Origin of the sequence: Aeromicrobium massiliense JC14 (assembly GCF_000312105.1) — a bacterium.
GTDB classification, from domain to species: domain Bacteria; phylum Actinomycetota; class Actinomycetes; order Propionibacteriales; family Nocardioidaceae; genus Aeromicrobium; species Aeromicrobium massiliense.
Map to the genome: position 1 here is coordinate 702,534 of NZ_HE978637.1, position 57,671 is coordinate 760,204.

Genomic DNA, 57,671 nt, shown 5'->3' on the forward strand with positions numbered 1-57,671 from the left:
ACCGGCATCTGGGTCGGCGACTACACGGTCCAGCCCGAGAACGGCGGCCTGTCGGTGTTCGCGCACGAGTACGGCCACGACCTCGGTCTGCCCGACGCGTACAGCACCTCCGGCGGCGACAACAACAACGAGTACTGGACGCTCATGGCCCAGAGCCGGCTCAACGGCCAGGGCGAGCCGCTCGGCACGCGCCCCGGTGACCTCGGTGCCTGGGAGAAGCTGCAGCTCGGCTGGCTCGACTACGAGGCCCTCTCGGCCACGCAGAAGAAGACGCTCGAGCTCGGCCCGCAGGAGTACAACACCGACAAGGCGCAGGGCGCCGTCGTGGTGCTGCCCAAGAAGTCGGTGACCCGGCAGAACGGGGCCCCGGCGTCGGGCAAGCTGCAGTTCCACTCCGGCTCCGGCGACGACCTGGCCAACTCGATGACCACCGAGGTCGACCTGACCGGCAAGACGAAGGCCGCCTTCCAGGGCAAGGTCCGGTACTCGATCGAGAAGGGCTACGACTTCGCGTACATCCAGGCGTCCACCGACGGTGGCGACACCTGGACGTCGCTGCCGGGCACCGTCGCCGGCAAGGCGTTCGCGCTCGACACGTCCAAGCGTCCGGCCATCGGCGGGGAGCAGAAGACGTGGGCCGACCTCGACGTCCCGCTCGACGCGTACGCGGGCCAGAAGATCCAGCTGCGCGCCTACTACAAGACCGACGGCGGCCTCGCCCTCGCCGGCCTGTACCTGGACGACCTGCGCATCGTCGCCGACGGCCAGCCGCTGCTGACCGACGGTGCCGAGGAGGGCAGCCCGGCCTGGACGTTCGACGGCTTCCAGATCATCGCCGAGACCACGACGACCCAGCACGACAACTTCTACGTCATGGGCAACCGGTCGCACGTCAGCTACGACAAGTACCTGGCGACGGGTCCGTACAACTTCGGCTGGCTGAACACGCGGCCGGACTGGGCCGAGCACTTCCGCTACGGCCAGGGCCTGCTGATCTCGTACTGGGACACGTCCCAGGCCGACAACAACACGATCGATCACCCCGGCCAGGGCCGGAACCTGCCGATCGACGCGCACCCGGCGCCGATCATCAACATCGCGGACGGCAAGCCGTGGCGGGCCCGCGTGGCGGTCTACGACGCGCCGTTCTCGCTGCAGAAGGCCGACTCGATGACGCTGCACACCAACGGGAAGGCGTCCTACATCCGGGCGCAGAACCCGCAGCCGACCTTCGACGACACCAAGAAGTACTGGTACGCCGAGACGCCGCAGCAGGGCGTCAAGCTGCCTGGCGTCGGGGTCAAGGTGAAGGTCCTGCAGCAGCAGGGCACCAGCCTGAAGATCAAGGTCAACTGACCAGCGCCTGACGCGCGAGGGCCCCGGGGAGCGATCCCCGGGGCCCTCGTCGCGTGCGGGGGACCTCAGCCGCGGGCGAGCTCCTCGCGGACGACGGCGACGAAGTGGTCGACGTCGGCCTCGGTGGTGTCCCAGGACGTCATCCAGCGGACCTCGCCGCGCGACCGGTCCCAGTCGTAGAAGCGCACCCGCTCGCGGATGCGGTCGGCCGCCTCGAGCGGCAGCGTCGCGAAGATCGCGTTCGCCGGGCTGTCCTGGGTGAACGCGAGGCCGGCCAGCGAGCCGTCGGCGACGCCGGCCTCGAGCGCCGAGCGCAGGCGTGCGGCCATCGCATTGGCGTGGGCCGCGCTGCGCAGCCCGAGGTCGTCCTCGAACAGCGCGAGCAGCTGCGCCGAGGCGAACCGCATCTTGCTGGTCAGCTGCATCGTGAGCTTGCGCAGGTAGGTCAGGCCGGTGGCGCGCTCGGGGGAGAGGACCACGACGGCCTCGACGCCGAGCAGGCCGTTCTTGGTGCCGCCGAGGCTGAGCACGTCGACGCCGGCGTCGGTGACGAAGGCGCGGAACGGGACGCCGAGCGCGGCGGCCGCGTTCCACAGCCGCGCGCCGTCCATGTGCACCGCCATGCCGCGCTCGTGGGCGAGGTCGGCGATCGCGCGCACCTCGGCGGGGGAGTACAGCGTGCCCATCTCGGTGGTCTGGGTGATGCTCACGGCCAGCGGCTGGGCGCGGTGCTCGTTGCCGTAGCCCCAGGCCTCGCGGTCGACCAGCTCGGGCGTGAGCTTCCCGTCCGGCGTGGGCACGGTGAGCAGCTTGAGGCCGGTCATGCGCTCGGGGGCGCCGGCCTCGTCGGTGTTGATGTGCGCGGTGCTCGCGGCGACGACGGCGCCCCAGCGGGGCAGGACGCTGGTCAGCGACACGACGTTCGCGCCGGTGCCGTTGAAGACCGGGAACGTCTCGGCCTGCTCGCCGAGGTGCTCGCGGACGACCTGCCGCAGGCGGGCGGTGTACGCGTCCTCGCCGTACGCGACCTGGTGGCCGCCGTTGGCGGTGGCCAGGGCGGCCAGCACCTCGGGGTGGACGCCGGCGTAGTTGTCGCTGGCGAAGCCGCGCCAGTCGGGGTCGTGGAGGGGGGTCGTGGTCACCCGCTCATCCTCCCAGCCACGCCCCGACCGGCCGGCGGGGGTCACACGCGGTCGTGCGCGTGGACGACCTGGTCGATGGCGCCCGGCGCGCCACCCATCTCGTCGGCGACCTCGCCGGCGACGGCGTCCGCGTCGGTGACCTGGTGCCCCTCCTCGTCCATGCCCGCGTCGGCCGCGTCGAGCGCCCGGCGGTTGGTGGCGAGCACGCCGACGGCGGCGAGCGCGGCCAGGGCGGCGATCGCGAACGGCACGTGCAGGTTCAGGTGCTCGACCAGCTTGCCCGCGGCGTAGGGCGCCAGGCCGCCGCCGATGAAGCGCACGAAGCCGTAGGCCGCGGACGCCACCGGACGCTCGACCGGCGCGACGATCATGACCGCCTGCGTGGTGAGCGTGTTGTTGATGCCGATGAAGACGCCCGACACGATGACGCAGGCGACCAGCACGGTGCGGTCCTCGGGGAACGCGGCGATGACGGCGAGCACGACCGCGAAGCCGGCCAGCGCGCCGTACAGCGAGCGGGCGGTGCCGAAGCGGCTCTGCAGGCGCGGCGCGCCGACCACCGAGAACAGGGCCACGAGGACGCCCCAGCCGAAGAAGACCCAGCCCAGCTGCATGGCCTCGAGGTCCATCGGGAACGGCGCGTAGCCGAGCATCGTGAAGAAGGCCCAGTTGTAGAGCAGGGCGGCGACGCTCATGAGCGCCAGGCCGCGGTGGCCGAGGGCGCGCAGCGGAGCGGCGGCGGACGTCGGGCGGGCGGGGCGCGGCGTGGACGGCAGCAGGACGGCCGTGGCGACGAGCGCCAGGGCCATGAGCACGGCGACGCCGTAGAACGGGCCGCGCCAGCTGATGTCGCCGAGGAGGCCGCCGACGAGCGGCCCGGCGGCGATGCCCAGGCCCAGGGCGGCCTCGTAGAGGATGATCGCGCCGGCGAACCCGCCGCGGGCGCTGGAGACGATCGCGGCCAGCGAGGTCGCGATGAACAGCGCGTTGCCCAGGCCCCAGCCGGCGCGGAACGCGACGATGCCGCCGATCGAGTCGGTCGAGCCGGCGAGCGCGGCGAACACCACGATGATCACCAGGCCGGTGAGCAGGGTGGCCTTGGCGCCGATGCGGCTGGAGATCGCGTTGGTCACCAGCATCATGAGCGCGGTGACGACCAGGTAGCTGGTGAACAGCAGGGTGACCTGGCTCGGTGTGGCGTCCAGCTCGGTGGCGAGCGCCGGCAGGATCGGGTCGACCAGGCCGATGCCCATGAACGAGATGACGCAGGCGAAGGCGACGGCGTAGACCGCCTTCGGCTGCTTGAACATGCTGACGGGCTCAGCGGTGTGCATGGTCCTCCGTGTCGGGGTAGGTGAGCAGGACGGGTGCGGCGGCGGCCAGGAGGTCGCGCTCGGCGGGGGAGAGCCGGTCGAGCCAGGCGCCCATGGCGGCGTCCTGCTCGGCCCGGCGCGTGCGGAGCGCCTCGCGGCCGGCGTCGGTGATCGAGATGAGGCTGACGCGCCCGTCGGCCGGGTCGTCCTCGCGGCGCACGAGGCCGGACGCCTCGAGCCGCTGCACCAGCCCGGTCATCGCCGGCTGGCTGACACCCTCCTGGTCGGCCAGCGCGGTGATCCGCCGTCCGCCGGAGCGCTCCAGGACGCCGAGGGTCGCCGCGGCGACCCGGCTCATGGACGTCGAGCGGGTGCTCCGCGCGACGTCCACCGCGAACGTGCGCAGCGCGCTCGCCAGTTCAAGTTGATTCACGCAACCATGTATATCAGGTGGTTATGCAAATCTCCAGACGAGGGCGCCCCGGCCCGCCGTGCGGACCGGGGCGCGTCGCGGTCTAGAGGTCGTAGTCGACGACGAGGGGGGCGTGGTCGGACCAGCGCTCGCCCCAGCTCGCCGCCCGATCGACCCACGCCTGGCGGGCCAGGGCGCCGAGCTCGGGCGTGGCCAGGTGGTAGTCGATGCGCCACCCGGTGTCGTTGTCGAACGCCTGCCCGCGCATGGACCACCAGGTGTACGGGCCGTCGACGTCGCCGCTGAGCTGGCGGTGGACGTCCACCCAGCCGAGCTCGCCCAGGAAGCGGTCGAAGTAGGCGCGCTCCTCGGGCAGGAAGCCGGCCTTCTTGAGGTTGCCCTTCCAGTTGCGGATGTCGCGCTCGGTGTGGCCGACGTTCAGGTCGCCCATGAGCAGCCCGTGGGTGCCCGTGGCGCGCAGGTCGCGCATGCGCTCGCTCATCGCGTCCAGGAAGCGGTACTTGTCGTCCTGGCGCGGGGTGCCGGCCTCGCCGGAGTGCACGTAGACCGACACGACGGTCAGCGCGCTGCCGTCGTCGAGCACGTAGTCGGCCTCGATCCAGCGGCCCGACGTGTCGAAGTAGTCGTCGCCGTTGCCGACCCGCACGTCCTTGGGCTCGAACCGGCTGAGGACGGCCACGCCGGCGCGTCCCTTGTCGGCCGCCTCGGTGTGCACGACGTGCAGGCCGGACTCGGCGGTGATCTCCCGGACGATGTCGTCGGGGGCCCGGACCTCCTGCAGCGCGACGACGTCGCAGCCGCGGTCGGCGAGCCAGGCGTCCATGCCCTTGCGGTAGGCGGCACGGATGCCGTTGACGTTGACGGTGGCGACGCGAAGCACAGGTCGACCTTATCGGCACGTCCTGCTGAACTGAGGGGCGCGGGATCGCTATGCTCCGGGTGTTCGAGCAACGGGAGGGTCGATGTCCGTGGAGGACAGCGCCGCCGACGAGCGACCCGACGAGGGCTCGTGGCGTGACGTCGTGGAGTCCATCTCCACCGGCGTGCTGGTCTGGGACCTGCGCGGGCGCATCCGCATGGCCAATCCCGAGGCCGGACGCCTCCTCGGGTGCGAGCCGCACGACCTGGTCGGCCTGGACGTGCGCGCCTTCGTGCCCGACACGTTCCACACCGAGACCACCGAGGCCCATCTCGCCCTGGCCGTCACGCGCGAGACGTTCGGCGTCGCCGAGGAGCTCGTGCTCAGCCGGCCCGACGGCACCACGCTGCACGTCGACGTGCGCCTGTCGCTGCTGCACGGTGACGACGAGCCGCTGGTGGTCGCCTCCGCGACCGACGCCCGCACCCGGGTGCCCACCGAGCAGGCCCGGCTCGACGCCGGCCGCCGCACGATCCTGGACAGCGTCCCGATCAGCATCGTGACCACCGACGCCGACGGCGTCATCGTGTCGGCCAACGCCGCCGCGGGCACGCTGCTGGGCGTCGACCCGGCCGAGCTGCTCGAGCGTGACCTGGCCGACCTGCACGACCCCGACGAGCTCTCCGCCGCCGGCCTCGACGTGCCCCAGGCGCGTCCCGAGGGCGACGACGCGCCGTCCTTCGCCGTGCTGCGCACGCTGGCCGACCTCGAGCCCGGCGCCCGCCGCGAGTGGACGTACGTGCGCCCCGACGGCGCCCGCGTCCCGGTCGCGGAGTTCCTCACCCCCATGGGCGGCGACGGCACGGCGAGCGGCTACCTGTTCGCCGCGTACGACAACAGCCAGCGGGTCGAGGCCTCGGCCGAGGCCGAGCGGCTCGCCCGCCACGACCAGCTGACCGGACTGCCGACGCGGGCGTTCCTGGTCTCGGTCATCGACGACATCCTGCTGCGCCGCCCGTCCGCGCCGCTGGCGCTCATGGTGCTCGACGTCGACCACTTCAAGACGGTCAACGACACGCTCGGCCACCACGTCGGCGACGCCGTGCTCCGCGCGGTCTCCGAGCGCATCCGCGAGGGTGCCGGCCCCGGCGCTGTCACCGCCCGCATCGGTGGCGACGCGTTCGCCACCGTCGTCGACGTGCTGGACGAGCCCGACGCCATGTCTCGCGCCCGGGTCATCCAGGAGCGCGTCGCCACGACCGACGTCGACAGCGACGACCTCGACCTGGTCGGCGTGAGCATCGGTGTCGCGCTCGCCGGGCGCGACGGTGCCGACGCCACCGAGCTGCTCAAGCGCGCCGACACCGCGATGTACCAGGCCAAGGTCGCCGGCCGGAACACCATCAAGGTGTTCGTGCCGTCGATGGACGCCGACCGCGAGAAGCTGCAGCTGGCCAGCGGCCTGCGCCGCGCGATCAACGAGTCCGAGGTGACGGTCTCCTATCAGCCGCTGGTCGACCTGCGCACCGGCAACGTCGCCGCGTTCGAGGCCCTCGCCCGCTGGACCAGCCCGCGCTTCGGCGTCGTCTCGCCCGGCCGGTTCATCCCGCTGGCCGAGGACCACGGCCTCATCTCCGACCTGGGCGAGAAGGTGCTGCGCACCGCCTGCGCCGAGGTGGCCGAGCTCTGCCGTCGCCTGGACCGGCCGGTCGGGCTGTCGGTGAACGTCTCGCCGCAGCAGTTCCGCGACCGCGACCTGCCCGGCCTGGTGCGCCAGATCGCCGAGCAGACCGGGTTCGACCCGACGATGCTCGAGCTGGAGATCACCGAGAACATCCTGGTCAGCGACCCGATGGAGGTCGTCGACGTCATGCGCGCGGTGCGCTCGCTCGGCGTCAAGATCGTCATCGACGACTTCGGCACCGGCTTCTCGAGCCTGGGCTACCTGACCCGGCTGCCGATCGACAAGATCAAGATCGACCGCTCGTTCGTCGCCAAGATGGACGACAACGAGCGCGACGCGAGCATCGTGGAGTCGATCATCCTGCTCGCCCACACGCTCGGCATGGCCGTCGTCGCCGAGGGCATCGAGACGCCCGGCCAGGAGCAGCACCTGCGCGGGCTCGGCTGCGACCAGGGCCAGGGCTTCCTCTACAGCGCCGCCGTGCCGATCGCCGCCGCGTCCGTGCTGGTCTGACCCGGCGGCGCCGTCCGCGACCTACAGGTCGCGGGCCAGCGCGCGTCCGGCCGCCCGGCCGGAGAACAGGCAGCCGCCCAGGAACGTGCCCTCGAGCGCGTTGTAGCCGTGCACGCCGCCGCCGCCGAACCCGGCGACCTCGCCCGCCGCGTACAGCCCGTCGAACGGGGTGCCGTCGGCGCGCAGCACGCGCGAGTCCAGGTCGGTCTGCAGGCCGCCGAGCGACTTGCGGGTCAGCACGTGCAGCCGGACGGCGACGAGCGGGCCGGCCTTGGGGTCGAGCAGCTCGTGCGGCGACGCGACGCGGATGAGCTTGTCGCCCAGGTAGCTGCGGGCCTGGCGCATGGCCGCGACCTGCAGGTCCTTGGTGAACGGGTTGCGCATCTCGCGGTCGCGCGCCTCGACGACGCCGCGCACCCGGGCGGCGTCCAGCAGCGGCTCCTTGGTGACGGCGTTCATCCCGTCGACGAGCTGCTCGAGGGTGTCGGCGACGACGAAGTCGGCACCACGCTCCTTGAACGCCTCGACCGGGCCGGGCGCGCCCTTGCCGAGCCGCTGGCGCAGCAGCTCCTTGACGCTGCGACCGGTGAGGTCGGGGTTCTGCTCGGAGCCCGACAGCGCGAACTCCTTCTCGATGATCTTCTGCGTCAACACGAACCAGCTGTGGTCGTGGCCGGTCTCGCGCAGGAGCTTGAGCGTGCCGAGGGTGTCGAAGCCGGGCAGGCCGGGCACGGGCAGGCGGTTGCCCTCGGCGTCCAGCCACAGCGACGACGGGCCGGGCAGGATGCGGATGCCGTGCATCGGCCAGACCGGGTCGTAGTTCTCGATGCCCTCGACGTAGGCCCAGAGCCGGTCGCGGTTGACGTGGTTCGCGCCCGCGGACTCGGCGATGCCCAGCATGCGGCCGTCGACGTGGGCCGGGACGCCCGACAGCATGTGCTCGGGCGGCGTGCCCAGGCGGTCGGGCCAGACCTCGCGGACGAGCTCGTGGTTGCCGCCGATGCCGCCGGAGGTCAGCACGACCGCCTGGGCCCGCAGCTCGAAGTCGCCGACGGCGTCGCGGTTGGTGGCCATGGCGCGGGCGGACGTGTCGGGGGCGAGGCGGGTGCCGCGGACGCCCGTGACGCGGCCGTCCTCGACCACGAGCTCGTCGACGCGGTGGCGGAAGGCGAAGGTCACCAGGCCGCGCGCGACGCCCTCGCGCACCACGCGCTCGAACGGCTCGACGATGCCCGGGCCGGTGCCCCAGGTGATGTGGAAGCGGGGGACGGAGTTGCCGTGCCCGCCGGCGAGGCCGCCGCCGCGCTCGGCCCAGCCGACGACCGGGAACAGCCGGTGGCCCTTCTCGTGCAGCCAGGCGCGCTTCTCGCCCGCGGCGAAGTGGACGTACGCCTCGGCCCAGCGACGGGCGTGGTCGTCCTCGGCGCGGTCGAACTGGGCGCTGCCGAGCCAGTCCTGCATCGCGAGGTCGACCGAGTCCTTGATGCGCAGCCGGCGCTGCTCGGGGGAGTCGACCAGGAAGAGCCCGCCGAACGACCACCAGGCCTGGCCGCCGAGGCCCTGCTCGCCCTCCTGGTCGACCAGGACGACCGAGCGGCCGGCCTCCACGAGCTCGGCAGTGGCGACGAGACCGGCGAGACCGGCCCCCACGACGACGACGTCAGCATCCATGCCGAGCATTGTGGCGCACGCCACCCCGGCAGCGGGCCGGTACCCGCAGATCGGTCACCCGGGCGCCGGTCGGGCGGCAGGGGTCCACCGCGACGCGAGTGGCCCTCCCGCCGGACCCCGGACGTCGGTAGCGTCCGGCGGGTGCGAGAAGCCCACGGCGAGACCTTCGACGGCGCCCCCGGATACCTGAACTCGGCCACCTACGGACTGGCCTCCCGCCGGCAGGGCGAGGTGCTGCGCGGCGCCCTGCGGGCCTGGGAGCTCGGCGAGATGGCGCCTCGCGACTTCGACGTGTCGGTCGCTGCCGCCCGTACCGCGTTCGCGTCGCTCGCCGGCGTGCCGGTGGCGGATGTCAGCATGGGCGGCAGCGTCTCGGGCCTGCTCGGGCTCGTCGCCGCCGGGGTGCCGGACGGCGCGCGCGTCGCGACCGTCGCCGGCGAGTTCACCAGCGTCACCGCTCCGTTCGACGCCCAGCGCGGCCGTGGCGTCACGGTGACGGCGCTCGCCCCGGGCGAGCTCGAGCGCCGCGCGGGGGAGTTCGACCTGGTCGCCGTGAGCCTCGTGCAGTCGGCCGACGGTGCTGTGCTCGACACCGTCGCGCTGCGCGCCAGCATCGCCGGACGCGGCACCCGGGTCGTCCTGGACGTCACGCAGGCGATGGGCTGGATGGCCCTGGACGCCGTCTGGGCGGACGTCGTGGTCGGCGGCAGCTACAAGTGGCTGCTCTCGCCGCGTGGCGCCGCGTGGATGGCCGTGCGTCCGGAGCTGGCGGCCACCCTCGTCCCGCACGCCGCCGGCTGGTACGCCTCGGAGCGTCCGTGGGCCAACACCTACGAGCTGCCGGCGCTGCTGGCCACCGACGGACGCCGGCTCGACACGTCGCCGTCGTGGTTCACGCTGCTCGGGGCCGGCGTGGCCATGCCCTGGCTGGCGTCGCTGGACATGACCGCCGTGCAGCGGCACTGCATCGGGCTGGCCGACCGCGTGCGCGACGCGGTGGGCCAGCCGCCCGCTCCGTCGGCGATCGTCGCGCTCGAGTCCGAGGGGGTCGAGCAGCGGCTGGCGGACGCGGGCCTGCGCGCGGCCGTGCGGGCCGGTCGCGTGCGCATCGGCTTCCACCTCTACAACGACGACACCGACGTCGACCGGCTGCTGGCCGTGCTGGGCGCCTAGGTCAGGCGAACGGCGGGCGGGCGTCCAGCCGCACGGACGCGCGTCCGGCGGCCCGCCACAGCCGGGCGGTGACGTCGCGGTCCTCGTCGGTGACCAGGTTGCCCATGACGCGCAGGGCGACGGTCATGAGCACCTTGGAGCGCATCCCGAGCGGGCCGAAGGTCGGCAGCACCCGGGGCACGGTCAGCAGGCCCGAGAGTCGGCGGGCGATGGAGAACGCCTCGCCGTAGTGCCGGCGCAGCAGCGCGGGCCAGGCGGCGGCCAGGTCGGCGCCGTCGGCCAGCTGCTCGGCCACGAGCCGGCCCGTCTCCAGGCCGTAGTCGATGCCCTCGCCGTTGAGCGGGTTGACGCAGGCGGCGGCGTCGCCGATCAGCGCCCAGTTCGGGCCGGCCACGCCGGAGACGGCACCGCCCATCGGCAGCAGCGCGGACGTGGGGGCGCGCAGCTCGTCGCCGAGCTCCCAGGTGTCGCGCTGCTGGTCGGCGTACAGGTTCATGAGCGGGCGCACGGCGAGGTCGGCCGGACGCTTGGAGGTGGCCAGCGCGCCGACGCCGAGGTTCACCTCGCCGTCGCCGAGCGGGAAGATCCAGCCGTAGCCGGGCAGGACGGTGCCGGTCTCGTCGCGCAGCTCCAGGTGCGAGGAGATCCAGGGGTCGTCGGTGCGCCCGGACTTCACGTACGAGCGTCCGGCCACCCCGTAGGCGGTGTCGCGGTGCCACTCGCGGCCCAGCACGCGGCCGATCGGCGAGCGGACGCCGTCGGCGACGACGAGCCGGTCGCAGCGCACGACGTGCGGCTCGGTGCCGCGGCCGAGGCTGAACACGACGCCGGTGACGCGGCCGGCGGCGTCGCGCTCGACGTCGGTCGCGCGGGCTCCGTCGAGCGGCGTGGCGCCGGCGGCCAGGGCGGTCTCGCGCAGGTGGGCGTCCAGCTCGGTGCGGGGGACCGCGGAGCCGTGGTCGGGCAGCGAGCCGCCGGGCCAGGGGAGCAGCAGCTCGTGCCCGAAGCCCGCCGCGCGCAGGCCGCGGTTGGTGCCGTGCGAGCGCGTCCAGGGTCCGAGGCCGAGCCGGTCGAGCTCGGCGATCGCCCGCGGCGTGAGGCCGTCGCCACAGGTCTTGTCGCGCGGGAAGACGGCCGCGTCGGCCAGCACCGTGGCCAGTCCGTGGCGCGCGGACCAGGCCGCCGCGGCGGACCCGGCGGGGCCGGCCCCGACCACGAGGACGTCGGTGCGGTCGGGCAGCGCGGCGGTCATGGTCGGATTCTCCCAGAGGGTCGGTCGGTGGTTGGATGAAGCCCGTGACAGCCCCCTCCACGCGCGTCCGTTACGCCGCGCGCACCCGCACCCACTTCGACGTGATCCTGGCGCTGTTCTGCGTCGTGCTCGTCGTCTCCAACATCGTCGCCACGAAGGGCATCGAGCTCGGCTCGGGCTCGTGGTCGCTCGGCTCGCTGCAGCTGTGGCCGGTGATCACCGACGGGGGCGCGTTCCTGTTCCCGCTGGCCTACGTGCTGGGCGACGTCATCAGCGAGGTGTACGGCTTCCGCGCCGCGCGCCGTGCGGTGATCGTCGGGTTCGGCGCCTCGATCGTCGCGGCGCTGACGTTCGTCGCGGTCGAGCACGCGCCGGCCGCGTCGTTCTACGAGAACCAGGGGGCGTTCGAGGCCGTGCTGGGCCAGGTGCCGCAGATCCTGCTGGCGTCCATGTCCGGCTACGTGGTGGGCCAGCTGCTGAACTCGTACGTGCTCGTGCGGATGAAGGAGCGCACCGCCGAGCGCGGGCTGGTGGCGCGCCTGGCGACGTCGACCGGCGTCGGCGAGGCCGCGGACACGCTCATCTTCTGCGCCATCGCCGCGTCGGCCATCGGCATCACGTCGATGGGCCAGTTCTGGAACTACGCGGTCGTCGGCTTCGTCTACAAGGTGCTCGTCGAGCTGGTCGTCATGCCGGTCACCGTCGTCGTGATCGCCTGGCTCAAGCAGCGCGAGCCCGGCTACTGGGACGACGCGCCCACCACCACCGACTGACACCCGCCAGCCCGGACGGCGGTGAGACAGCGTCCACCGGTGAGGGGCGGCGGTGGGTGAGCGTCCACCGTGGGCGTCCGGGTGGACGCCAGCTCACCGCCGGACGGAGGCCCGCTCAGGACGCGTAGTAGCGGGCGAGGACGTCGGCCTTGACGTCGGCGTACGTCCCGTCCTCGATCGAGGCGCGGATGTCGTCGACCAGCCGCACGGTGAATCGCTCGTTGTGGATCGAGGCGAGCGTGGCCGACAGGTACTCCTTGGCCTTGTACAGGTGGTGGAGGTAGGCCTTCGTGTAGTGCGTGCACGTGTAGCAGTCGCACGTCTCGTCGATCGGCGTGAAGTCGCGCTTGAACCGCGCCTGCAGCAGGTTGAACCGGCCGTCGCGGGTGTAGACGCGCGAGCGGCGGGCCTCGCGGGTGGGGGAGACGCAGTCGAAGGTGTCGATGCCGGCCTCGACCGCGGCGAAGAAGTCGTCCGGCTCGCCGATGCCCAGCAGGTGGCGCGGCTTGTCCTCCTCGAGCTCGGAGACCGCCCAGGACGTGATCTCGCCCAGCCGCTCCTTCTCGATCGCGCCGCCGATGCCGTAGCCGTCGAAGCCGAGCGGGCGCAGGTCGCGGGCGGCCTGGCGGCGCAGGTCCTCGTGCTGCGCGCCCTGCACGACGCCGAACAGCGCTTGGTACGGCTTGTCCGCCCGTTCCTGCGTGAGCCGCTCGTGCTCGCGGACGCAGCGCTCGGCCCAGCGCTGGGTGCGGGCCAGCGACTCGATCTGGTAGCCGCGGCTGTTCATCAGCGTGGTCAGCTCGTCGAAGGCGAAGATGACGTCGGCGCCGAGCTGGTGCTGGATGCCCATCGACACCTCGGGCGTGAACCGGTGCTTGCTGCCGTCGAGGTGGGAGCGGAACGTGACGCCGTCCTCGTCGACGTGGGCCAGGCGCTCCTTGCCCGGCGCGATGACGTCGTCCGCGGTCGCCGTCGTGGAGTCCATCGACAGCGTCTTCTGGAAGCCGGCGCCCAGGCTCAGCACCTGGAAGCCGCCGGAGTCGGTGAACGTCGGGCCGCGCCAGCCCATGAACGCGCCCAGGCCGCCGGCCTCGTCGACGACGTCCGCGCCCGGCTGCAGGTACAGGTGGTAGGCGTTGGCCAGCAGCGCCTGCGCGCCGAGCTCGGCCATGGCCTCGGGGAGCACCGCCTTGACCGTCGCCTTGGTGCCCACGGGGACGAACGCGGGGGTGCGCACGTCGCCGTGCGGGGTGGAGAGGACGCCGGTGCGTCCGAGGGTCCCGGGGAGCTGCTTGCCGACGGTGAACACGGCGCCATCCTCCCAGGCGGTCAGTCGAGCACCGGCAGCCAGGACGTGGCCAGCACGAGCGCACCTGCGGCGGCGGCCACGAGCAGCAGGTTCCACAGCGGGGCCGGGACGCGGGTGAGCCGGGCGAGCACGTCGGCGTCGGACGTCCGGGTGCGGCTGCGCCGCCGGTGCGGCCACAGCTCGACGGTGGTGCGCAGGCCGCCGAGCAGCAGGAACCAGGCGGCGCCGGCGGCCACGCCCTCCTGCACCGGGACCGAGCCCCAGCGCACGAGCGCGTAGACGCCGGCGCCGCACAGCGCCACGACGAGCAGCCCGAACAGGTTGCGCACCCACAGCAGGACCAGGGCCAGCACGACGACCGCGACGCCGAGCGACCAGCGGGTGCCGCCGACCGCCGCGAGCGCCGCCAGCAGCAGCCCCAGCAGGGGAGCGGCCAGGAAGCCCGCCGCGGCGGTCAGCACCATGCCCGGGCCGCGCGGACGTCCGACCGAGACCGTGAGGCCGGACGTGTCGCGGTGCAGCCGGATGCCCTGCAGCCGGCGTCCGGTGAGGAGCGCGGCCAGCGCGTGGCCGGCCTCGTGCACGAGCGTCACGACGTGGCGCGAGAACGTCCACGCCGGCGGGACGAGCACGAGGGCGGCGGCCACGGCAGCCGGCACCCAGGCCCAGGTCAGACCAGGCCCTTGTCGTCGACCAGGTCGACGCGGGTGGCGTCGCGCGCGTCGGCGCCCATGGCCGCGGCCATGCGGTGGAACATCGCGCCCTCGGCGTGGCGGCTCTGCCGGTCCAGGCTCAGGCCCAGCGCGGTGTGCGCCCACTGGCTGGTGGGCTCCAGCTCGACCAGGCGGCGGAACGCCTCCTCGGCCGGCACCAGCAGGGCGGCGGCGAAGCGCGCGCGTCCCATGAGCTCCCACGCGGCGGCGTTGCGCGGCTCGGCGTCGACCACCTTGGCGAGCACCCGGATCGCCTCGCGCGGCCAGCGCGAGTCGAGCAGCTCCTCACCGAGGCGGAACGCGTCGAAGACCTCCATGGCCTCGATCTGGGCGTCCGTGTAGCTCGGCTTCTGGTAGATGGTCATGTGCCAGTCCTTTCTCGTGCCCGCCACAACAGCGGTCGACTGGGATCCATTCCCAACAGCGTCCCACGTCCGCGGGCCGGCTCCGTGCGGCGCGCTCGCCGACGGGACGTGACGTACACGCCGGGTGAGGCTGCCGGATTCTGTCAGCCCCCGGACCTAGGCTCGCAGCATGCGATTCGTGGCGACCGCCGACTGGCAGATCGGCATGACCGCGCACTTCCTGGAGGCGGAGGCGCGGCCCCGCTTCGCGCAGGCGCGGCTCGACGCCGTCCGCGCCACCGGACGGGTCGCGGCCGAGCACGGGGCCGCCTTCGTCCTGGTCTGCGGCGACGTCTTCGAGTCCAACCAGCTCGACCGCCAGGTCGTCGGCCGCGCGTTCGACGCGCTGCGCGACGTCCCGGTCCCGGTCTGGCTGCTGCCGGGCAACCACGACCCGCTCGACGCCGCCTCGGTCTACCGCTCGCCGGAGTTCCTGGCCGGCTGCCCCGAGCACGTCCACGTCCTCGACCGCCCCGGCCTGCACGAGGTCGCGCCGGGCGCCGAGCTCGTCGCCGCCCCGTGGTACTCCAAGCGCCCGCTGAGCGACCTCGTGGCCGACGCCCTCGAGGGGCTCGAGCCGCCTGCCCCCGGCGTCGCGCGCGTGGTCGCCGGCCACGGCTCCGTGGTCGGCTTCGACCGCACGAACCCCTCGACGATCAGCGAGCCCGGGCTCACGGCCGCCCTCGACGCCGGCCTGGCCCACGTCGCCGTGCTGGGCGACCGGCACTCGACCACCCGGGTCACCGACCGCGTCTGGTACCCCGGAGCCCCCGAGGTGACGAGCCGGCTCGAGGACGACCCCGGCAACGTGCTGGTGGTCGACGTCGCCGACGACGGTGCGGTGTCGGTCGAGCCGGTCCGGGTCGGGTCGTGGCGGTTCGTCGCGCACCAGGCGCGGCTCGACTCCTCCGCCGACCTCGACGACCTCGAGCGCTGGCTGCGCGAGCAGCCGGCCAAGGAGCGCACCGCGGTGTGGCTCTCGCTCACGGGCACGCTGAGCGTCGCCGAGAAGGCCCGGCTCGACGCGCTCCTCGACGATGCCGGCTCGCTGTACGCGCTGCTCGACCTGTGGGCCAGGCACACCGACCTGGCGGTCCGCCCGGCCGACGGCGACATGGACGAGCTCGGGCTCACCGGGTTCGCCCGCGAGGCGGTCGACGAGCTCGTGGCCCGCTCGGCCGACGACCCGGCCGCGCAGGACGCGCTGAGCCTGCTGTACCGCCTGGCCTCGGCAGGTGCCCGATGAGGCTGCTGCGCATCCGGCTCAAGGACTTCCGCGGCGTCGAGGAGTCCGAGGTCCGGCTCGACGCGCCCGGCGTCACGGTCGTCGTGGGTCCGAACGAGGTCGGCAAGTCGTCCCTGGCGGAGGGGCTCAGGCTGGTGCGCCAGTACAAGAGCGCCTCCTCGCACCGCGACGTCAAGGCCGTGCAGCCCACCCACCGCGACGTCGGCCCCGAGGTCGAGATCGAGGTCGAGACCGGGCCGTACCACTTCGTCTACACCAAGCGGTGGTTGCGCAAGCACCGCACCGAGCTCACCGTGCTGGCCCCGCGTCGCCAGCAGCTGTCCGGCGACGAGGCGCACGACCGGGTCGAGGCGATGTTCGCCGAGACCCTGGACGCCACTCTGTGGGACGCGCTGCAGCAGGTGCAGGGCGACTCGCTGCACCAGCCGGCGCTGGGCCGGGCCACCCCGCTGCAGGCCGCCCTGTCCGGACGCGCCGGGGCCGACGACGGCTCGGTGCACGCCGCGCTCGTCGACCGCGCCGCGGCCGAGCGGGCGCTCTACCTGACCGCCACGGGCAAGCCCACCAAGGAGCTCGCCGATGCCGAGCAGCGTCGGGCCGACGCCGAGCACGAGCTGAGCCAGGCCCGCGAGGCGATGGCCCGGGTCGAGTCCGACCTCGAGGCGCACGCCCGCACCGTCTCGCGTCTGGCCGACCTCCAGCCGCGCGTCGCCGAGCGGGCCGAGGTGCTCGCCCAGGTCGAGCAGCGCCACCAGACCGTCGTCGGGCTGCGTCGTGAGCTCGAGCGGGCCGAGGCCGCCGTCCGCGAGGCCGAGCTGGTGGCCGCGGACGCCCGCCGCCGGGTCGAGGAACGGCAGGTCCTGGTCGCCGAGGTGGCCGAGCGTCAGCGCTCGCTCACCTCCCTCGACGTCGAGCACGAGCAGGTCGCGGCCCGGCTCGCCGAGACCGAGACGCTGCTAGCCCCGGCCGTCGAGCGCCGCGAGACCGCCCGGCAGGCTCACGGCGACGCGACCGCCGCCCTCGCCGCGGCCCGACGCCAGGTCGAGCAGGCCCGGGCGGGCGCCGAGCTCGCCTCGCTGCGCGACCGCGTGCAGCGGGCGCAGAAGGCCGCCGACGAGCTGCGGTCCGCGCACGAGGCGCAGGAGCGCAACGGGCTCGACGCGGCCGCGCTGCGCCGGGTCGAGCAGGCCCAGCTCGACGTCGACAGCGCCCTGGCTGCCGCCCGGGCCGGCGCCGCCCGCATCGTCGTCGAGCCCTTGGGCGACGCGGTCGTCCACCTCGACGGACGTCCCGTGGTGCGCGTCGTCGAGCACGAGGTCATCGCCGAGACCGAGGTCGACGTCCCCGACGTGGTCCGCGTCCGGGTGCTGCCCGACCGCAGTGCCGACGAGCAGGCCGAGCGGGTGGGCCGGGTCCGCGACGTCCTCGCGGCGCTGCTCGCCGCGCACGACGTGCCCGACCTGGTCGCGGCCCGCGAGAAGGCGGCCGAGCACGCCGACCTGGTCCGGGCGGCCGAGGCCGCCGCGGCGACCCGCGACCTGGTGCTGGCGGGGGAGAGCCTGGACCGGCTGACCGCCCGGCTCACCGTGCTCGAGGAGCGGGCCGAGGCCGCGCCGGCCGAGCCGCTCGAGGTCCTCGAGGACGCCCTCGACGCCGCCGACCGGGTCCTGCGCGAGACCGAGCGCGAGCGCGACGACGCCGGGGCCGACCACGACCGGCTGTCCGACCAGGTGGGTGCCCTGCGGGCCGACCACGCGCGGGCCGCCGCCCGCCGCGAGGCGGCGCACGCCGAGCTCGACCGGCTCCGCACCCGGCTGGAGGCCGACCGTGCCCAGCAGCTCGACGAAGCGCTGCAGGCCACCGCCGACGAGTCCGCGCACGCCGGCGACGCAGCACGCGCCGAGGTCGCGCGGCTGCGCGACGCCCTCGACGACCTGGGAGCCGAGCTGCTCGAGGTCGAGCTGGAGAACGCCCGCGGTGCGGTCGAGAACGCCGGTCGCGAGATCGCCGCCCTCGAGGCCGAGCGGGTGCGGCTGGAGTCGGTGCTCGACGACCGGGGACGCGACGGCCTCCAGGACCGGCTCGACCAGGCCCTGGCCGCCGTCCACGACGCCGAGCGCACGCACGAGTCCGTCCGGGCCCGGGCGGCCGCCGCCGACCTGCTGCACGAGGTGCTGCACCGCCACCAGCACGAGACCCGCGCGCGGTACGTCGACCCGTTCCGCCGCGAGGTCGAGACGCTCGGCCGCCCGGTGTTCGGACCCGACTTCGCGGTCGAGATCGCCGACGACCTCAGCGTCGAGAGCCGCACGCTCGACGGCGTCACGGTGCCGTTCGCCGGGCTGTCCGGCGGCGCCCGCGAGCAGCTCGCCCTGCTGACCCGGCTGGCCACCGCCCGCCTGGTCGACCCGGCCGACGGCGCGCCGGTCGTGCTCGACGACTCGCTGGGGTTCAGCGACCCTGATCGGCGCCGCCGCCTGGCCACGGTGCTGGCGCTGGCCGGCCGGCAGGCCCAGGTCGTCGTGCTGACCTGCGACCCGGACCGGTTCGCGCACCTGGGTCAGGCGCGTTTCGTCGCGCTCGACTGAGCAAAACGTCGCTCAAACGCGCGTTCCTGTACCGATTTCGTTGCGTTGTCGTTACATCGGCACTGAATCCATTGTCATTGCCCCCCTGGGAGCGGCACCATGATCTGGCCCGGACGACCCGTGTCCGGTTCAGGGAGGTGTTATGCCGCGTCAACCCACTCGCCGCACGGTGCTGAGAGGTCTCGGTGCCGGAGCCGTGCTCGCCGGCAGTGCCGGCGTCCTGCCGCTGTTCGGCACGCCGAGTCGTCAGCAGGACCCTGAGTCGTGCACGACCGACGACCGATCGGCCACCGAGAAGAGCCTGGTGATCTCCAACTGGCCCGAGTACATCGACACCGCCGAGGACGGCGGCACGACGACGCTCGAGGACTTCGAGAAGGCCACCGGCATCGACGTCCGCTACACCGCGGACGTCAACGACAACGTCGAGTTCTTCGCCAAGGTGGTCAACCAGCTGGGCGCCTGCCAGGAGACGAAGCGTGACATGTTCATGCTGACCGACTGGATGGCCGCCCGGATGATCAACATGGGCTGGATCCAGAAGCTGGACGCCGCCAAGGTGCCCAACCTGCACCAGAACCTCATCTCGTCGCTGCAGGGCGTCGACTGGGACCCCGAGCGCGAGTACTCCGCGCCGTGGCAGAGCGGCCTGGCCGGCATCGCCTACAACGCCGCCGAGGTGGGCGAGGTGCGCACCATGGACGAGCTGCTGACCCGGTCCGACCTCAAGGGGCGCGTCAGCCTGCTCACCGAGATGCGCGACACCATGGGCCTGCTGCTCCTGAGCGACGGCAACGACCCGGCCGACTTCGACGACGACGACTGGGCCGTCGCGATGGAGAAGCTGCGCAAGGCCCGCTCCGCCGGTCAGATCCGGGCCTTCACCGGCAACGAGTACATCCAGGACCTCAGCGCCGGCAACATCCTGGCCTGCGTCGCCTGGTCCGGTGACGTGCTGGCCGCGGGCGACGAGAACCTGAAGTTCATCACGCCCGAGGAGGGCTCGATGATCTGGTCGGACAACATGCTGATCCCGAACCTGGCCGGCCACCAGGACAACGCGCAGAAGTGGATCGACCACTACTACGACCCGGCCGTCGCGGCGAAGCTCGCGGCCTGGGTCAACTACATCTGTCCGGTCGAGGGAGCCCAGGCCGAGATGGAGAAGATCGACCCCGAGCTCGCCGAGAGCGAGCTCATCTTCCCCACGGAAGAGACCCTCGCCCAGACCCACGTCTTCCGTGGTCTCAAGGAGTACGAGGCCCGCGCCTACGAAGGAGAGTTCGCTGATGTCACAGGTGGATGAGGTGCTCGAGAAGCACCACGAGCGGGCACAGACCCGTGACCTCCGGCTCGAGGGCCTGACCAAGGAGTTCGCCTCGTTCACCGCGGTGAAGGCGCTGGACCTGGTGGTGCCGACCGGCACCTTCTTCGCCCTGCTCGGCCCGTCGGGCTGCGGCAAGACCACGACGCTGCGCATGGTCGCCGGTCTCGAGACGCCGACGAGCGGTCGCATCCTGCTCGGCGACGACGACGTCACCTACACCAAGCCCTACAAGCGCCCGGTCAACACGGTGTTCCAGAACTACGCGCTGTTCCCGCACCTGGACATCGCCGAGAACGTCGCCTTCGGGCTCAAGCGTCGCGGCATCAAGAACGTCAAGGGCGCGGTCGCCGAGATGCTCGAGCTGACCGAGCTGACCTCGCAGGCGAACAAGACGCCGGCGCAGCTCTCCGGCGGCCAGCAGCAGCGCGTCGCGCTGGCCCGGGCGCTGATCAACCGTCCCGAGGTGCTGCTGCTCGACGAGCCGCTCGGCGCCCTGGACCTCAAGCTGCGCCGCTCGATGCAGGTCGAGCTCAAGCGCATCCAGTCCGAGGTCGGCCTGACCTTCGTGCACGTCACGCACGACCAGGAGGAGGCCATGACCATGGCCGACGTGGTCGCGGTGATGAACGGCGGCGTCATCGAGCAGATGGGCCCGCCGGCCGAGCTGTACGACAACCCGCGCACGACGTTCGTGGCCAACTTCCTGGGCCAGTCGAACCTCATCGGCGGCGAGATCATCGGCGTCGACGGTGACGTGGTGAAGGCCGACATGCACGGCACGACCGTGTCGATCCCGCGCGAGCGGGCGCACGCGACGTCCGGACGCGGCTGGATCGGCGTGCGCCCCGAGAAGGTGCTCATCGCCCGTCACGGAGAGCCGATCGACGCCCCGGGCAACCACATCACCGGCGCCGTCGTCACCGACGCCTCGTTCATCGGCGTCAGCACGCAGTACCGCGTGCGCATGGCGTGGGGCCAGGAGATCACCGCCTTCGAGCAGAACACCGGTCTGCGCGAGGTGCTGACCCCCGGCACCCCCGTCGACGTCTCGTGGCGCCCGGAGTTCGCGTTCCTGCTGGACGCCAGCCAGGACGTCACGGCCGGTCTCGGGGAGGTCTGATGCGCGGACGGCTCACCGGCTACTGGCTGTTCGCGCCGGCGGCGTTGTGGCTGGCGCTGTTCTTCGCCATCCCGCTGTACTCGCTGCTCGCGACCAGCCTGTTCGACCCGGACGGCTCGGTGCTGACCGGCTACGAGGTCACGTTCGCCTGGAGCAACTTCCCGGACGCGATCACCGAGTACTGGCGTCCGCTGGTGCGCTCGCTGGTCTACGCCGGCATCGCCACCGGGTTCTGCCTGGTGCTCGGCTACGTGCTCGCCTACGCGATCGCGTTCAAGGCCGGCCGCTGGAAGAACTTCATGCTCGTGCTCGTCGTGGCCCCGTTCTTCACCAGCTTCCTGGTCCGCACGCTGTCGTGGAAGCTGATCCTGGGCGACGACGGCTGGATCGTGGACGCGCTGCAGACGGTGCACCTGCTCGGCGACGACGGACGACTGCTCGCCACCCCGGTGGCGGTCGTGGCCGGCCTGACGTACAACTTCCTGCCGTTCATGGTGCTGCCCCTCTACGCGGCCCTGGAGCGGCTCGACCCGCGCCTGATCGAGGCGGCCAGCGACCTGTACGCGTCGCCGGCCCGCGCGTTCTGGAAGGTGACCTGGCCGCTGTCGCGTCCGGGCGTCGTCGGCGGCGTGCTGCTGACCTTCATCCCGGCGGCCGGCGACTTCATCAACGCCGAGCTGCTGGGCAGCCCGAACGAGCGGATGGTCGGCAACGTCATCCAGAACCTGTTCACCACGACCGGCGACTACGCCGCGGCCGGTGCCCTCTCGGTGACGCTCATGCTGATCATCGTGGCCATGGTCGTCGCGTACGCCCGCACCTCGAGCACGGAGGACCTCGTATGAGCGAGCGGAGCGAGCGAACCATGCAGACGCTCACGGGCGGACGTCCGTACCGTGCTCTTCCCACGGAGGTGCGCCCATGAGCCCGCTGCAGCGCGTCGGCCGGTGGATCGGCGACCACGTGGTGCTGGCCCTCGGCGTCCTGGTGATCGTGTACCTGGTGGTGCCGATCGCGATCGTGGCCCTGATGAGCTTCAACGACTCCAGCGGCTCGCGGAACGTCTACAAGTTCCAGGAGTTCACGGTCTCCAACTGGGCGAACCCGTGCAAGCCCGAGGGGCTGTGCGACGCGGTGTCGACCAGCATCCAGATCGGCCTGCTGGCGACGCTCGTCGCGACGATCCTGGGCACGCTGGCCGCGTTCGCGCTGGCCCGGCACACGTTCCGCGGCCGGTCGTCGGCGAACATGCTGATCTTCCTGCCGATGGCCTCGCCGGAGATCGTCATGGGCTCGTCGCTGCTGGCGCTGTTCGTGGCCGGCGGGCTCGGCGGGCAGCTCGGGTTCTGGACGATCTTCGTCGCCCACGTCATGTTCTGCCTGTCGTTCGTGATCATCACGGTCAAGGCCCGGCTGTCCGGGCTGGACGACAACCTGGAGCAGGCGGCCATGGACCTGTACGCCACGGAGGCGCAGACGTTCTGGCGGGTCACCTTCCCGCTGGTGTTCCCCGGCATCCTGGCCGCGGCGCTGCTGAGCTTCTCGCTGTCGTTCGACGACTTCATCATCAGCAACCTGAACGCCGGGCAGACGGTCACGTTCCCGATGTTCGTGTGGGGTGCCGCCCAGCGCGGCGTCCCGATGCAGGTCAACGTCATCGGCACCGCGATGTTCGTCATCGCGCTCACGCTCGTGCTCGTCGGCGGCTGGAACCAGCGTCGCCGGGCCACGGCCAAGGCCGCCTAGCCCGACCAGCGGCACACGAAGGGCCCCGGACGTGACCTCGTCCGGGGCCCTTTGCTCGTGCGTTTGCGCCTCACCGGAGCAGGTCACCACGTCCTGTGGGTCCCGTCCGCCCGCTGAGTGTGACGTTCCGGGGCTCCTGACGGGCCCCGGAGCCCCGGAACGTCACACCCAGCGGGACGGTGCGCCCAGCAGGTGGGGGAGGGGTGTCCGGACGGCAGAAGGCCCCCGCACCCGAGTGGGTGCGGGGGCCTTCGTCGGGCGGGTCAGGCCTTGGCCAGCGTGCCCAGGTACAGCTCGATGACCTTGGGGTCGTTGAGCAGCGCGCGGCCGGACGCCGTGTGGGCGTCCTTGCCCTGGTCCAGCACGTAGCCGCGGTCGCAGATCTGCAGGCAGCGGCGGGCGTTCTGCTCCACCATGACGACCGAGACGCCGGCGGCGTTGATCTTCTTGGTCTGCAGGAACACCTCGTCCTGCAGCGCGGGGGACAGGCCGGCGGACGGCTCGTCCAGCAGCAGCACCGACGGGTCCATCATGAGCGCGCGGCCCATGGCGACCATCTGGCGCTCGCCACCGGAGAGCGAGCCGGCCCGCTGGTCCTTGCGCTCCAGCAGCCGCGGGAAGATGTCGGTGACGTACCCGAACCGCTCCTTGAACTTCTTGGGAGCCAGGTACATCCCCATCTCGAGGTTCTCGCCCACGGTCAGCGACGGGAAGACGTTGTTCGTCTGCGGGACGAACCCGATGCCCGCGGACACGAGCTGGTCGGCGCGCTTGCCGACGATGCTCTCGCCCTTGAGCGTCACGTCGCCCTCGCGCACCTGCACGAGGCCGAACAGCGACTTCAGGAACGTCGACTTGCCCGCGCCGTTCGGCCCGATGATGCCGATCAGCTCGCCCTCGTGGCAGTGCAGGCTCGCACCGTTGAGGATGTTGACGCCGGGCAGGTAGCCGGCGACCAGGTCGTCGGCCCGCAGGACCGCGCCCTCGGGGTTGGTGAAGTCGACCATCAGTGCTTCTCCTCGGTCTCGGCCGCGATCTCCTGCTCGGCCTCCGCCTCGATCTGCGCCTCCATGTCGAAGGTCAGCTCGGCGTCGTGGTGCGCGCCCAGGTAGGCGTCGATGACAGCAGGATCGCTCATGACGGCGTCCGGCGTGCCCTGGGAGACGATCTTGCCCTGCGCCATGACGACGACCCAGTCGCTGATGTCGCGGACCATGTCCATGTCGTGCTCGACGAACAGGACCGTGCGGCCCTCGTCGCGCAGCGACTTCACGTGGCCCAGCAGCGACTGCTTCAGCGCCGGGTTCACGCCGGCCATCGGCTCGTCGAGCATGATCAGCTCGGGGTCGACCATGAGCGCGCGCGCCATCTCCAGCAGCTTGCGCTGGCCGCCCGAGAGCGAGCCGGCGAAGTCGTCCTTCTTGGCGTCGAGCTTGAACCGGCGCAGCAGGTCCATCGCGCGCTCGGTGTTGGCGTCCTCCTGGCCCTGCCACAGGAAGCGCAGGACGCTCGGCAGGAACCGCTCGCCCTTCTGCCCGGTGGCGCCCAGGCGCATGTTCTCGATCACCGTGAGGCGCGAGAGCACCTTGGTGAGCTGGAACGTGCGGACCATGCCGCGGCGGGCCACCTTGTAGGGCGGCACGCCGGACAGGCTCTGGCCGTTGAACGTCCAGCTGCCCTCGTCGGGCTTGTCGAAGCCCGTGAGCAGGTTGAAGAACGTCGTCTTGCCGGCGCCGTTGGGACCGATGAGCGCGGTGATCTTGCCCCGCGGGATCTCGAAGTGGTCCACGTCGACGGCCTTGAGGCCGCCGAACGTCCGGGTCACGCCGTCGGCGACCAGGATGACGTCGCCGCCCTCGTGGGTCGTCTCGTGCTTCTCGTCCATGGTGTCAGCGCCCATCGATCGCCAGCTCCCGCCTGTCTCCGAGGATGCCTTGCGGCCGGTAGATCATGATCAGCATCAGGACCAGGCCCAGCACGATCAGGCGCATGAGGCTCGCCTGGTTGCTGTCCATGATTGCCGACGGGATCAAGGGGTCCTGCCCGCTCGTGGCCTTGCCGAAGAACAGGTCCAGGCCGTTGAGGAAGAACCAGAAGATCAGCGCACCGAGGACCGGGCCGAGCACGCGCGCCGCACCACCGATGAGGAGCACGGTGTAGGCGAAGAACGTCGTGTCGGTCGCGAAGTCGGACGGGGCCACGTTGCTGGTGGCCAGGCCGCTCATGATGCCGGCCATCGCACCGATGACGCCGCCGAGCACGAGCGCCTGCATCTTGTACGAGTAGACGTTCTTGCCGAGGCTGCGCACGGCGTCCTCGTCCTCGCGGATGCCCTTGAGCACGCGGCCCCACGGGCTGCGCATCAGCAGGTAGATGAACACGCACAGCAGGGCGACCAGCACCCAGCCGATCAGCATGATGAAGAAGTCGTACGACCGGAACTGGATGATGCCCAGGTCGACGCCTCCCTCGGGGATGGGGTTGATGTCGCGCAGCGCCTCGGTGAAGCCGAAGCGTCCGTCCTGGCCGCCGAACTGGTCGTTCAGGCTGGCGGCACCCAGGATCTGGCGCAGCGCCTCGGCGGCGGCGATCGTGGCGATCGCCAGGTAGTCCGCTCGCAGTCGTAGCGTCGGGACGCCCAGGATCAGGGCGAGCACGACGGCGGCCAGCAGGCCGACCAGGATGCTCAGCCAGAGGTTCTGGCCCCAGGTCTGGACGAGGGCGCCGACGGCGTAGCCGCCGACCATCATGAAGGCGGCCTGACCGAAGTTCAGCAGACCGGTGTAGCCGAAGTGGATGTTCAGGCCGATCGCGGCCAGGCAGTACACGACCGCCTGCGGGCCCACGGCCTGCTCGATCGCGTTGGTGAGGACTTCGAACCAGCTCATCAGTGTTCTCCTTTCCTCAGCCGACGCGCTCAGCCCGGCCCAGCAGGCCCTGGGGCCGCACGAGCAGGATCAGGATGAGGACGACGAGCGCGGTCACGTACTTGAGCTCGGGCGGCAGGACGATCGAGGACAGCTCGACCAGGAGCCCCACGATGAGGGCGCCGGCCATGGTGCCCCAGATCGTGCCCAGGCCGCCGAGGGTGACCGCGGCGAACGTGAGCAGCAGGATCTTGTTGCCCACCTGGTAGTCGAAGCCGTTCTGCAGGCCCCACATGATGCCGCCCATGCCGGCCAGCGCGGCGCCGGCGATCCAGACGGTCGTGATGACCCGGTTGACGTCGATGCCGGACGAGGCGGCGAGCGCCGGGTTGTCCGAGACGGCGCGGGTCGCCTTGCCCAGGCGGGTGCGGGTCACGGCCAGCGAGACCAGGACGAGCACGACCACGCAGATGACGGCGATGTAGAACGACTTGGGCGAGACGCCCACGCCGCCCAGGTCCCACAGCTTGCCCGAGGGCACCCCGCGGTACTGGTGGTTGTCGGCGCCGAAGAAGTACTGGTACACGTTCCGCAGGAAGATGCCCAGGCCGATGCTGACGATCATCATCGCGATGAGGCCGGTGCCGCGGCCGCGCAGCGGCTTCCAGAGCAGCCGGTCGTTGGCCAGGCCGAACACGCCGGCCAGCACCACCGCGAGGGCGGCGGCCAGGTAGAAGTTCCAGCCGAAGGCGTCCTGCAGCAGGTACGCGGCGAGCGCACCGAACGTGATCAGCTCGCCGTGGGCGAAGTTGGTCAGGCCGGTGGTGCCGAAGACCAGCGAGATGCCGAGCGCGGCGAGCGCCAGGAGCAGGCCCAGGAAGACGCCGTTGATGCTGTTCTGCACGATCTCCTGCAGCAGGCCGGGGCCCTGGTCGGCCTCCGGGCCGATGCCGTAGTTGACGGTGATGTCGGCGTTCGTCTTCACCATGACGGTGAAGGACGTCTTCTTGCCGTCGGTCAGGCTCGTGCCCTCGGGGAGGGACTCGGTGTCGAGCTTGACGGTGAGGTCCTGGCCGAGGAGGTCGTCCGGCGAGCCCGGCACCGGGATCGCGAAGGTTCCGTCGGGTCCGCTGACGCCGGTGGCGACCTCGGCCCCGTCGATCTCGACGCTGATCTTCACGTCGGGGACGGGCTCGGGGGGATCGGTACGGGTGTCGCTGAGAGTGCCCTTGATGTTGATCGCGTCGGATGCAGCCCCTGCGGGTGCGGCGAGTCCGACGACGACCAGGGCTCCCAGGACAACCGCGAGGACAGCTGCGGGTCGCAGTCGCACGCGTGGCTCCTAGTTCGTTCAGGCAGCAGGTCGTGCCGCTGAATGGTCCCTGGGAGCATAGACGCGCCGCAGGTCGCCGCACCCCCGGTTACGTCACATCCCGTGTAACAACTTGGTTGCAGTTCGACTAAGCCGCGTCCGGCCCGCGGGGGAGCGGCGGGGGCCCGCCCGGGCCGGTCTCCGCGGGCACCCCGACGGGTATGCTGTGCCAGCCTCCGCGGAGGCGTTCCGTCCCCCGCGGTACCCCCAGGAGGTCCTCCCCGTGCCGATGCGTCCCGGCGTCACCCTGCGTGAGGCGACCCTCGCCGACGCCGCCGACCTCGTGGCGCTGTGGTCGGAGTGCGCGTCCGCGAACCGCTCCGAGGGCATCGAGGCCGCGGCCTACTCCAACCTGTGGCGCGAGCCGTCGCTGGAAGAGGCCGAGGAGGCCCTGGGCATGACCCTGGCCCGCGAGGGCCGGCACATGATCGTGGCCATCGTCGACGACGAGCTCGTGGGCGTCCTCATGTTCCAGATCGGCACGATCACGCCGCTGAACCTCACCCGGACGCTCACGGTCCACGAGCTGCTCGTGTCGCCGCGCTTCCGCCGCCGCTCCGTCGCGATGACGCTGCTGTCGGCCGCCGAGCACGCCGGCGAGGAGCACGCGTGCGAGGTGGTCATCGCCGTGACGCCCGCCCACGCCCGCGAGCCCAACCGCTACCTGACCAAGCTCGGCTTCGCCCAGGTGGCGACCGTCCGGGCCATCCAGACCAGCGTGCTGCAGTCGCGCCTGAGCACCCGCACGGGCGCCTCGCGCGACACCGGACGCCTCATCGCGATGCGCCGCACGCTGCGCCGCCGCGAGCGCGAGGCGCACCGCTTCGCCGAGTGAGGGCTGTCGGCCGCGGCCGGTAGGGTCGGGGCCGTGACTCGCCTGCTGCTCATCGACGGACACTCGGTCGCCTACCGCGCCTTCTTCGCCCTCCCGGTCGAGAACTTCTCCACCAGCACCGGCCAGCACACGAACGCCGTGTTCGGCTTCACCTCGATGCTGATCAACGTCCTGCGCGACGAGCAGCCGACCCACGTCGCGGTCGCATTCGACGTCTCGCGCCAGACGTTCCGCGCCACCGAGTACGCCGAGTACAAGGCGAACCGCTCCAAGAGCCCCGACGAGTTCAAGGGCCAGGTCACCTTGATCAAGGAGGTGCTCGAGGCCCTGGGCATCCCGATGTTCGAGAAGGACGGCTTCGAGGCCGACGACATCATCGGCACGCTGGCCACCCAGGCGCAGGCGCAGGGCATGGAGGTGCTCATCTGCACCGGCGACCGCGACGCGCTGCAGCTGGTCACGCCGACCACGACCGTCCTCTACCCGCGCAAGGGCGTCTCCGACCTGGCGCGCATGACGCCCGATGCGGTGCTCGACAAGTACGGCGTCACGCCCGAGCACTACCCCGAGATCGCCGCCCTGGTCGGCGAGACGAGCGACAACCTGCCGGGCGTCCCCGGCGTCGGCCCCAAGACCGCGGCCAAGTGGATCAACCAGTACGGCACGCTCGAGGCGCTCGTGGCCGACGTCGACAAGGTGCCGGGCAAGGCCGGCCAGTCGCTGCGCGACCACCTCGACGACGTGCTGCGCAACCGGCGCATCAACGCGCTGGTGCGCGACCTCGACCTGCCGCTCGGCCCGGCCGACCTGGCGTTCAGCACCGCCTGGGACCGCGAGGCCATCCACCGGGTGTTCGACGCGCTCGAGTTCGCCGTGCTGCGCGAGCGGCTGTTCAGCTACCTCGGCGCCGCCGACGAGGAGGTCGAGGCCGGCACGGCGCTCGACCTCGACCTGACGCTCGTCCCGCACGACGGCCTGCGGGCCTGGCTCGACGCGCACGTCGGCACCGACCCGGTCGGGGTCGAGGTCGCGGGCGTGACGCGTCCGGTGGCCGCCCGCGCCGAGAGCCTCGCGATCGCCACCGCCGCCGGCGCGGCCGCCTGGCTCGACGTCGAGGCCCTGAGCGCCGACGACGACGCCGCCCTGGCCGCGTGGCTGGCCGACCCGGCCCGCCCCAAGGTGCTGCACGACGCGAAGGGCCAGGTGCACGCGCTGGCCGCCCAGGGCTGGACCCTGCGCGGGCTGGTCGCCGACACCGCGCTGGCCACCTACCTCGTGCGTCCCGACCAGCGCGCGTACGACCTGGCCGACCTCGCGGTCCGCTACCTGCACCGCGAGCTCACCGTCGCCGACGCGTCGGGCCAGCTGACCTTCGACGACGACACCGTCGGGGCCGACGGCGCCGTGCAGCGGGCCCGCGCGACGCTCGACCTGTGGGGCGCGCTCCAGCCCGAGCTCGAGGCGGAGGGCTCGCTGTCGCTGCTGCGCGACGTCGAGCTGCCGCTGCTCGACGTGCTGGCGGTCATGGAGCGCGACGGCATCGCGGTCGACTCCGACCACCTGGCCGCGCTGCACGCCGAGTTCAGCGAGCGCATGCAGGTCGCGGCCCAGGAGGCGTACGACGTCATCGGCCGCGAGGTGAACCTCGGCTCGCCCAAGCAGCTGCAGGTCGTGCTCTTCGAGGAGCTCGGCATGCCCAAGACCAAGAAGACCAAGACCGGCTACACGACCGACGCCGACGCGCTGCAGTCGCTGTTCGTCAAGACCGAGCACCCGTTCCTGGCCCACCTGCTCGACCACCGCGACGTCACCCGGCTGCGCCAGACCGTCGAGGGCCTGCAGAAGACCGTCGCCGACGACGGCCGCATCCACACGACCTACTACCAGACCATCGCGGCCACGGGCCGGCTCAGCTCGGCCGACCCGAACCTGCAGAACATCCCCGTCCGCACCGAGTCGGGCCGGCGCATCCGCGAGGCGTTCTGCGTCGGCGACGGCTACGAGACGCTGCTGACCGCCGACTACAGCCAGATCGAGATGCGCATCATGGCGCACCTGTCCGAGGACGCCGGGCTCATCTCGGCGTTCAACTCCGGCCAGGACTTCCACACCGTCATGGCCGCGAAGGTGTTCGAGCGCGACCCCGAGGCCATCGACGGCGGGCTGCGCGCGCGCATCAAGGCGATGAACTACGGTCTGGCGTACGGCCTGTCCTCGTACGGGCTCAGCCAGCAGCTCGGCATCACCACGGGCGAGGCGCAGGCGCTCATGGACGACTACTTCGAGACCTTCGGTGGCGTCCGCGACTACCTGCGCGGCCTGGTCGACGAGGCGCGCACGACCGGCTTCACCGCCACCATCCTGGGCCGGCGCCGCTACCTGCCCGACCTCATGAGCGACAACCGTCAGCGCCGCGAGATGGCCGAGCGCATGGCGCTGAACGCACCCATCCAGGGCTCGGCGGCCGACATCATCAAGGTCGCGATGCTCGGTGTGGCCTCGGCGCTGCGCGAGGGCGGCCTGCGCTCGCGCATGCTGCTGCAGGTGCACGACGAGCTGGTGCTCGAGGTCGCGGCCGGCGAGCTGGAGCAGGTCGAGGCGCTCGTGCGCGCGCAGATGGCGTCCGCGGCCGACCTGTCGGTGCCGCTCGACGTGTCGGTGGGCATCGGCCGCACCTGGCACGAGGCCGGCCACTAGCTCGATCGTCCGGGCCGCCCGCGCCGTCGGGTGGCGAGTCCGGGTCGGTCAGCCCAGGGCGGCGACGCCGGTCAGCGTCGCCTCGTCGAGCTCGCGGTCGGCCAGCGCGACCCGCACCAGCCCGTCCGGGCGCTCGCCGCGCAGCACCTCGCGCAGGCCGACCCGCCGGGCCACGGCGATGGACGCCGGGTTGGTCGTGAGCGCCCGCGCCACGACCGGGCGGTCGGCGTCGTGCTCGTGGGCCGCCTGCACCGCCGCCCCGGCCAGCTCGGTGGCCAGGCCGTGTCCCCACACCGCGGGGCTCAGCCGGTAGCCGAGGTTCCAGTGGAACGGGTCGCGCGGCGAGACGCCGCCGATGCCGACCACGGTGCCGGCGGGCACGTCGCCGACCGGCACGGCGATCCGCACCGTCCAGGAGTCCAGCCCGTGCACCCGCCAGCCGGCGGCGGCGTGGTCGATCATCTGCGCGGTCTGGTCGGGGTGCGTGTGCCGGCCCGACGGCAGGTGCGTCCAGGTGGCCGGGTCTGCGAAGACGGCGTGCACGGTGTCGACGTCACCGGCGGCCACCGGGGCGAGGGCGAGCCGGTCGGTCGTCGTCACCGAGCGGCCACGCTGCGGTCGTGCGCGCGGGACGCGCCCCACAGCGCGACGGCCAGCACGGCGGCGGTCGCCGTCACGAGGGTCACCAGACCGGTCAGGTGGACGTCGAGGGCGTACGCGCCGACGACGAGCACGACCACGGCGGCCCACACCATGACGGTGACGCCGTGGGCGTGGCGGGCCAGGGCGTCGAACAGCAGCAGGTGCACGACGGCGAGCACCGAGCCGGCGAGGGCGAACAGCCACAGCTGGTCCTGGATCTCGGCGTACTGGTCGCCGCCGACGAGGATCAGCGCCAAACCGGGCAGCAGCGCGGTGCCGGCGGTGGCCAGCGTGCCGAGGCCGGCGACCATCCCGACGGCCCGCAGCCGGGCGCGGGCGCCGCCACCCTCGGCCAGGTCGGCGAACACCACGACGCTCACGAACTGCGGGAAGAACACCGCCGCCTTGGCCAGGATCAGGCCGGACGCGTAGAGGCCGGCCTCGTGCTCGTCGAACCGGTTGCGGGCGATGAGCGAGTCCAGGTTGCTCAGCGCGAAGTACGCGGCCAGCGCCTGGGTGCCGAGGATCGCCTCGCGCAGCAGGATGCGGCGGGACACCCAGCCGCCGCGCCCGTGGGCGCGCAGCAGCGGAAGTCCGACGACGGCGGGCACGACCTGGCCGAGCAGGATGCCGCAGATCGCGCCGAGCGGGGTGGGGGAGATCAGCAGGCCGAGCCCACCGCCGAGGATCCGCCCGAAGCCGTTGGCCAGGTAGATCGCGGTCAGGGTGTGCCACGATCGGGTGCCCTGGGCGATGCCCATCTCGGCGCCCATGAACGCCAGCGGCACCATGATGAGCCCGCAGACCACGACGAGCCGGTGGTCGTCCAGACGCAGCAGCGGGGTCAGCACGAGGGACGACGCCGCGACCAGCGCAGCGACGCTCACACCGACCAGCAGGGTCACGCGGGCGACGGCGGCCACGACCTGGTCGCGGCGCTCGGGGGCCACGGCGAGCTGTCGCGCGGCGGTGGCCTGCAGGCCCAGCGACGCGACGCTGCCGACGAGCACGATGCCGAGCAGCGCGGTGAGCGCGCCGAACTCGCGGGGGAGCAGCATCCGGGCGGCCAGGACGGTGAGCCCGTACAGCAGCACGTTCATCACGACCATGCCCATGGCGACGAGGGCGCCGCCGGACACGGTGGTCTGGCGCTCGGCCGGTCTCGTCACCCCTGCACAATAGCCACGCCGGTCACCGTCCGTGGCAGGCCCTGGGAGGACAGATGCGAGACGTGCGACGGCTGCCGGCCGATCGCTGGCCCGACGTGGCCGCGGTCGTGCTGTCCCTGCTCGTCCTCGCACCCCTGCTGCGCCCGGGGTACGTGCTGTCCTACGACATGGTCTGGGTGCCCCAGCTCGAGCTGGGCCGACGGGACGTGTGGGGACTCGGCTCGGCGCTGCCGCGCGCGGTGCCGTCGGACGCGCTCGTGGCCCTCGCCGGGACGGTCCTGCCCCAGGGGGTCGTCCAGCGGCTCATGCTGCTGGGGGCGCTCGTGGCGGCCGGCACCGGCGCGTCCCGGCTCTGCCGCGTGCTGCCGCTCCCGGGCCGCCTCGTCGCCGTGACGCTGGCGGTCTGGAACCCGTTCGTCGCCGAGCGTCTCGCGCTGGGCTCCTGGCCCGTGCTCGTCGCCTACGCCGGCACGTTCTGGCTGCTCGCCGGGCTGCTCGGGGCACGCCGGGTGCCCGCCGTGCTGGGCCTGGCTGCGACCGCGATCTCGCCGGCGACGGGCGTCATGGGCCTGCTGGTCGTCGTCGCCTGTGCCCGCGGCGTGGCCGGACGCGTCCGGTGGCTGGCCCTCGGCCTCGCGCTCAACGCCCCGTGGCTCGTCACCGGGCTGCTGCGCGGTTCGGACGCCGTCGTCGACCCGTTGTCGGTCCGCCTGTTCGACGCCCAGCCCGAGCTCGGCCTCGGCCGGCTCGGCGCGGTGCTGTCGCTCGGCGGCATCTGGAACACCGAGGTCGTGCCGGTGTCGCGGACGCTGTTCTCGTCGGCCGTCCTGGTCGTCGCGCTGTGGCTGCTGGTGCTGGTGGGCCTGTGGGCGTGGCACCGCCGTGGTGGGGACGCCCTGCTGCCGCTGCTCGGTCTCGGCGTCGTGGGCGTGGTGGTCGCGCTCGCCGGCTCGGTGGCGCCGGACGCGCTGGGCTGGGTCGTGGCGCAGGTGCCCGGCGCCGGCCTGCTGCGCGACGGCACGCGCTGGCTGCTCCTCCTCGCGCCCGTGCAGGTGGTCGCCGCCGGCCACGGCGCGGCCTGGCTCGTCGAGCGCTGCCGGACGGTCGGGGCGCGCCGGCTGGCGACGGCCGGTCTCGTGCTCGTCCCGGTCGCCGCGCTGCCCGACCTCGCCTGGGGCGTCGGCGGCCAGCTGGAGGTGGCGCACTACCCGCAGGACTGGGCCGAGGCGCGCGACCGGGTCACGCAGTCCGGCACCGAGGGCGACGTCCTCGTGCTGCCCTTCTCGTCGTATCGGCAGCCGTCGTGGAACCACGACCGGCCGGTGCTCGACCCGCTCGGACGCTTCCTGGACCGCGACACGGTGGTGTCCGACGACCTCTACGTCTCCGGCCGCCGCATCGCCGGTGAGGACCCGCGGGCGGCCGAGGTCGGCGAGGTGCTCGACGGCGACTGGACGGCGAAGGACCTGGCCGAGCTCGGCATCGGCGTCGTCGTGGTCGACGGCTCCGCGCCCGGCGCCGCCGACCTGCCGTTCGAGCAGCTCGCGTCGCTGCGCCGGCTCGGCGGGGGAGACGTGAAGGTCTACGCCGTCGACGGGGCAGCGCGGCCAGGCGTCCCCTCGAGCTGGCGGGTGCTGGTGCCGCTGGCGTGGGTGACCGCGCTCGTGGGTCTCGTGCTGGCGCTCGCCGGCCCCGCGCTCAGACGGGCAGGCGGCGGAACACCGCGCGCGGCAGGTGACGCAGCCCGCTCATGACGCCGCGCATGGCGCCGGGCACCCACACCTGCTCGGTGCCGCCGGAGACCGCCTTGACGATCGCCTCGGCGACCGCCTCGGGCGTGGTCGCCAGCGGGGCGGCGTCCAGGCCCTCGGTCATCTTCGAGCGCACGAAGCCCGGACGGACGACGACGACACGTCCGCCGAGCGGCCGCAGGGCGTCGCCGAGCCCGGTGTAGAACGCGTCCATGCCGGCCTTGGTCGAGCCGTAGACGAAGTTCGAGCGGCGCGGACGCTCGCCGGCGACGCTCGACAGCGCGACGACGACGCCGTGGCCCTGGCGGCGCACCAGGTCGCCGAGGGCGACACCGACCGTGACGGCGCCGACGTAGTTGACCTCGGCGAGCGCACGGGCGGCCTCGAGGTCGGTCCAGGCCTCCTCCTGGTCGCCGAGCAGACCGAACGCCACGACCGCGACGTCGACGTCGCCGTCCTGCGCGGCGGCGTCGACGACCGACGCGTGCGAGGCGGTGTCGCGGGCGTCGAAGTCGAGCGCGCGCACGGTGCAGCCGGCCGCCTCGAGCCGCGCGACGGCGGCGTCGCGGTCGGCCGACGGGCGGGCCGCGAGCGCCACGCGCAGGCCCGGGCCGGCCGCGGCGTAGGCCTCGGCCGTGGCGAGCGCGATGTCGGAGGTGCCGCCCAGGAGCAGCAGGGACTGGGGACGGCCGAGGGCGTCGATCATGGTTCTCCTGTCAGAGGGCGAGTCGTCGGGCCAGGTCCGAGCGGAACCGGCGGTCCGGGTCGACCCGGTCGCGGACGGCCGCGAAGGCGTCCAGCCGTGGGTACATGCGGGCGATCGTCGCGGCGTCGGCGCGGGAGTCCTTGGCCAGGTACAGCCGCCCGCCGGCGTCCAGGACGACCGCGTCCAGGGCACGCAGCAGGGCGTCGAGGCCGGGCCGCACGGGCAGGTCGACCGCGAGCGTCCACCCCTCGGTGGGGAAGGAGAGCAGGCCGCGGTTGCCGGCCCCGAAGCGCTTGAGCACGTTGAGCGAGGAGACGTGGTCGGACTCGGCGATCATCTCCACCGCGGTGCGGAACGCCGCCTCCTCGCCGAACGGGACGACGAACTGGTACTGGCAGAAGCCGGCCGAGCCGTAGACGCGGTTCCAGTCGGCGACCACGTCGAGCGGGTGGAAGAACTGGGTCAGGTTCTGCAGCTCGCCGTGCCGGTGGCGCGGCGCCTTGGCGTACCAGAGCGCGTTGAAGGCCCGGGCGGTGAAGCGGTTCACGACGCCGTGGGGGAACGAGAACGGGACGGCGGCCAGGGTGCGGTCGGACATGCGCAACGCGTCGGCGCGGTCGCTCTCGGGCAGCGCAGCCCGCGGGGCCTGGTCGCCGCGGGTGACGACCGCCCGCCCCATGGACGCCCCGGTCGTGGCGGTGTCGAACCAGGCGACCGAGTACTCGTAGCGGCTGTCGCCCTCCGAGAGCGACACAAGTAGCCCGTCGAGGTTCGGGACGCGGTCGGTGTCGACCAGGAAGAACGACGACTCGACCCGCTTGAGGGCGACGGTCGCACGCAGCACGACGCCGGTGAGGCCCATGCCGCCGACGGTCGCCCAGAACAGCTCGGCCTCGGGGCCCTCGGGCGCGGCCGTGACGACGTCGCCGGAGGCCAGCAGCACGTCCATGCTCAGCACGTGGTCGCCGAAGCTGCCGCGCACGTGGTGGTTCTTGCCGTGCACGTCCGCGGCGATCGCGCCGCCGACGGTGACCTGGCGGGTGCCGGGGATGACCGGCAGCCACAGGCCGAAGGGCAGCACCGCGCGCATGAGGGCGTCGAGGCTGGCGCCGGACTCGACGGTGACCGTCGCCGTGGCGACGTCGAGGTCGAGGATGCGCGTCCAGCCGGTGAGGTCGAGCACGTCGCCACCGGCGTTCTGCGCGGCGTCGCCGTAGCTGCGGCCCAGGCCGCGCACGAGCACGCCGCGCCCGCCGGTCGCGGTGACGGACGCGCGCAGGTCGTCCAGGCCGGCCGGGCGGTGCACCTCGGCGGGCGTCGGGCTGGTGCGGCCCCAGCCGTGCAGCGTCTCGCGGCTCATCCGTAGACCCCCAGGGCGAAGACGACGACCCAGACGACGCCGACCACCTGCAGCACGCGGTCGCGGGCGACCGCGTCCTCAGGCTCACCGGCCAGGCCGCGGTCGACGTCGACCGCGTAGCGCAGGATGCCGACCACGAACGGGGCGATGGAGATGGCCTGCCAGTTCACGTGGCCGGTGGGCACCAGCTCGAACGCCCACAGGCTGTACGCGGTCACGGCGACCGCCGCGGCCAGGCTCCAGACGAAGCGCAGGTAGGAGTCGGAGTAGTCGTTGAGCGAGCGCCGGGTGCCGCCGGCGGCGCCGACGGTCATCAGCTCGGAGTAGCGCTTGCCGGCCACCATGAACAGCGAGCCGAACGCCGCGACCAGCAGGAACCACTGCGACAGCGGCACGTCCGCGGCGACGCCGCCGGCGATGGCGCGCAGCAGGAAGCCCGACGAGACGATGGCGATGTCGAGCACCGCGACGTGCTTGAGCCAGAACGCGTAGGCCAGCTGCAGCACGAGGTAGACGGCCACGGTGGCCAGCAGGTCGGGGTCGACCAGCGCGGCGAGCACGAGAGCGGCGAGGGCCAGGACGACGCCGGTGGACAGCGCGACCTGCGGGCGGACGCGGCCGGCGGCGACCGGTCGGTGCCGCTTCACCGGGTGCAGCCGGTCGGCCTCGCGGTCGAGGGTGTCGTTCACCAGGTAGATGGACGCCGACGCCATGACGAAGGCGACGAACGCGGCGACGACGGAGACGATGACGTCGGACTCCAGCAGCACGCCGGCCGACAAGGGGGCCACGAGCACCAGGGCGTTCTTGGACCACTGGCGCGGGCGGGCGGTGACGAGGAGGCCGCTCAGCTCTCCGGACCTGACCTCGGTACGCATGATGGGGGCCACACTACGGGCTGGTCCGGGGGCTCGTGACACGTCGGGGAACTTTCGTATTCGGGGACACGTCATGTGACGTGCGCTACTGTTACTCTTGCGTAGTTCTTGAGGAGGGACAAAGACGTGAATGGAATCCTGATCACCATCGGCTGTCTGCTCGGTGGCGGTGCGCTTGCCACCGCGACGGCTGTCGGCATCGTGCAGTCCCAGCAGTCGGCGGGCGAAGAGCCCATCAGCTCGACGAGCTCCGTGAACTACGGCTCGAACTAGCAGAGCTTCGCGCCTGGCGCGGCGACGAAGGGCCCGGAACCACCTGGTTCCGGGCCCTTCGTGCGTCCGGGGACGGTCGAGCCGGGTGGTGCAGGCGGCGCGGACGCGTCAGAGACCGAGCACGGCGGCGAACCCGGCCTGGGCCGCCGTCCAGGAGTAGCGCTCGGCCTTGCGGTGGGCGCCGGCGCCCAGGAACGCGCGCCACGACTCGTCGCGCAGCACCGCGGCCGTCTCGGCGGCCAGCTCGTCGACGCTGTCGACCAGCACGCCGGAGTCCTTGTGGTCGATGGACTCCGTCGGTCCGCCGGCCTCGCGGTAGGCGAGCGTGGGGGTGCCGTGCACGCCGGCCTCGCCGATGACGATGCCCCAGCCCTCCTTCAGCGAGGGCAGCAGCATGGCCCACGAGCGGGCGTAGACCTCGTGCTTGGTGCGCTCGTCGACGAAGCCGAGCAGGTGGACGCGGTCGCACAGACCGCGCTCGCGGGCGTACGTGGCGAGCTCCTCGTGCCACCAGCCGTCACCGACGACGTCGAGCTCGAGGTCGGGGAACTCGGCGGTGAGCCGGTCGACGACGTCGATCGCGTGCTCGACCTGCTTGTGCGGCACGAGCCGGCCGACGACGCAGAGCCGCGGCGTGGGGGAGCGCACGACGGCGACCGCGGGGGCGGGCTCGGTGCCGTTGTGCACGACGGCGATCCGCTCGCGGTCGACCCCGAGGCCGACCAGCTCGTCGCGGGACGCCTCGGAGACCGTCACGTACTGCGAGCGGCGGTACAGGAGCGGAGCGACGCGCGACTCGATGAACCAGCCGATGCGTCCGGTGAGCCCGGGGTAGACGACCGGCCACTGCTCGCGGTGCACGTGGTGCACGAGCACGGTGACCGGCTTGCGGGTGGCGAGCCGGGTGAAGAAGGGCAGGCCGTTCTGGACGTCCACGACGTGGTCGACCCGGCCGTACAGGCCGAGCAGCAGCCGGGCCAGGACGCGCACGTAGATGCTGAGCTTGGTGCCGCGGCGCACGAAGCGGACGCCGTCGACCAGCTCGTCGCGGGCCGCGCCGGGGTACGTGGCGCAGGCGATCGTCACCGTGTGGCCCCGCTGGACCAGGCCGCGGGCCATCGCCTCGACGTAGCGCTCGGAGCCGCCGCCCTCGGGGTTGCGGGTGTCGCGCCAGTTGGCGAACAGCACGTGCACGGGGGCCTCCGAGGCGGGCGTCGTGGCACAGATCACGCCACGGATGACAGTTCCACTGTAACAGTCTGTGTGTGGTGGGTCTCATGTATCGTTCCCGCGTGCCCGACGACTTCTCCCCGGACCTCGCCCGGTCCGTGAGGCTCTTCCGGGCCTTCCGCGTCGAGCAGACCGACCCGGCCCACTTCTACGGCACGCTCGCCGAGGACTCCGTCCGCCAGCTGTCGTCGTACGGCTCGCTCGAGGGCGCCCGCGTGCTCGACGTCGGTGGCGGGCCCGGCTACTTCGCCCGCGCGTTCCGCGCCGCCGGGGCGACCTACACGCCGCTGGACGCCGACCTCGGCGAGCTGTCGGCGGCCACCGAGCCGGAGCCGGGCACCGTGCTGGGCTCGGGCATGGAGCTGCCGTTCCGCGACGACAGCCTCGACGTCACCTACTCCTCCAACGTGCTCGAGCACGTCCCGCGGCCGTGGCAGATGGCCGACGAGATGGTCCGGGTGACCAAGCCCGGCGGCCTGGTCTTCATCTCCTACACGTTGTGGTTCGGCCCGTGGGGCGGCCACGAGACGGCGCCCTGGCACTTCCTCGGCGGCCGCTTCGCCGCGCGTCGCTACGAGCGCAAGCACGGCCACCCGCCCAAGAACGTCTACGGGGAGTCGCTGTTCGCGGTCACGGCGGCCGGTGGGCTGCGCTGGGCCCGGCAGCAGACCCAGGCCGACGTGCTCGGCGTCGTGCCGCGCTACCTGCCGCGCTGGTCGTGGTGGGTGCTGCGCGTGCCCGTCCTGCGTGAGCTCGTGACCTGGAACCTCGCCGTCGTCCTGAGGAAGCGATGAGGGTCACCGCATGGCGTCTGCGGCTGGCGGCGGTGAGCATGGTGCTCGCCGCCGTCGCGTTCGTGCAGGCCCCTCGGCTGCTCGTCGCCGACACCAAGGCCGACCTCGTCATCGACCCCGGCGGCTTCCTGGCCCGGGCGCTCAGCCTGTGGGACCCGGACGGCTCGCTCGGCCAGGTGCAGAACCAGGCGTACGGCTACCTGTTCCCGATGGGGCCGTTCTTCTGGCTGGCCGACCTGGTGCAGGTGCCCGGCTGGGTCGTCCAGCGGGCCTGGTGGTCGCTGCTGCTGGTCGTGGCGTTCCTCGGCGTGGTCAAGCTGGCCGGGGCGCTGGGCCTCGGCACGCCGTGGGCGCGCGTCCTCGGCGGCCTGGCGTTCGCGCTGTCGCCGCGCATCCTGACGCTGCTGGGCACCAGCTCGATCGAGGTCTGGCCGTCGGCCCTGGCTCCGTGGGTGCTGGTGCCGCTCGTGCTGGGCCTGCGCTCCCGCCGTCCGGCGTTCCACGCGGCGCTGGCCGCCCTCGCCGTGACCGCGGTCGGGGGCGTGAACGCCGTCGCCACGTTCGCGGTGATCCCGCTCGGGGCGCTGTGGCTGCTCATGGCGCCGCCGTCGCCGCAGCGCCGCTCGATGATGCGCTGGTGGCCGGCACTCGTCCTGCTCGGGACGCTGTGGTGGCTCGGCCCGCTGCTGCTGCTCGGTCGCTACAGCCCGCCGTTCCTGGACTTCATCGAGAGCGCGTCGACCACCACGGGCGTCGCGACCGCGTACGACGCGCTCCGCGGCACGACCAACTGGATCCCGTACCTGGACGGCAACCTGACCGCCGGGCACCAGCTGGTCAGCGAGCCGTACGTCATCGTCAGCTCGGTCGCCGTCGTCGCGCTGGGCTTCTACGGCCTGGCCCGGCGTGACAACCCGGCCGGACGCTTCCTGCTCGCCGGCGCCGTGCTCGGGCTCGCGCTCGTCACGCTCGGCCACGCCGGCACGAACCTGGCGTCGAGCGCCTGGCGCGAGCTGCTCGACGGCGCGCTGGCCCCGCTGCGCAACACGCACAAGTTCGACGTGCTGATCCGGCTTCCGCTGGTGCTGGGCCTGGTCCACGCCGCGACCGGGCTGGCCCGGGGCGTGACCGGCTCGGTCCGCACGCAGCGCACCGGGCGCGCCGCCGTCGCGCTGCTCACCGCCGCTGCCGTCGTCGGCGCCACGGTGCCGGCCTGGACCGCCGAGCTCCCGCGCCGGGGCACGTTCCAGGACGTCCCGCAGTACTGGGTGCAGGCCGCCGACTGGCTGGACGAGAACGCTGAGGGCCAGAACACCCTGGTGCTGCCGGGCTCGGCGTTCGGCGACTACCTGTGGGGAAGCCCGCGCGACGAGGTGCTGCAGGCGCTGGCGCGCACGCCGTGGACCGTCCGGAACGCGGTGCCGCTGACCCCGTCGGGCACGATCCGGACGCTCGACGGGTTCGAGCGGGCCTTCGCGTCCGGCCGGGGCAGCGCCGCCCTGCACGAGGCGCTCGTGCGCTCCGGCGTCCGGTACCTGCTCGTGCGCGAGGACCTGTCCGGCGCCGGCACGACCGACACCGAGCTGGTGCACTCCACGCTCGCGACGACGCCGGGCGTCTCGCCGGCCAAGGGCTTCGGGCCCCGGGTCGGCAACCCGCCGGCCCAGCGCACCGACGGCGGCGAGCTGGTGTTCGTCAACAGCGGCCGGCAGAGCCGCCACCGGGCGATCGAGGTGTTCGAGGTCGAGCGCGCCGACGCCACCGTCGTGCGGTCGCAGGACGCCGGCGCGACCTCGGTGCTCGCCGGGGCGGCGGACGCCGTCGTCGAGCCGTCGGCGGCGATCCGCGGCGACGACGACGTGCTGCTGGCCCAGGACGTGCCCGCGTCCCTGACCCCGGAGCACGTCGTGCTCACCGACACGCTGCGCCGGCGCGAGGCCGCGTTCGGGCGCGTCGTCAACAACCGCTCCGCGGCCCTCTCGGTGCAGGAGCGGTACCGGGTCGAGCGCCGCGTGCACGACTACGTCGTCGGCGGCGAGGCCCGCTGGTCGGCGGTGCCCGAGCTGCGCGGGGCGACGTCGTTGACCGCGTCGTCGTCGGCGTCGGACGTCACCCAGACCAGCATCCGCACCGACCGGTCGCCCTGGTCGGCGCTGGACGGCGACGACCGGACGCGCTGGACGGCGGGGGAGTCGGACCTGCGCCCCTGGATCGAGCTGCGCCTCGACGAGCCGGTCGACGTCACCGGCACCTCGGTGCAGCTCACCGAGGCGTTCTCCGACCGCGACGTCACGGTCACGACCGACGCCGGCTCGGCCGTCACGAGCGTCCCGGCCGGCGGCTCGGTGACGCTCGACGTGCCCGAGGGAGCCACGACCCGGCTGCGCCTGACCGCCGACAGCAACGCGTTCGACCCGTTCTCGATCGACACCCTCGAGGTGCCCGGCGTCGACGTCACCCGGCCGCTGCGGCTGCCCGCCCTCCCGCAGGAGTGGCCCGAGCCGGACGAGGTGCTGCTCACCACTGCGGCCCCGCCCAACGGCATGTGCCGCTCCGTCCCGGACGTCCGCGCGGCCGACGACGAGGACGACGAGGACGTGCGGGGGAGCCTCGTGGTGCGCTGCGACAGCGGCCCCGAGCGGCTCGGCGAGGACGGCCGCACCCTCGACCGGCTGGTGACGCTGCGCCGCGAGGCCGGCTACCTGCCCGCCCTCACGGTGCTGCCCGAGTCCGGCCGCGAGCTCAACGACGCGTTCGCCGGGGCGCTGGCCGTGCAGGTCAGCTCGACCGGCTCGGCCGCGCCGCGGGCCGGAGCGCTGGCGACGACCGACGGCGACATCGCCACCGGCTGGATCGCCCGGCTCTCGGACCGCTCGCCGCAGATCAGCCTGCGCCTGGACCGGACGCGCCGGGTCGACGCCCTGCGGCTCTACACCGACGACTCGCTGGCCGCCTCGGCCGTGCGCGAGGCCGACCTGACGTTCGACGACGGCACCACCCGCACCGTCCGCTTCGACAGCGGTGGGCTCGCCCGCTTCGACGCCGTGCGCACCGGCTCGATCACCGTCGACGTGACCCGCATCCGCGTCCGCTCGTCGCTCGGCTTCGACGGTCAGGGCAACGGCCTGCCGCTCGGGCTCAGCGAGGTCGCGGTCTCCGACGTCGACGCCGCCGCGGACGCCGACGAGCCCGTCCGCCTGCCCTGCGGCAGCGGTCCGCGCGTGACCGTCGACGGCCGCACCTACGACACGAGCGTGACCGCGACCCGCCAGGCGGTGCTGTCGCAGCAGCCCGTCGGCGCGACGCTGTGCGGCACCGACTCGTTCCTGCTGAGCCCCGGGGAGCACCAGGTGACGGTGCGGGGCTCGGACCTGTTCCGGCCCGCGTCGCTGCGGCTGCTGCGCAACCTGCCGCAGGGGGCCGGCGTCGTCGCCCTGGACGCCGAGCGGACGCCCCGATCGGTGCAGGCCGAGCCCGCCGAGTCGCCCGACGACCAGGTGGTGTCGTTGGCCCAGACCTGGAACCAGGGCTGGACGGCCGACGACGCCACCTCTGTCACGGTCTCGGGCTGGAAGCAGGGCTGGGTCCTGCCGGCGGGCACCGCGCTGGACGCTGGGTTCGGCGGGCAGCTGCCGTACTCGCTCGCCCTGGGCGTGGGCCTGCTCGCCCTGCTCGCGCTCCTCGGCCTGGCCGTCTGGCTGCGCCGGCGCCCGACCGGACCGCAGGTCGCGGCCGGCGTCCGTGAGCGCTCGGTGCGGGTGCCCCTCGGGGTGCTCGGCACCGCGGCCGCCTGCCTGCTCGTCGGCGGCTGGGTCGGCCTCGCGGCGGGCGTCGCCGGCGGCGTGGCCGGCTGGCTCGTCGCGCGGCGGTTCGATCCCGCGCCGGTCGCGGCGTTCCTGGTGCTGGTGGCCGGCCTGGCGTACGTCGTCCGGCCGTGGACGAGCCCGCAGGGCTGGGCGGGCGAGTGGAGCTGGCCTCAGTGGCTGGTGCTGGCGGCCTTCGGGGTCGTCGCGGCGTCCTTGCTGCGGCGCCCTGGTGCGCGGACGTCCTTGAGCCGCATCGCCGGACGCTCGACGACGCGGTAGGCGATCTCCGACAGCACCAGCGTGATCGCCACGGTGAGGCCGAGGAGGGCCCAGCCGTTGCCGGTGAACACGGGCGCGTCCAGCAGGTGCGCCGACAGGTGCAGCACGAGCAGGTGGAGGCAGAAGATGCTGTACGAGATCAGGCCGAGGTGGCGCAGCCACGGGTGGGCCAGCAGGTTCGAGTACGCGGTGCCGTGGTCGGGCCCGAGGGCGGACGGCAGCACGACCAGGCCGGCGATCGCCGCGTAGAGCAGGTTCTTGGTGACCGACTCGCCCCCGGTGGCCGGCAGTAGCGACGTGGGCCCGGCCACCGGCGTGCACGCGACCGCGAACAGCGCGGCCGCCATGGTCCAGCACGTGCCCGGCAGCCCGGCCAGCTCGCGCAGCGTCGAGAACGACGCCGGACGCCGCTGGTGCTCGAGCTGGACGACGGCCAGGGCCATGCCCACCGCGAACCACGACAGGTACGCCGGCAGCCACTGGTTCGCCCCCGCCCAGCGTCCGGCCAGCTCCATCGTCCACGCGACGTTGGCCACGACGAGCAGCCCGAGAGCCGCGAGCGCCCAGCGCGGGCTCCAGCCGCGGCGCCGGGCGACGAGCGCCGCCACCAGCATGCCGAGCGGCAGGACGGCGTAGAAGGCGACCTCGGTCGACAGGCTCCACAGGTGCGTGAGCCCGGCCGGCAGCCCGCCGTCGTGGTAGAGCTCGGTCAGGGTCAAGTTGCGCACCCACGGGCCCACGCCGAGCCCGCGGTTCTCCTCCAGCACGACGAGCGCGAGGACGGTGACGAGCACGGCGAGCGGCACGATGCGCAGCGCGCGCTTCCAGGCGTAGCGCCCGATGCGGGGGAGCGGGCGGCCGTCCTGCATGGCGCTCAGGAACGGGCGGCCGAGCAGGAAGCCGGACAGGACGAAGAAGAACGCGACGCCGATGTCGAGCCGGGCCGTGGCCGCGCCCAGGTAGCCCTTCGGGTACCAGCCGGCCCAGAACGAGACGTGCGTGACGACGACGGCCAGCGCGGCGAGCGCACGCAGCGAGTCCAGCCCGGGGAAGTAGCGCCGGGGCAGGTCGATCGGTGCGGCGGTCACTGCTCCTCCTCCGAGCCGGCCAGCGGGGTCAGGAAGCCGACGTTCATGTTGTCGACGCACAGCGTCGTGCCCTCGTCCGGCGTGATGGTCACCGAGTCGTAGGCACCCTGGGTGCGAACGTACGCCGTGTGCAGGCCGCGCTCCACCGGCACCTCGACCTCGGTGCGTCCGGCCGACACGGTCATGCGGCCGTCCTGGCCGGCGAGGTAGCTGATGGTCAGCCAGAAGTCGAAGTCGAGCACCGGCACGATCTCGATCTCGGTGGACTCGGTGATCGAGTAGCCGCACTGTCCGTCCGGGCCGGGCTTCGTGCGCGGCAGGTCGGCGATCGCGGCCGGGCGCAGGTGGCCCTCGGCGTCCAGCATCCGCAGGTCGGTGCCGGAGTCGACGACCCGGACCCGGTCGCCGAGCGGGCTCAGCAGGCGCGAGACGAGGTTGCCGGGGAACCCGGCGCCCCACAGCACCGTGTCGGGGACGGTCGTGTCGGGGATGTCGACCGGCTCCTCGGTGAGCGCCTCGGACGCGTTGGCGACCCACTGCTCCTGCGGCATCTGGACCGCGTCGTGCCATGGCCGCGCGTACGTCCAGGACGACCACAGCGAGCCGGCCAGGACGACCGCGAGCCCGGCGGCGACCCAGCGTCGTTCGACGTGCAGGTCGAGCACGACCGGGGTGCGGGGCTCGCTGGAGCCCACGGCGCCGCGCACCGGCAGCGTGGCCAGGCCGAGGCACAGCGCGACCACGCCGGACAGGTCGGCGAAGTAGCGCAGCTCGAGGGAGGCGGACGCGACGCCGAAGTCGCCGGCGCGACCGGCGCCCACGAGCACCGCCGAGGCGAGGGCGTAGACGGCCAGCACGAGCAGCGCGAACCAGGCCCGGCGGCGGCGCAGCACCACCACGAGTGCGAGCATGCCCAGCACCAGCCACGACAGAGCCACCAGGGACGTCGGGGTGTCGACGAACAGGCGGGGCCCGACCCCTCCGACCTGGTTCAGCGACGACCAGACCCAGGGCCCGCCCAGGATGGAGGGGGCCAGCGAGGTGGTCAGCGACAGGTCGACGGTCTCGGCCAGCACCTTCGGGTCGGGACGACCCGTGCCCGGCACGGTGGTGAGGTAGACCGCCAGGTAGCCGGCCGCGACGACGCCGTACGCCGTCCAGGCCTGCCAGTAGCCGACCAGCGCCCGCCACGGACGGCGCAGCAGGCCGCCCTCGGCGAAGTAGAGGACGGCGACGAGCACCAGCAGCACCGGGACCAGCAGTCCCTTGGTGTAGCTGCCCAGGGCCAGCGCGAACAACACCGTCGCCATGACCAGCGCCCAGCGCCTGCGCTCGCGCAGGTAGATGACGTGCGCGGCCAGGCAGGCGTAGAGCGCCGCCTGGTGCGGCAGCTGGTTGACCACGGCGGCCCACCACACGACGGTCGGGAACGACATCGGCAGGAACAGGAACGCGCCGAGCGGCACCAGGACGCCGGGACGGTCACCGAAGAACGTGCGCAGCATCCACCAGCAGGCCAGGCTCGCCAGCAGCTGCAGCACCAGGATCTCGACCGCTGCGGCTCCCCAGGAGAAGGCGCCGACGGACCCGACGAGCTTGGTCAGCCACAGGCCGAGCGGCATGAGGTGGATGTTGTGCGGCTCGAACAGCCACTCGGTCGTGGCCTCGCCCCGGGCGACCTTGCCCAGGAAGATGAAGTCGTCGGCGTAGAACCAGCTGCCGGCCACGGCCCACCCGCGCAGCACCAGCTGCGCGGCGATCATCGCCCAGGCGGCGAGAACCACGCGCTCGCCGGTCGACAGCGCGGCCCAGGTGCGGCGCAGGCGTCCGGTCAGGCGGCTCATCGGGCGTCCTCCACGGGCTCGACGTCGCCGACCCGGATGGTGTCGACGCACACGGCCGCGCCGGTCTCGGAGCGGATGGTCACCTCGGAGAAGGTGCCCTCGGTGGCCAGGAACATCGAGTGCAGCCCTTCTTCGACCGGCACGCGCACGCTGGTGTCGCCGGCGGTGACGACGACCGTGCCGTCCATGGACGACAGGTAGTCGACCTGCATCCAGAACGGGAGGTCGAGCACCGGCGACACGTCGATGGTCTCCTCGGGGTTGACCAGGTAGCCACAGCCCTCGACGGGTCCGGGTTCGGCCCGGCTGCCACCGGTGACCCGCGCGAGCTGGATGCGTCCGTCGTCGTCGATGATGCCGAGGTCGGTGCCGGCGCTGACCGCCTTCAGGCGCGGCGCCAGCGACGCCATCTTGTGCGAGGGCCGGTTGAACGGCGCGATGACGGGGTTGCCGATGACGGGTGGCAGGGGGACGTCGACGACCGACGTGCTGCGCTCGTCGCGCCGGTCGAGGTCGTCGAGCAGGTTGTTGACGAACGTGCGCTCCGGGAACGCGGTGCTGTCCCAGCGGTCGTGCCACGGCAGGGTGTACGCGACCGACGAGCCCACCGACCCGACGACGACCGCGCCGGCCAGCCCGACCAGGACCGGCCGAGGCAGGCGCAGACGGAGGTACGGATCCGCTCGAGGACCCGGCCGGTGCAGCGCGCCCCGGATCGGCATGATGACCGTGCCCAGCCCGAAGGCCAGCAGCGCGGCGACGTCGGAGAAGTAGCGCACCTCGCGGGCACTGACCTGGCTGCCGAACGTGCCAGCGCGTCCGGCGTAGACCAGCAGGGCCGAGACGAGCACGTAGGGCACGAGGATCCACGCAGCCCGGAGCGCATCGTGGCGACGGCCCCAGACGTAGAACACCATGGCGGCGAGGACGAGGGTCGCGACGAGCACGAGCAGGAGCGGCGCGTCGGTGAGCGACTGCGGCGCGCCCCCGACGACGAGGTCGGGGCTGCCGCGGTACACCTGGGGGACGCAGTCGGAGGCCGCGACGAAGGGGTCGATGCCGCCCGTCCACAACCGCCAGGACCAGGGGCCGCCGAGCACGCCCGTCACCACGGTGTCGAGCACCGACGTCGACATCGCCGAGGGCAGCTCGCAGCGCTGGCGCGGGGCCGCACCGGTCTGCACCGACCACCAGGCGACGGCGTAGCCGATCGTCACGGCCGCGTACATCAGCCAGGCCGGCCAGCTGGCGGCCAGCGTCCGCAGCCGGGTCCGCCACGGTCCGCGGGTGAACCACACGACGGAGATGCCGAGCAGGACCGGCACGATGAGCGCGGCCTTCAGGTAGCTGCCGACGCCCAGGACGACGAAGAGGGTCGCCACGATCGCCCATCGGACGCGTCCGGTGCGGGCGTACGTGACGTGCGCCGCGATCGCGCCGAACAGCGCGACGTGGTGGGGGAGCTGGTTGATAGCCACCGACCACCACACGCTGGAGGCGACCGTCATGGGCGTGACCAGGTAGAACGCCAGCGGCACGAGGATGCGCGCCCGGTTGCCGAAGACCACGCGCAGCATCCACCAGCAGGCGAGCGCCGCCAGCGCCTGGAGCACGATCATCTGGGTCGCGACGACCGGCCAGTCGAGCCCGGCCCACGCCACCGACTTGACCAGCAGGAACGACACCGGCATGAACAGGCTGAAGTGGCTGTGGAACAGCCAGCCGAAGTCGTCCATGCCGAGGGTGACCTGGCCGATGAAGATGTAGTCGTCCCACATGAACCACGAGCCGGCGGTCATCCACCCGCGGAAGAGCAGGTGAGCGGCGATGAGCGTCAGGGCGACGGCGGTGACGACGCGGCCGCGCGGCCACCGGCGCAGCGCGCCGTCGCGGACGCGCCCGGCGAGCCGGCGGACGGGGGCGTCAGTGACGGCGCTCACGAGGCGTCCTCCTCGGCGGTCAGGAAGCCGACTCGCACGGCGCTGACGCACAGCACCTGGCGGTCGGCCGGCCAGATCGTCAGGCTCTCGTAGCCCCCGGTGGTGCGGATGAGGGCTCGGTGGGTGCCGGCCTCAAGCTCCAGACCGAAGCGTTGGTCGCCGGCGACGACGGCGACGTCACCACCGACGAGCGTCGAGTAGTCGAGCTGCACCCAGAACGGGAAGTCCAGCACGGGCCCGACCTCGATGGTCAGCGGCTCGTCGCCCGAGGTCTCGTACGCGCACCGCTCCGGAGTCCGGGCACTGCGCGGCTCCTCGTCCACCCTCGCCGGCACCGGGTTGCCCTCAGAGTCGAGCAGCTGCAGGTCGACGCCTGCTCGGAGCACGTCATCCGCCGCGCCCACGGGAGCGAAGTAGTTCCGGACCAACGCGTTGTCACCGAAGATCGGCGCCATGATCGACTCCGGGACGACCTCGTCGGCCAGCGGCACGCTCGACTCGAGCGTCCGGAGCGCGTTCTCGTGGAACACGCGCTCGCGGAAGTCCGATCTCCACGGGTCGACGTAGCGGAGCGTGCTGACGGTGCTGCCGACGAGCGCCACGACGACGAGTCCGGCGATCACCGGGCGAGGCACCGCCCTGGTGAGGAGCGGCTGGGTCCGGCGTTCGGAGGACTCGACCGCGCCCGGCACGCGCAGCAGGAGTCCGCCGAGACCGAGGACGACGAACGGTGCAGCGTCGGACAGGTACTGCAGGTGGAGGCCGACCTCACGCGCGCCCATCAGGGCGATGACGTAGGAGCGCCCGGCGATGACCAGCGCCACGGACGCGAGCACGTACAAGGCCGGGATCCACAGCGCCCTCAGCGCGTGCCGGCGCGTGAGCCAGACGACGGCGACCACCGAGACGGTGACCAGGGTGCTGAGGACCACGACGGCGTGCGACGGATCGACGTACGAGATCGGACCCGCCGCGAACAGCTTCCAGGTCAGCGGGCCGCCGACCAGGCTGGGCACGAGCGTGTAGACGATGAAGGTGTACGCGAGCTCGGCGTTGTGTCCGCCCTGGCCGTTCAGGTTCTCGGCGACGCTCTGGTGCAGGTACACCCCCAGGAAGCTGACAGCGAGGACCCCGTACACGACCCAGGCGCGCCACCACGTCCGGAGTGCCCGCGCGATGCGTCGGCCCAGGGAGCCCGAGGTGAACCACAGCAGGGGCAGCGCCGCGAGCACGGGGAACACCAGTGCGGTCTTGGTGTACGCCAGGAGGCCGACGAGCAGGCCGGCGGTGGCCAACGCCAGCCAGCGGGCCTTGCGCGTGCGCAGGTACTGGACGTGGGCGCCGAGCGCGATGCACACGCCGATCTGGTGGGGGAGCTGGTTGATCGCCACCGCCCACCACATGATGGACGGCAACGTCAGCGGAGCGAAGAGGTAGACACCGAGCAGCCCGAGGACGGCCGGGCGGTTGCCGAACACCGTCCGCAGCATCCACCAGGCAGCAAGGGACGCGAGCGCCTGCAGCACGGCGATCTCGACGGTGACGGCGGCCCAGGAGAACGCCGGGGCGAACGACACGAGCTTGACCAGCACGAACGACAGCGGCATGAAGTGGCCCTGGTGGATCCTCAGGTACCAGTCCAGGTCGTCCTCGTCGCGGGCGATCGCGGACAGGAAGATGTAGTCGTCCACCAGGAAGTGGCTGCCGCTCACCGCCCAAGTGCGGAAGGCGACCTGCACGGCGATCAGCACGAGGGCGACGACGGTGATCGTGCCGGGTCGGCGGAGCCGCTCGCGCCACCCCTCAGGGCGGGCGGAAGGGGCGCGGCGGGCGCCCGGTCGCTCGTCAGTCACAAGCGCCGATGCTCTCACAGCTGTGTCGTGGACCACGCGGCAACGGCCGCATTCGTCCGGCTGGAAAAACCCTCACGCGCAAAGTTGTGTCAGACGCCACATTGCGACCTTACTCACTGGTACGGTCTGTCCGATCAGTTCTCTGGAGGGAGCCCTCGTGGGTAAGAAGCTCGGCACCGTCGCCATCGTTCTTGGCGCGTTCCTGTTGGTGCTTGCCGCACTGTCGAAGTTCTACATGTACGACCGCCTGGCGGTCGTGCCGCTCAACCAGGAGACCACGAGCATCTCCGCAACGGAGGAGGGCGCCGACGGCACCATCCTCGACATCCCCGGTGGCCTGGTCGAGAAGCAGACCCCGCTCAAGTCGACCCGCACCGTCCAGGGCGACGTCGAGATGAGCAAGGAGGCCAGCGACGAGCTCGACCGCGACATCGCGGTCTGGAAGACGTTCGTCTGCACCGACACCCCCGACTTCGACTGCGGATCGGGCGAGACCCCGCTGTCGAGCACCTACGACATCGTCGCCTTCGACCGGCACACCGGCGAGGCCGTGAGCTGGGACGGCACCCGCACCGAGAGCAACGGCACCACGGTCCGTGGCAGCTTCGAGGGCCAGTACTTCAAGTTCCCCTTCGACACCAAGAAGAAGGACTACAAGTTCTGGGACGGCACGATCAAGCAGGCCACGACGGCGAAGTTCCTCAAGGAGACCGAGCTCGAGGGCATGAAGGTCTACCAGTTCGAGCAGGTCATCGAGCCGACCAAGACCGGCACGATCGCCGTCCCGGGTGACCTCGCTGGCGTCCCGAACCCGACGGTCACCGCCGACCGCATCTACTCCAACACCCGTCTGCTGAACGTCGAGCCGACCACGGGCGTCATCATCCGCGGTGGCGAGACCCAGGACGGCTGGCTGGAGTACCAGGGCGAGCGCATCGCCACCACGACCGAGGCGTCGCTGCAGTACACCGACCAGAACGTCAAGGACACGGTCGAGGAGTACGAGAGCAAGGTGACCCTGCTGACCGCGATCCAGACCTGGATCCCGATCGGTGGCCTGATCCTCGGCCTCGTGCTGATCGGCCTGGGCGTGGTGCTCGTGCTGCGCAAGCGTTCGGAGGGCGGCGAGCGCCGCGCCACCGACGAGCGCGTCCGCACCACCGCCTGACGCTCCCGCCGTCGAACGGCCCCCGCACCCCCGTGGTGCGGGGGCCGTCGTCGTTACAGTGAGCGCCATGGTCCACGCCCCCGCCGCGGAGCTCTGCTCCTTCGTCGACGCCTCGCCGACCCCGTTCCACGTCTGCGCCACCGTGCTGGCCGAGCTGGAGGGTGCCGGCTACCGGCAGATCGACGAGCGCGACCCGTGGCCCACCGAGCCGGGCCGCTACGTGGTGGTGCGCGGCGGGTCGCTCATCGCCTTCTCGACCGTCGCGTCCACGTCGCCGGCCGACCCGTTCCGCGTCGTCGGCGGGCACACCGACAGCCCGAACCTGCGGCTCAAGCAGCACCACGACCGCCGGCCCGAGGGCCTCGGCGTCGTCGCGCTCGAGCCCTACGGCGGCGCGTGGACGCACTCGTGGATGGACCGCGACCTGGGCGTGGCCGGACGCCTGGCGCTGCGCGATGGCCGGGTCGAGCTCGTCCGCGTCGACGAGCCGGTGCTGCGCGTGCCCCAGCTGGCCATCCACCTGTCGGACGACCGCAAGGGCGTGCAGCCCGACCCGCAGCGTCACCTCGACGCGCTGTGGACCGTCTCGCCGCAGGGCGGCTTCCTGTCGTGGCTGGCCGGGCAGGCCGGGATCGACGCCGACGAGGTGCTCGGGTTCGACCTCATGGCCCACGACGTGACGCCGAGCCGGCTCGTCGGCGCGCGTCAGGACCTGGTCTCGGCGCCGCGGCTCGACAACCAGGGCACCTGCTTCGCCGGCACCCGCGCGCTGCTCGGCGCGCCCGACGTCGAGGGCGTCCGCCAGGTGCTGGCGCTGTTCGACCACGAGGAGGTCGGCAGCACGTCCGAGCGCGGCGCCTTCTCGGACTTCCTGACCGGCGTGCTCGAGCGCATCGTGCTCGCGGCCGGCGGCACCCGCGACGACGTCCACCGGGCGATCGCCGGCTCGGTGTGCGCGTCGGGCGACATGGCCCACGCCACGCACCCCAACCGGCCCGAGCGGCACGAGCCCCTGCACCACGTCGAGCTCGGCGGGGGACCGGTGCTCAAGGTCAACCAGAACCTGCGCTACGCCACCGACGCGGTGGGCAGCGCGGCCTTCGCCCGGGCCTGCGAGCAGGCGGGCGTCCCGCTGCAGCGGTACGTGCACCGCGCCGACCTGCCGTGCGGCTCGACCATCGGCCCGCTGAGCGCCTCGCGCACCGGCATGACGACCGTCGACGTCGGCGCCGCGCAGCTCGCCATGCACTCGGTGCGCGAGACGATGGCCGCCGCCGACGTGCCGCTCTACGCCGCCGCGCTGTCGGCGTTCCTCGCCCCGCAGGACTGACGGCGCGCCTGCATTGAGGTAACAGGGGCCTGTCGCGTAGGATTGGTGGGCGCCGTGTGCCTGCGTGCCCTCGAAGGGAGCAGGTCGCGCTCGTGCCCGTGTCGGGCGATTCTCTCGACAAGCTCACGAAAACAGGTCGCGACGCACCCGGTTCGACTACATCCATCCATCGGAGCATCTCCTATATGACGAGCAGCATCGCACCTTCTGCGGCCCCGCAGGTTGCGGTCAACGACATCGGCAACGAGGAAGACTTCCTCGCCGCCATCGACAAGACCATCAAGTACTTCAACGACGGCGACATCGTCGACGGCACGATCGTCAAGGTCGACCGTGACGAGGTCCTCCTCGACATCGGCTACAAGACCGAGGGCGTCATCCCCTCGCGCGAGCTGTCGATCAAGCACGACGTGGACCCCTCCGAGGTCGTCGCTGTCGGCGACTCCGTCGAGGCCCTCGTCCTCCAGAAGGAGGACAAGGAAGGCCGCCTGATCCTGTCCAAGAAGCGCGCGCAGTACGAGCGCGCCTGGGGCGACATCGAGAAGATCAAGGCGGAGGACGGCGTCGTCGAGGGCACCGTCATCGAGGTCGTCAAGGGCGGCCTCATCATGGACATCGGTCTTCGTGGCTTCCTGCCGGCCTCGCTCGTGGAGATGCGTCGCGTCCGCGACCTCGACCCGTACATCGGCCAGAAGCTCGAGGCGAAGATCATCGAGCTCGACAAGAACCGCAACAACGTGGTCCTGTCGCGCCGTGCCTGGCTCGAGCAGACCCAGTCGGCCGTCCGCCAGAACTTCCTGACCGAGCTCCAGAAGGGCCAGGTCCGCAAGGGCGTCATCTCCTCGATCGTCAACTTCGGTGCGTTCGTGGACCTCGGCGGCGTCGACGGACTCGTCCACGTCTCCGAGCTGTCCTGGAAGCACATCGACCACCCGAACGAGGTCGTGCAGGTCGGCGACGAGGTCACGGTCGAGGTGCTGGACGTCGACATGGACCGCGAGCGCGTCTCGCTGTCGCTGAAGGCGACCCAGGAGGATCCGTGGCAGCACTTCGCCCGGACCCACCAGATCGGTCAGATCGTGCCCGGCAAGGTCACCAAGCTCGTCCCGTTCGGTGCGTTCGTGCGCGTCGAGGACGGCATCGAGGGCCTCGTGCACATCTCCGAGCTGGCCGAGCGCCACGTCGAGATCCCCGAGCAGGTCGTGCAGATCAACGACAAGGTCATGGTCAAGATCATCGACATCGATCTTGAGCGTCGCCGCATCTCGCTGTCGCTGAAGCAGGCGAACGAGACCGAGGTCGCGCTGGACGACGACCAGTTCGATCCCACGCTGTACGGCATGACCTCCTCGTACGACGAGCAGGGCAACTACATGTACCCCGAGGGCTTCGATCCGGAGACCGGCGAGTGGCAGGAGGGCTTCGAGGAGGCCCGGGCCACCTGGGAGAAGCAGTACGCCGAGGCGCACGAGCGCTGGGAGGCGCACAAGCGTCAGATCGCGGACGCCGAGAAGGCGAACCGCGAGGCGGCCGAGACCAGCAACTACAGCTCCGAGCCGGCCGCGCCGGTCGAGGGCTCGCTGGCCTCGGACGAGGCGCTGCAGGCCCTGCGCGAGAAGCTGACCGGCGGCGAGTGATCGCCCCGGCCGCCTAGCGCAGCCGCACGTACGAAGCCCCCGACCGTTCGGTCGGGGGCTTCGTCGTGGTCGGGCCGGGGTCCGCCCTCACCGGGGCGGTCCCCAGGGGTCGAGGAGGTCGGCGTGGTGGCTGCGGGGGCCGGGGCGGGTGCCATACCCGTCGTGGTCGATCGCGATCGCGCTGAGGCCGATGATGACCAGCGCGGCGAGGAGGATGAGGAGGATCATGGCAGTAATTCTTCGCCCATCGAGATGCTGCCACCAGTGGCGGGATTGCCACGGTTCGTCGACATCCTGCCACCGATGTGCGACGCTGGTCACATGCGCAAGGTCGTCGTGATCGTCCAGGACCAGGTCGAGCCGTTCGGGCTCGGCTCGCTCGTCGAGGTGTGGGACGAGCCGTACCACCCCGAGGACGACAACCCGCAGTTCGACTTCAGCATCGCCACGCCCCGCCCCGGCGTCGTGAAGGGCCGCTCGGGCTTCGACCTCGTGGTCGAGAACGGCCTGGACGTCATCGAGGGCGCGGACCTGGTCGCGCTCGCGCCGCACCACGACTTCCTGAACCACGACCCCGCCGTGCTCGAGGCCGCCCGCAGCGCCTACGCGTCCGGCGCCATGATCTTCGGTCACTGCTCGGCGGCGTTCACGCTCGGCGCGGCGGGACTGCTCGACGGCCGCTGCTGCACCACGCACTGGCGGTACGGCGAGCGGCTCGCCGCCGCGTACCCCGAGACCGACGTGTGCACCGACGTGCTCTACGTCGAGGACGAGGGCGTGCTGACCGGCGCCGGTGCGGCGGCCGGCATCGACGCCTCGCTGCACCTCATGCGCCGCTGGTACGGGGCGCGCACCGCCGCCACCACCGCGCGACGCATCGTCGTCCCGCCGCACCGCGACGGCGGCCAGGCCCAGTTCGTGAAGGCGCCGGTGCGCCCCACGGCGGCCGAGACGCTGGCCCCGCTGCTGGAGTCGGTGCGCGAGCGGCTGGCCGAGCAGCTCACCGTCGACCAGATGGCCCGCGAGGCCCTCATGTCGCCGCGCACGTTCGCCCGGCGGTTCAAGGACGAGACCGGCACGACCCCGCTGCAGTGGCTCACGGGGGAGCGCATCGCCCTCGCGCAGGAGCTGCTGGAGCAGACCGCCGAGCCGGTCGAGTCCGTCGCCGCCCGGGTCGGCTTCGGCAACGCCGCGACGCTGCGGCACCACTTCGCTGCGGCGGTCGGGCTGTCGCCGCAGGCCTACCGCAAGCGGTTCAGCTGCGTGGACGAGGTGTGCGCCGACGGCGTCGTGGCGTGAGTCCGCTCACGACCCCCGCTCGGCGCCCGCACGGTTCGGGCGGACGCGTGATTTTCCGCGCCCGGTGTGCTTGACTCGGTCCGGTTCACCCCGTCCCCGACCGTCCTGCAGGTGATGCTTCCGTGGCTTCCCCCGGCCACCGTCGACGCCGCCGAGCCCCGCTCGGCGAGCGCGTGCTCCGCACGGCACTGCCCGGAGTGGGCGCCGCGGCCCTGGCGATGAGCGCCGTCGCCGTCGCGACCGCTCCCGACCGCGAGGCCGACGATCCGGCCCGGACCGCCGCCGCGTCGGTCGCCCGCACCATGGCTGACGCACCGCGCGTGGCCGCCACGACCGTCCCGCCGGTCTCCCGCAGTGCCGACGCGCGTCCGCCGCTCACCGAGAGCCGCACCGTGCAGGTGAAGGCCAAGCGGTTCGTCGTGACCGCGCTGGACGTCCGCATCGGCCCGTTCAAGGACGCCGCCGTCGTCGGCGAGGTGACGAAGGGCAAGACCGTCGCCATCACCGGACGGCGCGACGGCCGCTACGCCGAGGTCGTCTACCAGGGGCCCGCCGCTGGGTGCGCGTCGACTACCTGTCGACCAGCAAGCCGAAGCCGAAGCCGAAGGTGCAGCCGATCAGCACCGCGCCCTGCGCGACCGGCTCGGACGTCGAGCAGGGTCTCGCCCAGGCCACGATCGACGTGCACCGGGCCGTGTGCGCCCGGTATCCGCAGATCGAGGTCTACGGCGGCCTCCGCAGCGACGGGATGCACGGCCAGGGCCTCGCGCTCGACATCATGGTCAGCAGCGACCTGGGCACCGAGATCGCCGAGTGGCTGCAGGACCACGCCGCCGAGCTCGGCGTCACCGAGCTCATCTGGCGCCAGCGCATCTGGACGACCGAGCGGGCCGGCGACGGCTGGCGCTCGATGGAGGACCGCGGCTCGGCGACGGCCAACCACATGGACCACGTGCACGTCACCACAGGAGGCTGAGTGCGGCTCGGACTGACCGGCGGCATCGGCTCGGGCAAGAGCACCGCCAGTGCCCGGCTGCGCGAGCTCGGCGCCGTGGTGCTCGACTACGACCAGCTGGCCCGTAACGTCGTCGAGCCCGGCTCCGACGGACTGGCCGCGATCGCCGAGCGCTTCGGCGCCGGCGTGCTGCGCGCCGACGGGACGCTCGACCGGCCCGCGCTCGGGGCGATCGTGTTCGCCGACCCGGCCGCGCTCAAGGACCTCGAGAGCATCACGCACCCCGCGATCCGTGCGCTGGCCGCTCGGCGGGAGCACGAGGCCGGCCCAGACGCCGTGGTCGTCCACGACAACGCCCTGCTCGTCGACATGGGGGCCCACCGGGTCATGGACGCCGTCGTCGTGGTCGACGTGCCGGTCGAGACCCAGGTCGGGCGGTTGGTCGAGCACCGCGGGCTGACCGAGGCCGACGCCCGCGCCCGCATCGCCGCGCAGCTGGACCGCGAGGAGCGGCTCGCCGCGGCCGACCACGTGCTCGACAACACCGGCACGCCGGACGACCTCCGTGCCGCCGTCGACGCGCTGTGGGCGTCGCTCACCCACTCCTGACTCCTGCCCCGTCGGCGTCCGGGCCCGGACGCACCGGGGCCCCGCGACCGTCGGGGGAGTCGGTCAGCGGGGCCCTGATGGGTCTGTGCGTCAGGCAGCCAGGTCCGGGTCGGCGATGCGGCGCAGCGTCGCGAGCGACTCGCGCTCGAGCTGGCGCACCCGCTCGGCGGAGATGCCGTGGCGCTTGCCGATGTCGGCCAGCTTGTGCTGGCGTCCGTCGAGCAGGCCGTAGCGGGCCCGGATGATGTCGGCCTCGCGCGGAGCGAGGTGCTCCACGATGAGCGACGACAGGCGGTCGCTCGCCTCGACGTCCAGCACCTGGTTGTCGGGGCCGGGCGCGGTCTCGCGGGCGATCAGGTCGCCCAGCGAGGTGTCGCCGTCCTCGTCCACCGGGGTGTCGAGGCTGACGTGGTCGCGGCCCCAGGACAGCAGGTCGATCACGCGCTCGACGGTCATGCCGAGCTCCTGCGCGATCTCGGCCGGCTCGGGGTCGTAGCCCAGCTGGCGCTCGAGCGTGCGACGCGCGCCGGTGACCTGGTTGAGCTCCTCGACCACGTGCACGGGCAGCCGCACGACGCGGGCCTGCTGCGCGATGCCGCGGGTGATCGCCTGGCGCACCCACCACGTTGCGTACGTGGAGAACTTGAAGCCCTTCGCGTAGTCGAAC

General features: G+C 72.5%; 47 protein-coding genes (1 of these 47 only partly in view). 22 read left to right on the top strand and 25 right to left on the bottom strand.

The features are described from left to right. Positions 1–1,356 (top strand): immune inhibitor A domain-containing protein (locus HGAM_RS18875; RefSeq protein WP_019145481.1); only part of this gene is annotated, 1,356 nt, incomplete at its 5' end. Between the two features lie 65 nt (positions 1,357–1,421). On the opposite strand, the gene HGAM_RS10695 is transcribed toward HGAM_RS18875, so the two are convergent. The 4 genes from HGAM_RS10695 to HGAM_RS10710 all read right to left on the bottom strand — a co-directional run bounded on the left by HGAM_RS10695 (position 1,422) and on the right by HGAM_RS10710 (position 5,124). Beyond that, positions 1,422–2,498, bottom strand: coding sequence for a threonine aldolase family protein (locus HGAM_RS10695; protein WP_019145482.1), 1,077 nt, complete (start codon positions 2,496–2,498; stop codon positions 1,422–1,424). 41 nt (positions 2,499–2,539) lie between these two features. Next, a complete protein-coding gene (locus HGAM_RS10700; RefSeq protein ID WP_019145483.1) occupies positions 2,540–3,832 on the bottom strand; it encodes an MFS transporter in 1,293 nt (430 codons plus the stop codon). Continuing rightward, the gene (locus tag HGAM_RS10705) at positions 3,819–4,244 is read right to left on the bottom strand and encodes a MarR family winged helix-turn-helix transcriptional regulator (RefSeq protein ID WP_020691654.1); all 426 of its coding nucleotides are present in this window, start codon (positions 4,242–4,244) and stop codon (positions 3,819–3,821) included. The genes HGAM_RS10700 and HGAM_RS10705 overlap by 14 nt, the downstream gene beginning before the upstream one ends. An 82-nt stretch (positions 4,245–4,326) precedes the next feature. Next, the gene (locus HGAM_RS10710) at positions 4,327–5,124 is read right to left on the bottom strand and encodes an exodeoxyribonuclease III (RefSeq protein ID WP_019145485.1); all 798 of its coding nucleotides are present in this window, start codon (positions 5,122–5,124) and stop codon (positions 4,327–4,329) included. Between the two features lie 82 nt (positions 5,125–5,206). Here HGAM_RS10710 and HGAM_RS10715 point away from each other — a divergent pair, with 82 nt between their 5' ends. Next, positions 5,207–7,300 carry a putative bifunctional diguanylate cyclase/phosphodiesterase gene (locus HGAM_RS10715; RefSeq protein ID WP_019145486.1) on the top strand — a complete coding sequence of 698 codons (2,094 nt, stop codon included), beginning with the start codon at positions 5,207–5,209 and terminating at the stop codon, positions 7,298–7,300. A 21-nt stretch (positions 7,301–7,321) separates the two neighbouring features. On the opposite strand, the gene HGAM_RS10720 is transcribed toward HGAM_RS10715, so the two are convergent. Beyond that, positions 7,322–8,971: an FAD-binding dehydrogenase gene (locus HGAM_RS10720; RefSeq protein ID WP_019145487.1), complete on the bottom strand. Its 1,650-nt coding sequence runs from the start codon at positions 8,969–8,971 to the stop codon at positions 7,322–7,324. A gap of 141 nt (positions 8,972–9,112) precedes the next feature. Between HGAM_RS10720 and HGAM_RS10725 the strand changes: the two genes are divergently transcribed. Beyond that, positions 9,113–10,144, top strand: coding sequence for an aminotransferase class V-fold PLP-dependent enzyme (locus tag HGAM_RS10725; RefSeq protein ID WP_019145488.1), 1,032 nt, complete (start codon positions 9,113–9,115; stop codon positions 10,142–10,144). Between the two features lies 1 nt (position 10,145). Here the strand turns inward: HGAM_RS10725 and HGAM_RS10730 are convergent, their stop codons facing one another. Beyond that, positions 10,146–11,396 (bottom strand): geranylgeranyl reductase family protein, encoded by a 1,251-nt coding sequence (locus HGAM_RS10730; RefSeq protein ID WP_019145489.1) that lies wholly within the window; start codon positions 11,394–11,396, stop codon positions 10,146–10,148. A 44-nt stretch (positions 11,397–11,440) separates the two neighbouring features. On the opposite strand from HGAM_RS10730, the gene HGAM_RS10735 reads away from it, so the two are divergent. Further along, on the top strand, positions 11,441–12,169 hold the full coding sequence (locus tag HGAM_RS10735; protein WP_020691651.1) for a queuosine precursor transporter: 729 nt from the start codon (positions 11,441–11,443) through the stop codon (positions 12,167–12,169). Between the two features lie 115 nt (positions 12,170–12,284). Here HGAM_RS10735 and tgt read toward each other — a convergent pair whose 3' ends face one another. Genes tgt through HGAM_RS18885 form a run of 3 tightly spaced genes read right to left on the bottom strand, consistent with a single transcriptional unit; the run spans position 12,285 to position 14,556 of the window. Then, positions 12,285–13,478, bottom strand: a complete 1,194-nt coding sequence (tgt, locus tag HGAM_RS10740; protein WP_019145491.1) for a tRNA guanosine(34) transglycosylase Tgt — start codon at positions 13,476–13,478, stop codon at positions 12,285–12,287. A 20-nt stretch (positions 13,479–13,498) separates the two neighbouring features. Further along, complete coding sequence (locus HGAM_RS18880) at positions 13,499–14,125, bottom strand: M50 family metallopeptidase (RefSeq protein WP_245532115.1); 627 nt, start codon at positions 14,123–14,125, stop codon at positions 13,499–13,501. A 23-nt stretch (positions 14,126–14,148) separates the two neighbouring features. Next, positions 14,149–14,556: a tetratricopeptide repeat protein gene (locus HGAM_RS18885; protein ID WP_019145493.1), complete on the bottom strand. Its 408-nt coding sequence runs from the start codon at positions 14,554–14,556 to the stop codon at positions 14,149–14,151. 169 nt (positions 14,557–14,725) lie between these two features. On the opposite strand from HGAM_RS18885, the gene HGAM_RS10755 reads away from it, so the two are divergent. The 6 genes from HGAM_RS10755 to HGAM_RS10780 all read left to right on the top strand — a co-directional run bounded on the left by HGAM_RS10755 (position 14,726) and on the right by HGAM_RS10780 (position 22,622). After that, positions 14,726–15,841: a metallophosphoesterase family protein gene (locus HGAM_RS10755; RefSeq protein ID WP_019145494.1), complete on the top strand. Its 1,116-nt coding sequence runs from the start codon at positions 14,726–14,728 to the stop codon at positions 15,839–15,841. After that, positions 15,838–18,429: an AAA family ATPase gene (locus HGAM_RS10760; protein WP_019145495.1), complete on the top strand. Its 2,592-nt coding sequence runs from the start codon at positions 15,838–15,840 to the stop codon at positions 18,427–18,429. Before HGAM_RS10755 ends, HGAM_RS10760 begins: the two co-directional genes overlap by 4 nt. 196 nt (positions 18,430–18,625) lie before the next feature. Then, a complete protein-coding gene (locus tag HGAM_RS10765) occupies positions 18,626–19,735 on the top strand; it encodes an ABC transporter substrate-binding protein (RefSeq protein ID WP_019145496.1) in 1,110 nt (369 codons plus the stop codon). Next, positions 19,719–20,876: an ABC transporter ATP-binding protein gene (locus HGAM_RS10770; protein WP_049798244.1), complete on the top strand. Its 1,158-nt coding sequence runs from the start codon at positions 19,719–19,721 to the stop codon at positions 20,874–20,876. The genes HGAM_RS10765 and HGAM_RS10770 overlap by 17 nt, the downstream gene beginning before the upstream one ends. Continuing rightward, positions 20,876–21,721: an ABC transporter permease gene (locus HGAM_RS10775; protein WP_019145498.1), complete on the top strand. Its 846-nt coding sequence runs from the start codon at positions 20,876–20,878 to the stop codon at positions 21,719–21,721. Before HGAM_RS10770 ends, HGAM_RS10775 begins: the two co-directional genes overlap by 1 nt. Before the next feature lie 76 nt (positions 21,722–21,797). Further along, positions 21,798–22,622, top strand: a complete 825-nt coding sequence (locus tag HGAM_RS10780; RefSeq protein ID WP_019145499.1) for an ABC transporter permease — start codon at positions 21,798–21,800, stop codon at positions 22,620–22,622. A 263-nt stretch (positions 22,623–22,885) separates the two neighbouring features. On the opposite strand, the gene HGAM_RS18890 is transcribed toward HGAM_RS10780, so the two are convergent. From HGAM_RS18890 to HGAM_RS10800, 4 genes are read right to left on the bottom strand one after another with little or no spacing between them, the layout of a single operon-like run. After that, on the bottom strand, positions 22,886–23,629 hold the full coding sequence (locus tag HGAM_RS18890; RefSeq protein WP_019145500.1) for an ABC transporter ATP-binding protein: 744 nt from the start codon (positions 23,627–23,629) through the stop codon (positions 22,886–22,888). After that, positions 23,629–24,522, bottom strand: coding sequence for an ABC transporter ATP-binding protein (locus tag HGAM_RS18895; protein ID WP_019145501.1), 894 nt, complete (start codon positions 24,520–24,522; stop codon positions 23,629–23,631). The genes HGAM_RS18890 and HGAM_RS18895 overlap by 1 nt, the downstream gene beginning before the upstream one ends. Further along, positions 24,512–25,510 carry a branched-chain amino acid ABC transporter permease gene (locus tag HGAM_RS10795; RefSeq protein WP_019145502.1) on the bottom strand — a complete coding sequence of 333 codons (999 nt, stop codon included), beginning with the start codon at positions 25,508–25,510 and terminating at the stop codon, positions 24,512–24,514. The genes HGAM_RS18895 and HGAM_RS10795 overlap by 11 nt, the downstream gene beginning before the upstream one ends. A gap of 16 nt (positions 25,511–25,526) precedes the next feature. Beyond that, positions 25,527–26,822, bottom strand: a complete 1,296-nt coding sequence (locus tag HGAM_RS10800) for a branched-chain amino acid ABC transporter permease (protein ID WP_020691649.1) — start codon at positions 26,820–26,822, stop codon at positions 25,527–25,529. Positions 26,823–27,090: 268 nt separating this feature from the next. On the opposite strand from HGAM_RS10800, the gene HGAM_RS10805 reads away from it, so the two are divergent. Together HGAM_RS10805 and polA are read left to right on the top strand one after the other, a co-directional pair. After that, positions 27,091–27,696, top strand: coding sequence for a GNAT family N-acetyltransferase (locus HGAM_RS10805; RefSeq protein WP_245532122.1), 606 nt, complete (start codon positions 27,091–27,093; stop codon positions 27,694–27,696). A gap of 33 nt (positions 27,697–27,729) precedes the next feature. Beyond that, positions 27,730–30,393 carry a DNA polymerase I gene (gene polA, locus HGAM_RS10810; RefSeq protein WP_019145505.1) on the top strand — a complete coding sequence of 888 codons (2,664 nt, stop codon included), beginning with the start codon at positions 27,730–27,732 and terminating at the stop codon, positions 30,391–30,393. A 48-nt stretch (positions 30,394–30,441) separates the two neighbouring features. On the opposite strand, the gene HGAM_RS18900 is transcribed toward polA, so the two are convergent. Then, a complete protein-coding gene (locus HGAM_RS18900; protein ID WP_049798317.1) occupies positions 30,442–30,993 on the bottom strand; it encodes a GNAT family N-acetyltransferase in 552 nt (183 codons plus the stop codon). Beyond that, entirely contained in the window at positions 30,990–32,204 is a 1,215-nt protein-coding gene (locus tag HGAM_RS20640; protein ID WP_019145507.1) for an MATE family efflux transporter, read from the bottom strand. The genes HGAM_RS18900 and HGAM_RS20640 overlap by 4 nt, the downstream gene beginning before the upstream one ends. Before the next feature lie 53 nt (positions 32,205–32,257). Here HGAM_RS20640 and HGAM_RS18910 point away from each other — a divergent pair, with 53 nt between their 5' ends. Beyond that, positions 32,258–33,958 carry an MmpA family trehalose lipid delivery protein gene (locus HGAM_RS18910; protein ID WP_147543664.1) on the top strand — a complete coding sequence of 567 codons (1,701 nt, stop codon included), beginning with the start codon at positions 32,258–32,260 and terminating at the stop codon, positions 33,956–33,958. On the opposite strand, the gene dprE2 is transcribed toward HGAM_RS18910, so the two are convergent. From dprE2 to HGAM_RS10840, 3 genes are read right to left on the bottom strand one after another with little or no spacing between them, the layout of a single operon-like run. Beyond that, complete coding sequence (gene dprE2, locus HGAM_RS10830; protein WP_019145509.1) at positions 33,903–34,661, bottom strand: decaprenylphospho-beta-D-erythro-pentofuranosid-2-ulose 2-reductase; 759 nt, start codon at positions 34,659–34,661, stop codon at positions 33,903–33,905. The genes HGAM_RS18910 and dprE2 overlap by 56 nt on opposite strands. A gap of 10 nt (positions 34,662–34,671) precedes the next feature. After that, the gene (gene dprE1 / locus HGAM_RS10835) at positions 34,672–36,021 is read right to left on the bottom strand and encodes a decaprenylphosphoryl-beta-D-ribose oxidase (protein ID WP_019145510.1); all 1,350 of its coding nucleotides are present in this window, start codon (positions 36,019–36,021) and stop codon (positions 34,672–34,674) included. Next, positions 36,018–36,899, bottom strand: a complete 882-nt coding sequence (locus tag HGAM_RS10840) for a decaprenyl-phosphate phosphoribosyltransferase (RefSeq protein WP_038951753.1) — start codon at positions 36,897–36,899, stop codon at positions 36,018–36,020. The genes dprE1 and HGAM_RS10840 overlap by 4 nt, the downstream gene beginning before the upstream one ends. Before the next feature lie 126 nt (positions 36,900–37,025). On the opposite strand from HGAM_RS10840, the gene HGAM_RS20385 reads away from it, so the two are divergent. After that, a complete protein-coding gene (locus HGAM_RS20385) occupies positions 37,026–37,172 on the top strand; it encodes a hypothetical protein (protein ID WP_019145512.1) in 147 nt (48 codons plus the stop codon). A 108-nt stretch (positions 37,173–37,280) separates the two neighbouring features. On the opposite strand, the gene HGAM_RS18915 is transcribed toward HGAM_RS20385, so the two are convergent. Further along, positions 37,281–38,402, bottom strand: a complete 1,122-nt coding sequence (locus HGAM_RS18915; protein ID WP_019145513.1) for a glycosyltransferase family 4 protein — start codon at positions 38,400–38,402, stop codon at positions 37,281–37,283. A 62-nt stretch (positions 38,403–38,464) separates the two neighbouring features. On the opposite strand from HGAM_RS18915, the gene HGAM_RS10855 reads away from it, so the two are divergent. Together HGAM_RS10855 and HGAM_RS10860 are read left to right on the top strand one after the other, a co-directional pair. After that, a complete protein-coding gene (locus tag HGAM_RS10855; RefSeq protein WP_019145514.1) occupies positions 38,465–39,196 on the top strand; it encodes a class I SAM-dependent methyltransferase in 732 nt (243 codons plus the stop codon). After that, positions 39,193–43,281, top strand: a complete 4,089-nt coding sequence (locus tag HGAM_RS10860) for an alpha-(1->3)-arabinofuranosyltransferase domain-containing protein (protein WP_081591921.1) — start codon at positions 39,193–39,195, stop codon at positions 43,279–43,281. The genes HGAM_RS10855 and HGAM_RS10860 overlap by 4 nt, the downstream gene beginning before the upstream one ends. On the opposite strand, the gene HGAM_RS20110 is transcribed toward HGAM_RS10860, so the two are convergent. From HGAM_RS20110 to HGAM_RS20650, 4 genes are read right to left on the bottom strand one after another with little or no spacing between them, the layout of a single operon-like run. Further along, positions 43,173–44,369 carry an acyltransferase family protein gene (locus HGAM_RS20110; protein WP_020691642.1) on the bottom strand — a complete coding sequence of 399 codons (1,197 nt, stop codon included), beginning with the start codon at positions 44,367–44,369 and terminating at the stop codon, positions 43,173–43,175. The genes HGAM_RS10860 and HGAM_RS20110 overlap by 109 nt on opposite strands. Beyond that, positions 44,366–46,213, bottom strand: a complete 1,848-nt coding sequence (locus HGAM_RS20645; RefSeq protein ID WP_019145518.1) for a hypothetical protein — start codon at positions 46,211–46,213, stop codon at positions 44,366–44,368. The genes HGAM_RS20110 and HGAM_RS20645 overlap by 4 nt, the downstream gene beginning before the upstream one ends. Then, positions 46,210–48,153 carry a sulfite exporter TauE/SafE family protein gene (locus tag HGAM_RS10880; RefSeq protein ID WP_019145519.1) on the bottom strand — a complete coding sequence of 648 codons (1,944 nt, stop codon included), beginning with the start codon at positions 48,151–48,153 and terminating at the stop codon, positions 46,210–46,212. The genes HGAM_RS20645 and HGAM_RS10880 overlap by 4 nt, the downstream gene beginning before the upstream one ends. Further along, the gene (locus tag HGAM_RS20650; protein WP_019145520.1) at positions 48,150–50,006 is read right to left on the bottom strand and encodes a glycosyltransferase family protein; all 1,857 of its coding nucleotides are present in this window, start codon (positions 50,004–50,006) and stop codon (positions 48,150–48,152) included. Before HGAM_RS20650 ends, HGAM_RS10880 begins: the two co-directional genes overlap by 4 nt. Positions 50,007–50,163: 157 nt before the next feature. Between HGAM_RS20650 and pgfA the strand changes: the two genes are divergently transcribed. The 3 genes from pgfA (at position 50,164) to rpsA (ending at position 54,141) form a co-directional block, all read left to right on the top strand. Then, entirely contained in the window at positions 50,164–51,174 is a 1,011-nt protein-coding gene (pgfA, locus tag HGAM_RS18920) for a cell envelope lipid trafficking protein PgfA (protein ID WP_019145521.1), read from the top strand. A gap of 67 nt (positions 51,175–51,241) precedes the next feature. Next, on the top strand, positions 51,242–52,504 hold the full coding sequence (locus tag HGAM_RS10895) for a M18 family aminopeptidase (protein WP_019145522.1): 1,263 nt from the start codon (positions 51,242–51,244) through the stop codon (positions 52,502–52,504). 185 nt (positions 52,505–52,689) lie between these two features. Further along, complete coding sequence (gene rpsA, locus HGAM_RS10900; protein WP_019145523.1) at positions 52,690–54,141, top strand: 30S ribosomal protein S1; 1,452 nt, start codon at positions 52,690–52,692, stop codon at positions 54,139–54,141. A gap of 87 nt (positions 54,142–54,228) precedes the next feature. Here the strand turns inward: rpsA and HGAM_RS20390 are convergent, their stop codons facing one another. Then, entirely contained in the window at positions 54,229–54,369 is a 141-nt protein-coding gene (locus HGAM_RS20390) for a hypothetical protein (protein ID WP_019145524.1), read from the bottom strand. Between the two features lie 93 nt (positions 54,370–54,462). Here HGAM_RS20390 and HGAM_RS10905 point away from each other — a divergent pair, with 93 nt between their 5' ends. From HGAM_RS10905 to coaE, 3 genes are all read left to right on the top strand, one after another. Further along, on the top strand, positions 54,463–55,440 hold the full coding sequence (locus HGAM_RS10905; RefSeq protein ID WP_019145525.1) for a GlxA family transcriptional regulator: 978 nt from the start codon (positions 54,463–54,465) through the stop codon (positions 55,438–55,440). Positions 55,441–55,999: 559 nt separating this feature from the next. Then, positions 56,000–56,416 carry a VldE C-terminal domain-containing protein gene (locus HGAM_RS18925; RefSeq protein WP_019145526.1) on the top strand — a complete coding sequence of 139 codons (417 nt, stop codon included), beginning with the start codon at positions 56,000–56,002 and terminating at the stop codon, positions 56,414–56,416. Beyond that, positions 56,417–57,004, top strand: a complete 588-nt coding sequence (gene coaE, locus HGAM_RS10915) for a dephospho-CoA kinase (RefSeq protein WP_019145527.1) — start codon at positions 56,417–56,419, stop codon at positions 57,002–57,004. It abuts the gene before it with no gap. A gap of 90 nt (positions 57,005–57,094) precedes the next feature. Here the strand turns inward: coaE and HGAM_RS10920 are convergent, their stop codons facing one another. Next, positions 57,095–57,671, bottom strand: the 3' portion of a protein-coding gene (locus tag HGAM_RS10920) for a sigma-70 family RNA polymerase sigma factor (protein WP_019145528.1). The gene runs 368 nt beyond the window's last position; only the last 577 of its 945 coding nucleotides appear in the window; its start codon lies off the right edge, out of view; the stop codon is at positions 57,095–57,097.

Coding starts and splice junctions, on each gene's coding strand:
- HGAM_RS18895 (WP_019145501.1), bottom strand. CDS start 24,522: ATGGGCGCTGACACCATGGACGAGAAGCACGAGACGACCCACGAGGGC.
- HGAM_RS10760 (WP_019145495.1), top strand. CDS start 15,838: ATGAGGCTGCTGCGCATCCGGCTCAAGGACTTCCGCGGCGTCGAGGAG.
- HGAM_RS10905 (WP_019145525.1), top strand. CDS start 54,463: ATGCGCAAGGTCGTCGTGATCGTCCAGGACCAGGTCGAGCCGTTCGGG.
- HGAM_RS18910 (WP_147543664.1), top strand. CDS start 32,258: ATGCGAGACGTGCGACGGCTGCCGGCCGATCGCTGGCCCGACGTGGCC.
- dprE1 (WP_019145510.1), bottom strand. CDS start 36,021: ATGAGCCGCGAGACGCTGCACGGCTGGGGCCGCACCAGCCCGACGCCC.
- dprE2 (WP_019145509.1), bottom strand. CDS start 34,661: ATGATCGACGCCCTCGGCCGTCCCCAGTCCCTGCTGCTCCTGGGCGGC.
- HGAM_RS10770 (WP_049798244.1), top strand. CDS start 19,719: ATGTCACAGGTGGATGAGGTGCTCGAGAAGCACCACGAGCGGGCACAG.
- HGAM_RS18890 (WP_019145500.1), bottom strand. CDS start 23,629: ATGGTCGACTTCACCAACCCCGAGGGCGCGGTCCTGCGGGCCGACGAC.
- HGAM_RS10755 (WP_019145494.1), top strand. CDS start 14,726: ATGCGATTCGTGGCGACCGCCGACTGGCAGATCGGCATGACCGCGCAC.
- HGAM_RS10795 (WP_019145502.1), bottom strand. CDS start 25,510: ATGAGCTGGTTCGAAGTCCTCACCAACGCGATCGAGCAGGCCGTGGGC.
- HGAM_RS10715 (WP_019145486.1), top strand. CDS start 5,207: ATGTCCGTGGAGGACAGCGCCGCCGACGAGCGACCCGACGAGGGCTCG.
- HGAM_RS10775 (WP_019145498.1), top strand. CDS start 20,876: ATGCGCGGACGGCTCACCGGCTACTGGCTGTTCGCGCCGGCGGCGTTG.
- HGAM_RS10895 (WP_019145522.1), top strand. CDS start 51,242: ATGGTCCACGCCCCCGCCGCGGAGCTCTGCTCCTTCGTCGACGCCTCG.
- HGAM_RS10805 (WP_245532122.1), top strand. CDS start 27,091: ATGCGTCCCGGCGTCACCCTGCGTGAGGCGACCCTCGCCGACGCCGCC.
- HGAM_RS20645 (WP_019145518.1), bottom strand. CDS start 46,213: ATGAGCCGCCTGACCGGACGCCTGCGCCGCACCTGGGCCGCGCTGTCG.
- HGAM_RS10700 (WP_019145483.1), bottom strand. CDS start 3,832: ATGCACACCGCTGAGCCCGTCAGCATGTTCAAGCAGCCGAAGGCGGTC.
- HGAM_RS10730 (WP_019145489.1), bottom strand. CDS start 11,396: ATGACCGCCGCGCTGCCCGACCGCACCGACGTCCTCGTGGTCGGGGCC.
- HGAM_RS20390 (WP_019145524.1), bottom strand. CDS start 54,369: ATGATCCTCCTCATCCTCCTCGCCGCGCTGGTCATCATCGGCCTCAGC.
- HGAM_RS10840 (WP_038951753.1), bottom strand. CDS start 36,899: ATGCGTACCGAGGTCAGGTCCGGAGAGCTGAGCGGCCTCCTCGTCACC.
- HGAM_RS10860 (WP_081591921.1), top strand. CDS start 39,193: ATGAGGGTCACCGCATGGCGTCTGCGGCTGGCGGCGGTGAGCATGGTG.
- HGAM_RS10780 (WP_019145499.1), top strand. CDS start 21,798: ATGAGCCCGCTGCAGCGCGTCGGCCGGTGGATCGGCGACCACGTGGTG.
- HGAM_RS18885 (WP_019145493.1), bottom strand. CDS start 14,556: ATGACCATCTACCAGAAGCCGAGCTACACGGACGCCCAGATCGAGGCC.
- rpsA (WP_019145523.1), top strand. CDS start 52,690: ATGACGAGCAGCATCGCACCTTCTGCGGCCCCGCAGGTTGCGGTCAAC.
- HGAM_RS10720 (WP_019145487.1), bottom strand. CDS start 8,971: ATGGATGCTGACGTCGTCGTCGTGGGGGCCGGTCTCGCCGGTCTCGTC.